This is a genomic window from Pseudomonas sp. Q1, from assembly GCF_009935975.1.
Lineage (GTDB): Bacteria > Pseudomonadota > Gammaproteobacteria > Pseudomonadales > Pseudomonadaceae > Aquipseudomonas > Aquipseudomonas palleroniana.
On the sequence record NZ_QODI01000011.1, the window covers coordinates 168,263 to 225,933 of the forward strand.

General features: G+C 60.7%; 51 protein-coding genes and 1 pseudogene (2 of these 52 running past the window's edge). 30 read left to right on the forward strand and 22 right to left on the reverse strand.

Annotated elements, in window-relative coordinates; genetic code table 11:
- The 3 genes in view from DK870_RS18860 to DK870_RS18870 are tightly spaced (at most 46 nt apart) and all read left to right on the forward strand, a layout consistent with a single transcriptional unit that may run on beyond the window.
- On the forward strand, positions 1-69 hold the final stretch of the coding sequence (locus DK870_RS18860) for a putative 2-dehydropantoate 2-reductase (RefSeq protein ID WP_161549382.1). It extends 849 nt beyond the left edge of the window; 69 of the gene's 918 nt are visible here — the last part of the coding sequence; the start codon falls outside the window, past its left edge; the stop codon is at positions 67-69.
- A gap of 46 nt (positions 70-115) precedes the next feature.
- Positions 116-2,152 carry a PAS domain-containing sensor histidine kinase gene (locus DK870_RS18865; RefSeq protein WP_161549383.1) on the forward strand — a complete coding sequence of 679 codons (2,037 nt, stop codon included), beginning with the start codon at positions 116-118 and terminating at the stop codon, positions 2,150-2,152.
- A 2-nt stretch (positions 2,153-2,154) separates the two neighbouring features.
- Positions 2,155-2,733 carry a cob(I)yrinic acid a,c-diamide adenosyltransferase gene (locus tag DK870_RS18870; RefSeq protein ID WP_060754202.1) on the forward strand — a complete coding sequence of 193 codons (579 nt, stop codon included), beginning with the start codon at positions 2,155-2,157 and terminating at the stop codon, positions 2,731-2,733.
- 110 nt (positions 2,734-2,843) lie between these two features.
- Here DK870_RS18870 and DK870_RS18875 read toward each other — a convergent pair whose 3' ends face one another.
- The 3 genes from DK870_RS18875 to secA form a co-directional block, all read right to left on the reverse strand.
- Entirely contained in the window at positions 2,844-3,788 is a 945-nt protein-coding gene (locus DK870_RS18875) for a Nudix family hydrolase (RefSeq protein WP_060754203.1), read from the reverse strand.
- Positions 3,789-3,808: 20 nt separating this feature from the next.
- On the reverse strand, positions 3,809-5,026 hold the full coding sequence (argJ, locus tag DK870_RS18880; RefSeq protein WP_060754204.1) for a bifunctional glutamate N-acetyltransferase/amino-acid acetyltransferase ArgJ: 1,218 nt from the start codon (positions 5,024-5,026) through the stop codon (positions 3,809-3,811).
- Between the two features lie 123 nt (positions 5,027-5,149).
- A complete protein-coding gene (gene secA, locus DK870_RS18885; RefSeq protein WP_090368847.1) occupies positions 5,150-7,885 on the reverse strand; it encodes a preprotein translocase subunit SecA in 2,736 nt (911 codons plus the stop codon).
- 304 nt (positions 7,886-8,189) lie between these two features.
- Between secA and DK870_RS18890 the strand changes: the two genes are divergently transcribed.
- On the forward strand, positions 8,190-8,645 hold the full coding sequence (locus tag DK870_RS18890) for a DUF721 domain-containing protein (protein WP_060754206.1): 456 nt from the start codon (positions 8,190-8,192) through the stop codon (positions 8,643-8,645).
- A 3-nt stretch (positions 8,646-8,648) separates the two neighbouring features.
- On the opposite strand, the gene DK870_RS18895 is transcribed toward DK870_RS18890, so the two are convergent.
- The gene (locus tag DK870_RS18895; RefSeq protein ID WP_060754207.1) at positions 8,649-10,127 is read right to left on the reverse strand and encodes a helicase HerA-like domain-containing protein; all 1,479 of its coding nucleotides are present in this window, start codon (positions 10,125-10,127) and stop codon (positions 8,649-8,651) included.
- A gap of 205 nt (positions 10,128-10,332) precedes the next feature.
- Between DK870_RS18895 and DK870_RS30020 the strand changes: the two are divergent.
- Positions 10,333-11,364, forward strand: a pseudogene (locus DK870_RS30020) (cache and HAMP domain-containing protein); the annotation flags it as partial.
- Positions 11,365-11,457: 93 nt separating this feature from the next.
- Entirely contained in the window at positions 11,458-12,222 is a 765-nt protein-coding gene (locus tag DK870_RS30025; RefSeq protein WP_372241681.1) for a methyl-accepting chemotaxis protein, read from the forward strand.
- Positions 12,223-12,256: 34 nt separating this feature from the next.
- Here the strand turns inward: DK870_RS30025 and DK870_RS29375 are convergent, their stop codons facing one another.
- Together DK870_RS29375 and purU are read right to left on the reverse strand one after the other, a co-directional pair.
- Positions 12,257-12,427 (reverse strand): hypothetical protein, encoded by a 171-nt coding sequence (locus tag DK870_RS29375; protein WP_178126881.1) that lies wholly within the window; start codon positions 12,425-12,427, stop codon positions 12,257-12,259.
- Between the two features lie 80 nt (positions 12,428-12,507).
- The gene (gene purU, locus DK870_RS18905; protein WP_005790961.1) at positions 12,508-13,356 is read right to left on the reverse strand and encodes a formyltetrahydrofolate deformylase; all 849 of its coding nucleotides are present in this window, start codon (positions 13,354-13,356) and stop codon (positions 12,508-12,510) included.
- 350 nt (positions 13,357-13,706) lie between these two features.
- Between purU and mvaT the strand changes: the two genes are divergently transcribed.
- Positions 13,707-14,081, forward strand: a complete 375-nt coding sequence (gene mvaT, locus DK870_RS18910; RefSeq protein WP_003175830.1) for a histone-like nucleoid-structuring protein MvaT — start codon at positions 13,707-13,709, stop codon at positions 14,079-14,081.
- Positions 14,082-14,170: 89 nt separating this feature from the next.
- Here the strand turns inward: mvaT and sbcB are convergent, their stop codons facing one another.
- Positions 14,171-15,598 carry an exodeoxyribonuclease I gene (gene sbcB, locus DK870_RS18915; RefSeq protein WP_161549384.1) on the reverse strand — a complete coding sequence of 476 codons (1,428 nt, stop codon included), beginning with the start codon at positions 15,596-15,598 and terminating at the stop codon, positions 14,171-14,173.
- 167 nt (positions 15,599-15,765) lie between these two features.
- On the opposite strand from sbcB, the gene DK870_RS18920 reads away from it, so the two are divergent.
- The 6 genes from DK870_RS18920 to DK870_RS18945 are packed head-to-tail and all read left to right on the forward strand — an operon-like array spanning position 15,766 to position 22,436.
- Complete coding sequence (locus tag DK870_RS18920; RefSeq protein WP_161549385.1) at positions 15,766-16,458, forward strand: RDD family protein; 693 nt, start codon at positions 15,766-15,768, stop codon at positions 16,456-16,458.
- On the forward strand, positions 16,455-17,435 hold the full coding sequence (locus DK870_RS18925; RefSeq protein ID WP_161549386.1) for a stage II sporulation protein M: 981 nt from the start codon (positions 16,455-16,457) through the stop codon (positions 17,433-17,435). Before DK870_RS18920 ends, DK870_RS18925 begins: the two co-directional genes overlap by 4 nt.
- The gene (locus tag DK870_RS18930; protein WP_161549387.1) at positions 17,422-18,951 is read left to right on the forward strand and encodes a DUF4129 domain-containing protein; all 1,530 of its coding nucleotides are present in this window, start codon (positions 17,422-17,424) and stop codon (positions 18,949-18,951) included. The genes DK870_RS18925 and DK870_RS18930 overlap by 14 nt, the downstream gene beginning before the upstream one ends.
- The gene (locus DK870_RS18935; protein WP_104994703.1) at positions 18,948-20,105 is read left to right on the forward strand and encodes a DUF4350 domain-containing protein; all 1,158 of its coding nucleotides are present in this window, start codon (positions 18,948-18,950) and stop codon (positions 20,103-20,105) included. The genes DK870_RS18930 and DK870_RS18935 overlap by 4 nt, the downstream gene beginning before the upstream one ends.
- Entirely contained in the window at positions 20,102-21,097 is a 996-nt protein-coding gene (locus tag DK870_RS18940; protein ID WP_161549388.1) for a MoxR family ATPase, read from the forward strand. The genes DK870_RS18935 and DK870_RS18940 overlap by 4 nt, the downstream gene beginning before the upstream one ends.
- Positions 21,098-21,104: 7 nt before the next feature.
- Positions 21,105-22,436, forward strand: coding sequence for a DUF58 domain-containing protein (locus tag DK870_RS18945; protein WP_060754215.1), 1,332 nt, complete (start codon positions 21,105-21,107; stop codon positions 22,434-22,436).
- A gap of 58 nt (positions 22,437-22,494) precedes the next feature.
- Here the strand turns inward: DK870_RS18945 and DK870_RS18950 are convergent, their stop codons facing one another.
- Together DK870_RS18950 and DK870_RS18955 are read right to left on the reverse strand one after the other, a co-directional pair.
- Complete coding sequence (locus DK870_RS18950; RefSeq protein ID WP_060754216.1) at positions 22,495-22,854, reverse strand: PilZ domain-containing protein; 360 nt, start codon at positions 22,852-22,854, stop codon at positions 22,495-22,497.
- A 224-nt stretch (positions 22,855-23,078) separates the two neighbouring features.
- Complete coding sequence (locus DK870_RS18955) at positions 23,079-23,453, reverse strand: tol-pal system YbgF family protein (RefSeq protein WP_060754217.1); 375 nt, start codon at positions 23,451-23,453, stop codon at positions 23,079-23,081.
- 175 nt (positions 23,454-23,628) lie between these two features.
- On the opposite strand from DK870_RS18955, the gene pyk reads away from it, so the two are divergent.
- On the forward strand, positions 23,629-25,080 hold the full coding sequence (pyk, locus tag DK870_RS18960) for a pyruvate kinase (protein WP_060754218.1): 1,452 nt from the start codon (positions 23,629-23,631) through the stop codon (positions 25,078-25,080).
- A 209-nt stretch (positions 25,081-25,289) separates the two neighbouring features.
- Here the strand turns inward: pyk and DK870_RS18965 are convergent, their stop codons facing one another.
- Positions 25,290-26,222: an iron-sulfur-binding ferredoxin reductase gene (locus tag DK870_RS18965; RefSeq protein WP_060754219.1), complete on the reverse strand. Its 933-nt coding sequence runs from the start codon at positions 26,220-26,222 to the stop codon at positions 25,290-25,292.
- A 214-nt stretch (positions 26,223-26,436) separates the two neighbouring features.
- Between DK870_RS18965 and DK870_RS18970 the strand changes: the two genes are divergently transcribed.
- The 4 genes from DK870_RS18970 to DK870_RS18985 all read left to right on the forward strand — a co-directional run bounded on the left by DK870_RS18970 (position 26,437) and on the right by DK870_RS18985 (position 32,840).
- Entirely contained in the window at positions 26,437-27,960 is a 1,524-nt protein-coding gene (locus DK870_RS18970) for a fumarate hydratase (RefSeq protein WP_104994706.1), read from the forward strand.
- A 190-nt stretch (positions 27,961-28,150) separates the two neighbouring features.
- Positions 28,151-29,917: an ATP-binding protein gene (locus tag DK870_RS18975; RefSeq protein WP_161549389.1), complete on the forward strand. Its 1,767-nt coding sequence runs from the start codon at positions 28,151-28,153 to the stop codon at positions 29,915-29,917.
- On the forward strand, positions 29,911-31,236 hold the full coding sequence (locus tag DK870_RS18980) for a sigma-54 dependent transcriptional regulator (protein WP_104994708.1): 1,326 nt from the start codon (positions 29,911-29,913) through the stop codon (positions 31,234-31,236). Before DK870_RS18975 ends, DK870_RS18980 begins: the two co-directional genes overlap by 7 nt.
- Before the next feature lie 284 nt (positions 31,237-31,520).
- Complete coding sequence (locus DK870_RS18985) at positions 31,521-32,840, forward strand: MFS transporter (RefSeq protein ID WP_161549390.1); 1,320 nt, start codon at positions 31,521-31,523, stop codon at positions 32,838-32,840.
- Between the two features lie 121 nt (positions 32,841-32,961).
- Here DK870_RS18985 and DK870_RS18990 read toward each other — a convergent pair whose 3' ends face one another.
- On the reverse strand, positions 32,962-33,717 hold the full coding sequence (locus DK870_RS18990) for a hypothetical protein (RefSeq protein WP_104994709.1): 756 nt from the start codon (positions 33,715-33,717) through the stop codon (positions 32,962-32,964).
- 193 nt (positions 33,718-33,910) lie between these two features.
- On the opposite strand from DK870_RS18990, the gene DK870_RS18995 reads away from it, so the two are divergent.
- A complete protein-coding gene (locus tag DK870_RS18995) occupies positions 33,911-34,543 on the forward strand; it encodes a flavin reductase family protein (protein ID WP_060754225.1) in 633 nt (210 codons plus the stop codon).
- Positions 34,544-34,658: 115 nt separating this feature from the next.
- On the opposite strand, the gene DK870_RS19000 is transcribed toward DK870_RS18995, so the two are convergent.
- Together DK870_RS19000 and DK870_RS19005 are read right to left on the reverse strand one after the other, a co-directional pair.
- Entirely contained in the window at positions 34,659-34,937 is a 279-nt protein-coding gene (locus DK870_RS19000) for a hypothetical protein (protein WP_161549391.1), read from the reverse strand.
- Positions 34,938-34,945: 8 nt separating this feature from the next.
- Positions 34,946-35,287, reverse strand: coding sequence for an antibiotic biosynthesis monooxygenase family protein (locus DK870_RS19005; RefSeq protein WP_071484314.1), 342 nt, complete (start codon positions 35,285-35,287; stop codon positions 34,946-34,948).
- Between the two features lie 328 nt (positions 35,288-35,615).
- Here DK870_RS19005 and DK870_RS19010 point away from each other — a divergent pair, with 328 nt between their 5' ends.
- Positions 35,616-36,545, forward strand: coding sequence for an AraC family transcriptional regulator (locus DK870_RS19010; protein ID WP_060754228.1), 930 nt, complete (start codon positions 35,616-35,618; stop codon positions 36,543-36,545).
- A gap of 62 nt (positions 36,546-36,607) precedes the next feature.
- Here DK870_RS19010 and DK870_RS19015 read toward each other — a convergent pair whose 3' ends face one another.
- The 4 genes from DK870_RS19015 to edd all read right to left on the reverse strand — a co-directional run bounded on the left by DK870_RS19015 (position 36,608) and on the right by edd (position 41,722).
- Positions 36,608-38,035, reverse strand: coding sequence for an ATP-binding protein (locus DK870_RS19015; RefSeq protein WP_372241682.1), 1,428 nt, complete (start codon positions 38,033-38,035; stop codon positions 36,608-36,610).
- Between the two features lie 31 nt (positions 38,036-38,066).
- Positions 38,067-38,801, reverse strand: a complete 735-nt coding sequence (locus tag DK870_RS19020; protein WP_060754230.1) for a response regulator — start codon at positions 38,799-38,801, stop codon at positions 38,067-38,069.
- A gap of 141 nt (positions 38,802-38,942) precedes the next feature.
- Positions 38,943-39,899, reverse strand: coding sequence for a glucokinase (locus DK870_RS19025; protein WP_060754231.1), 957 nt, complete (start codon positions 39,897-39,899; stop codon positions 38,943-38,945).
- Positions 39,896-41,722 (reverse strand): phosphogluconate dehydratase, encoded by a 1,827-nt coding sequence (gene edd / locus DK870_RS19030; RefSeq protein ID WP_090368818.1) that lies wholly within the window; start codon positions 41,720-41,722, stop codon positions 39,896-39,898. The genes DK870_RS19025 and edd overlap by 4 nt, the downstream gene beginning before the upstream one ends.
- 221 nt (positions 41,723-41,943) lie before the next feature.
- On the opposite strand from edd, the gene gap reads away from it, so the two are divergent.
- From gap to DK870_RS19065, 7 genes are all read left to right on the forward strand, one after another.
- On the forward strand, positions 41,944-42,945 hold the full coding sequence (gene gap / locus DK870_RS19035) for a type I glyceraldehyde-3-phosphate dehydrogenase (RefSeq protein ID WP_090368816.1): 1,002 nt from the start codon (positions 41,944-41,946) through the stop codon (positions 42,943-42,945).
- A 164-nt stretch (positions 42,946-43,109) separates the two neighbouring features.
- Positions 43,110-43,628, forward strand: coding sequence for an RNA polymerase sigma factor (locus tag DK870_RS19040; RefSeq protein WP_060754234.1), 519 nt, complete (start codon positions 43,110-43,112; stop codon positions 43,626-43,628).
- A gap of 74 nt (positions 43,629-43,702) precedes the next feature.
- Positions 43,703-44,671, forward strand: coding sequence for a FecR domain-containing protein (locus DK870_RS19045; RefSeq protein WP_161549393.1), 969 nt, complete (start codon positions 43,703-43,705; stop codon positions 44,669-44,671).
- Between the two features lie 116 nt (positions 44,672-44,787).
- On the forward strand, positions 44,788-47,346 hold the full coding sequence (locus DK870_RS19050) for a TonB-dependent receptor (protein ID WP_161549394.1): 2,559 nt from the start codon (positions 44,788-44,790) through the stop codon (positions 47,344-47,346).
- A 135-nt stretch (positions 47,347-47,481) separates the two neighbouring features.
- Positions 47,482-48,090 (forward strand): biliverdin-producing heme oxygenase, encoded by a 609-nt coding sequence (locus tag DK870_RS19055; protein WP_060754237.1) that lies wholly within the window; start codon positions 47,482-47,484, stop codon positions 48,088-48,090.
- Positions 48,091-48,185: 95 nt separating this feature from the next.
- Positions 48,186-48,587, forward strand: coding sequence for a YbaN family protein (locus tag DK870_RS19060; RefSeq protein ID WP_060754238.1), 402 nt, complete (start codon positions 48,186-48,188; stop codon positions 48,585-48,587).
- Positions 48,588-48,726: 139 nt separating this feature from the next.
- A complete protein-coding gene (locus tag DK870_RS19065; protein ID WP_161549395.1) occupies positions 48,727-50,865 on the forward strand; it encodes a methyl-accepting chemotaxis protein in 2,139 nt (712 codons plus the stop codon).
- A gap of 111 nt (positions 50,866-50,976) precedes the next feature.
- On the opposite strand, the gene DK870_RS19070 is transcribed toward DK870_RS19065, so the two are convergent.
- Entirely contained in the window at positions 50,977-51,540 is a 564-nt protein-coding gene (locus DK870_RS19070; RefSeq protein ID WP_090368808.1) for an NAD(P)H nitroreductase, read from the reverse strand.
- Positions 51,541-51,679: 139 nt separating this feature from the next.
- On the opposite strand from DK870_RS19070, the gene DK870_RS19075 reads away from it, so the two are divergent.
- From DK870_RS19075 to DK870_RS19085, 3 genes are read left to right on the forward strand one after another with little or no spacing between them, the layout of a single operon-like run.
- The gene (locus DK870_RS19075; RefSeq protein WP_104994715.1) at positions 51,680-53,107 is read left to right on the forward strand and encodes a di-heme oxidoredictase family protein; all 1,428 of its coding nucleotides are present in this window, start codon (positions 51,680-51,682) and stop codon (positions 53,105-53,107) included.
- Between the two features lie 31 nt (positions 53,108-53,138).
- Complete coding sequence (locus tag DK870_RS19080) at positions 53,139-54,203, forward strand: imelysin family protein (protein ID WP_161549396.1); 1,065 nt, start codon at positions 53,139-53,141, stop codon at positions 54,201-54,203.
- A gap of 2 nt (positions 54,204-54,205) precedes the next feature.
- Entirely contained in the window at positions 54,206-55,303 is a 1,098-nt protein-coding gene (locus DK870_RS19085) for a DUF1513 domain-containing protein (RefSeq protein ID WP_060754243.1), read from the forward strand.
- Positions 55,304-55,369: 66 nt separating this feature from the next.
- Here the strand turns inward: DK870_RS19085 and DK870_RS19090 are convergent, their stop codons facing one another.
- The 4 genes from DK870_RS19090 to DK870_RS19105 all read right to left on the reverse strand — a co-directional run.
- Positions 55,370-55,597 carry a hypothetical protein gene (locus tag DK870_RS19090; RefSeq protein WP_060754244.1) on the reverse strand — a complete coding sequence of 76 codons (228 nt, stop codon included), beginning with the start codon at positions 55,595-55,597 and terminating at the stop codon, positions 55,370-55,372.
- On the reverse strand, positions 55,594-56,313 hold the full coding sequence (locus DK870_RS19095) for a lipopolysaccharide kinase InaA family protein (RefSeq protein WP_060754245.1): 720 nt from the start codon (positions 56,311-56,313) through the stop codon (positions 55,594-55,596). The genes DK870_RS19090 and DK870_RS19095 overlap by 4 nt, the downstream gene beginning before the upstream one ends.
- A 4-nt stretch (positions 56,314-56,317) precedes the next feature.
- Positions 56,318-56,998, reverse strand: a complete 681-nt coding sequence (locus DK870_RS19100; protein WP_060754246.1) for a class I SAM-dependent methyltransferase — start codon at positions 56,996-56,998, stop codon at positions 56,318-56,320.
- A gap of 189 nt (positions 56,999-57,187) precedes the next feature.
- Positions 57,188-57,671: the end of a HAMP domain-containing sensor histidine kinase gene (locus tag DK870_RS19105; protein ID WP_060754247.1), read on the reverse strand. It continues 797 nt past the right edge of the window; 484 of the gene's 1,281 nt are visible here — the last part of the coding sequence; its start codon lies off the right edge, out of view — the gene reads right to left on this strand; its stop codon occupies positions 57,188-57,190.

Here is a 57,671-nt window from a genome sequence, read left to right on the forward strand (position 1 = left end):
CCGCACCTGCAACAAGTGCAGGCGCGCCTGGTCGAGCACTTGCGTGCACACGGATTGGCCAGCGACTGAGGCACGCGCTACCCTGCCTACCTCTCTATCACCTGGGAAAACCCTGATGCCACTGCGCCAGCGTCTTGAAAATCTACCGGTAGGGCAGAAACTGCTGGCCGCCTTGCTGGTGTTGTTGACCACCGTATTGTTGGTGGCCAACCTGACGTTCATCAGCGCGGCTTACTGGATCTCCCAGGAAAGCATGGCGCCCCAGGCGCTGCAGGCCATCGGGCGGTTGGTGTCCAACCCGTCACTGGCCGCTGAAGCCCTCGAATCGTCCACCAAGGCCGAAGCCCTGCTCAATGAACTGACCAGCTATTCACCGCTGCGCGCAGCTGCGTTGTATGACGGCGAAGGCACTCGCCTGGCGCAGATGCAGCACGCCAATCGCCTGCACCTGCCGGATAATTACCGGCATATCGAGGCTTGGCGCCTCACTGAGTTTCGCAGCAACCAGGTCATCACCCTGCCCCGTCCCGGCCAGCCTCCCGGGCATCTGCTGCTGGTGGCCAGCAGCGAACTGCCGATGGCCTTTTATACCGGCACGCTGACGGCTAGCCTGGGCATCCTGATTTTCAGCGTGCTGCTGTGGCTGGTCATTGCCCGACAGATCAAGCGCCTGATCACTCGCCCCATCCACGAACTGGAAGAGCTGTCGCGTCAGGTGACTCGCGAAGAGAACTATTCCTTGCGCGCCGGGCGCGGCAACCATGACGAGATCGGCAGCCTGGCGGAAGCCTTCAACACGATGCTGTCGCGCATCGAAGCCCGCGAGCAGCAGCTCAAACGCGCCCGTGATGACTCCCAAGCCGCTTACGACCAAGCCCAGGGCCTGGCCGAGGAAACCCGTCATACCAACCGCAAACTCGAGCTGGAAGTACAGGTTCGCAGCAAGATCGAGAAAAAACTCACCGGTTTCCAGAACTACCTGAACAGCATCATCGACTCGATGCCGTCGGCGCTGATCGCCTTGGACGAACAGCTCTACGTCACCCAGTGGAACCAGGAAGCCAGCGCCCTTTCCGGGACACGCCTGGATGAAGCGCTGAATCAACCGATCTTTCTCGCCTTCCAGCCGCTCAAACCCTACCTGAGGCAACTCAAGGCCGCGGTCGAGCAGCACAGCGTGGAACGCATCGAGCGCGTCACCTGGGTCAAGGATGACGAGCCCAAGCATTACGCCCTGACGTTTTACCCGTTGATGGGCGGTGCCGGGCGCGGAGTGGTAATCCGGATCGACGACATCACCCAGCGCCTGTCGCTGGAGGAAATGATGGTGCAGTCGGAAAAAATGCTCTCCGTCGGCGGGCTTGCCGCAGGCATGGCCCATGAGATCAACAACCCGCTGGGAGCCATCCTGCACAACGTCCAGAACATTCGCCGCCGCCTGTCTCCCGACCTGCCCAAGAACCTGGAACACGCCGAACAGGCAGGCATCGAGCTGGACACCGTCAACCGCTACCTGCAAAGCCGCGAAGTGCCGCAGTTGCTCGACGGCATCCAACAAGCCGGCGCTCGGGCTGCGAAGATCGTCACCCACATGCTCAGTTTCAGCCGCCGTAGCAATCGGCAGATGGCGCCCTGCGATCTGCCGGCGCTGATCGACCAGGCAGTGGAAATTGCCGGTAACGACTTTGACCTGACCATCGGCTTCGACTTCAAGGGCCAGGCGATCATCCGCCAATTCGATCCACTGCTAGGCCCGGTACCGGGCACCGCCAACGAGCTGGAACAGGTGTTGCTCAACTTGCTGAAAAACGCCGCCCAGGCCATTCACCTGCGTGAAGACGACAGCGAGCCGGGGCGCATTATCTTGCGCACCCGCCTCAATCCGCCGTGGGCCGAAATCCAGGTGGAAGACAATGGCATCGGCATGAGCGAAAGCGTGCGCAAACGCACCTTCGAACCGTTCTTCACCACCAAGGAAATCGGCCAGGGCACCGGGCTCGGGCTGTCGGTCTCGTACTTCATCATCACCAACAACCACAAGGGCCAGATGGAAGTGCACTCCACCCTCGGCCAAGGCACCTGCTTCACGCTGCGCCTGCCCTTGGCGGGCAGCCAATTGCCACCCTACGAACTCACCCAACTGGAGCAATGACCATGGGCTTTCGCCTGTCGAAGATCTACACCCGTACCGGCGACCAAGGCGAAACCGGCCTCGGCGATGGCCGGCGTGTACCCAAGGACCATCCGCGGGTGGAGGCCATTGGCGAGGTCGACACCTTGAACAGTCAATTGGGCCTGCTGCTGGCCAATCTTGAGGAACAGAGCGGCAAGCACCCTGAACTCAAGGATGTGATCGAGGTGCTGACGCCTTGCCAGCATCGGTTGTTCGACCTGGGCGGTGAACTGGCAATGCCGGTGTACAAAGCCTTGAATGCAGCGGAAGTGGATCGGCTGGAAGCGGCGATTGACCGCTGGAATGAAGAAGTCGGGCCGCTGGAGAACTTCATCCTGCCGGGTGGTTCGGCGCTGATCGCGCAAGCTCATGTATGCCGCAGCCTGGCGCGCAGTGCAGAACGGCGCTGTCAGCAGTTGAATGCGCTTGAGCCGCTGGAAGGCGTGGGGCTTGCGTATATCAATCGGTTATCGGATCTGTTGTTTGTGGCGGCGCGGGTGATTGCCAGGCGCCAGGGTGTTGCGGAGGTTTTGTGGCAGGCGGCGGCTAAACCGCACTGAGGGTTGTGTAGTGACTGATCGGGCCCTATCGGGAGCAAGCCCCCTCCCACAAGGGCAACTTGTTCAACTGTGGGAGGGGGCTTGCTCCCGATGAGGCCATCAACGGCTGATCAGACTTCCGGCCAGAACGCCCGGATCCCTGCCACACCCTGAGCCCCGGCTTCCCAGGCCTGCTCCCGCTCGGCGGGCCCAAGCCCACCCAACAGAAACACCGGCTTGCTGAACCCACTGATCAACTGCGCCGCCTGCTCCCAGCCCAACGGCTGTGCATCTGGATGGGTCAGGGTCGGCTGCACCGGCGACAGCGTGACGAAATCCACATCCATCATTTGCGCCAGAGCCAGTTCTTCGGCGTTGTGGCACGAGGCCGCCAGCCAGCGGTCCTTCGGCAACGGTCGCCCCTTACTCGCGTATTTACGCAGTTGCGCCGAAGTCATGTGCCAACCGGCCGAAGGAAAGTCCCCCAGCCACTCGAACGGCCCCTTGAGCATCAACTGGGCCTTGCCGGCACACAGGCCAACCGCATCCACCGCCAGGTCACGATACTTGGGGTCGTAACCGTTGGGCGCACGCAGTTGAACCAGCTTGATACCACCGGCAATGGCTTTCTGAAGGCCGCGCAGCAGCGTGGGAGTTTCCAGCTCACCCGGGGTGATCAGGTACTCGGCAGGCAAGCGCGCAGCGGCAACGATCGGTGCATTGGCCGCCGGGAACTCATAGTTGATCAAGTCCCGAGGCGCTACCCATTCCAGCGGTTGCCCTTCGGCACCATGAGGCTCGCCGGTAAACGCCGAGACCTCCCAGACATCCAGTAACACCTGCTTGTCCGGGTAGTCGTGTTGCACCTTGATCAGCGGCCGGGCCGTGGTGACCCGGATGCCCAGCTCTTCGTGCAGCTCGCGCGACAAGGCGGTTGCCACCGACTCATCGGCCTCCACCTTGCCCCCAGGAAACTCCCAGAGGCCGCCCTGATGCTGGGTATCGGCACGGCGCGCTAGCAGAATCCTGCCGTCGGCACCGCGGATCACCGCTGCTGCTACATGCACTCGTTTCACCGCGTTTATCCTCTTGGCTATCAGGTACGGTATTCCGCGTTGATCTTCACGTACTCGTGGGACAGGTCGGTGGTCCAGATGGTTTCGCTGCACTCGCCACGACCCAGCTCGATACGGATGGTGATTTCTTCCTGCTGCATCACCGCCGAGCCCTGGGCTTCGGTGTAGGTTTCAGCACGGGCACCGCGGCTGGCAATGCACACATCGCCCAGGAACACGTCGATCTTGCTCACGTCCAGGTCCGGCACACCGGCACGGCCAACGGCCGCCAGGATGCGCCCCCAGTTCGGGTCAGAGGCGAACAGTGCGGTCTTGATCAGCGGCGAGTGGGCCACGGTATAGCCCACATCCAGGCATTCCTGGTGGTTGCCGCCGCCGTTGACTTCAACGGTGACGAACTTGGTAGCGCCCTCGCCGTCGCGCACGATGGCCTGGGCCACGTCCATGCACACTTCAAACACCGCCTTTTTCAGCGCGTCGAACAGGGGGCCTTCGGTGGTGGTGATTTCCGGCAGGTTGGCCTTGCCGGTTGCGATCAACATGCAGCAATCGTTGGTGGAGGTGTCACCGTCGATGGTGATGCGGTTGAACGACTTGTTGGCGCCATCCAGCATCAGCTTGTGCAGCACCTCGCGGGAAACCTTGGCATCGGTGGCGATGTAGCCGAGCATGGTGGCCATGTTCGGACGGATCATGCCGGCGCCCTTGCTGATGCCGGTCACCGTGACGGTCACGCCTTCGTGCACGAACTGACGGCTCGCGCCCTTGGGCAGAGTGTCGGTGGTCATGATGCCGGTGGCGGCGGCAGCCCAGTTATCCACAGACAGGTCGTCCAGGGCAGCTTGCAAGGCACCTTCGATTTTTTCCACCGGCAGTGGCTCACCGATCACGCCGGTGGAGTACGGCAGCACTTGGCTGGCGTCTACGCCCGCCAATTGGGCCAGCTTGGCGCACGTGCGCGCAGCGGCAACCAGGCCTGGCTCGCCGGTACCGGCGTTGGCATTGCCGGTGTTGGTCAGCAGATAACGAATCGAACCGGCAACGCGCTGCTTGGCCAGGATCACCGGTGCCGCGCAGAACGCGTTGAGGGTGAACACGCCCGCGACGGTCGAGCCTTCGGCACAGCGCATCACCACCACATCCTTGCGCCCCGGACGCTTGATACCGGCCGAAGCGATACCGAGTTCGAAACCGGCAACCGGGTGCAATGTGGGCAAAGGACCAAGACCAACAGCCATGAATGCGCTCCTCAAAAATAGGGGGTGTCTGTGCCGTCGTAAGCGACGGTGAAATTAATGGCAAAACGCCGCGACGGCAAAAGCCGGTCGCGGCGCGGAGTATTGCAGCGTCGGGCGAAAATCTTATTCGATCTGGCCGTGGCAGTGTTTGAATTTCTTGCCCGAACCGCAGTAGCACAGTTCGTTGCGGCCCAGCTTCTGATCGTTGCGAACCGGCGTTTGAGCCAGCGCCACATCCACCTCTTCGCCCAAGACTTCAGGCGCTTCCAGGCCCGGTGCCTCGTCATGCTGGAACTGCATGCGGGCGGCCAGCGCTTCGGCTTCCTGACGCAGGCGAGCTTCTTCCTCGGCCGGATCTTCGCGACGCACCTGAACGTGGGACAGCACGCGAATCGAATCGCGCTTGATCGAGTCCAGCAGTTCGGAGAACAGCGTGAACGACTCGCGCTTGTACTCCTGCTTCGGGTTCTTCTGGGCGTAGCCACGCAAGTGGATGCCGTGACGCAGGTGATCCATGGTCGACAGGTGGTCTTTCCACAGGTCGTCCAGCACGCGCAGTACGATTTGTTTTTCGAAGGTGCGCAGTGCTTCGGCACTCGCCTGCTCTTCTTTTTCGTTGTACGCGGCCAGCAGCTCGGTCATCAGCTTCTCGCGCAGCGTCTCTTCGTACAGGTGATCGTCTTCGTCCAGCCACTGCTGAACCGGCAGGTCAACACCGAAGTCGCTCTTCAAGGCCGCTTCCAGGCCGGCGACATCCCACTGCTCAGGCAGGGACTGTGGCGGGATATGGGCGCTGACGGTGGCGTTGAGCACGTCCTGACGGAAATCGGCGATGGTCTCGCCAATGTTGTCGGCGGCCAGCAACGTGTTACGCATGTGATAGATCACTTTACGCTGTTCGTTGTTGACGTCGTCGAACTCGAGCAGTTGCTTACGAATGTCGAAGTTGCGGCCTTCGACCTTGCGCTGCGCCTTCTCGATGGCGTTGGTCACCATGCGGTGCTCGATCGCCTCGCCGGACTGCATCCCCAGGGCTTTCATGAAGTTCTTCACCCGGTCCGAGGCGAAGATACGCATCAGGCTATCTTCCAGGGACAGGTAGAAACGGCTGGAACCGGCGTCACCCTGGCGACCGGCACGGCCACGCAGCTGGTTGTCGATACGACGCGATTCATGACGCTCGGACGCAATCACCTGCAGGCCACCGGATTCCAGCACGGCCTGATGGCGTTTCTGCCAGTCGGCCTTGATCTGGGCGATCTGCTCGGGGCTCGGGTTTTCCAGTGCCGCGACTTCCACTTCCCAGTTACCGCCCAACAGGATGTCGGTACCACGACCGGCCATGTTGGTGGCAATGGTCAGCGCGCCTGGGCGACCGGCCTGGGCGATGATCTCGGCTTCTTTTTCGTGGAACTTGGCGTTGAGGACCTTGTGCTCGATACCTTCCTTGTTGAGCAGGTTGGACACGTGCTCGGAAGTCTCGATGGTAGCGGTACCCACCAGGATCGGGCGGCCTTTGGCCATGCCGTCCTTGATATCGTTGATGATTGCCGCGTATTTCTCTTCGGCAGTCAGGAATACCAGGTCGTTGAAATCCTTACGCGCCAGCGGCTTGTTCGGTGGAATCACCATCACGGCCAGGTTGTAGATCTGGTGGAATTCGAACGCTTCGGTATCGGCCGTACCGGTCATGCCGGACAGCTTGTTGTACAGACGGAAGTAGTTCTGGAAGGTCGTCGACGCCAACGTCTGGCTTTCAGCCTGGATGTTGAGGTTTTCCTTGGCTTCGATGGCCTGGTGCAGGCCTTCGGACAGACGGCGACCCGGCATGGTACGCCCGGTGTGTTCGTCGACCAGCACGACCTGGCCGTCCTGCACGATGTATTCAACGTTGCGATGGAACAGCTTGTGGGCACGCAGGCCGGCGTAAACGTGGGTCAACAGGCCCAGGTTGTGTGCCGAGTACAGGCTTTCGCCCTCGGCCAGCTCCCCGATCTGGGTCAGCATTTCTTCGACGAACTGGTGACCGGCTTCGTTGAGTTCGACCTGACGGGTCTTCTCGTCGATCGTGAAGTGACCTTCTTTGGTCACGACGCCTTCCACTTCTTCGATGTGCTGGGTCAGACGCGGAATCAGTTTGTTGATTTCGGTGTACAGGCGGGAGCTGTCTTCGGCCTGGCCGGAGATGATCAGCGGAGTACGGGCTTCGTCGATCAGGATGGAGTCGACTTCGTCGATCACGGCAAAGTTGAGTTCACGCTGGAATTTTTCTTCCATGCTGAACGCCATGTTGTCGCGCAGATAGTCGAAACCGAATTCGTTGTTGGTACCGTAGGTGATGTCGGCAGCGTAGGCGGCACGCTTCTCTTCCGGCGGCTGGAAAGGCGTTACCACGCCGACGGTCAGGCCGAGGAATTCATAGAGCGGGCGCATCCAGTTGGCGTCCCGGCGAGCCAGGTAGTCGTTCACCGTCACCACGTGCACGCCCTTGCCGGACAGTGCGTTGAGGTAAACGCCCAGGGTTGCCACCAGGGTCTTGCCTTCACCGGTACGCATTTCGGCAATCATGCCTTCATGCAAGGTCATGCCGCCGATCAACTGAACGTCGAAGTGGCGCATGCCCATGACACGCTTACCGGCTTCACGGGCGACCGCAAAGGCTTCGGGAAGCAGTTTGTCGAGGGTTTCACCTTTGGCTATGCGGGCCTTGAACTCTTGGGTCTTGGCGCGCAATTGGTCGTCCGAAAGGGCAACCATCTGCTCTTCGAGGGCATTGACCAGTTGCACCGTCTTGAGCATGCGTTTGACTTCGCGCTCATTCTTGCTTCCAAAAAGTTTCTTTAACAAAGGCGCAAACATATCGGCAGGTTCTTCCACACATAGGGATGGAGGGCGCACCGTGAGTGGCCCGAGCAGCCCTCACGGCCGCATGCGAACGCGCATTCTACCCGGAATCGTGGGTGAGGAAAGTGGCGTTATTGCACGAGGCAGGCATGGCACTGTGAGAGGCCCTTTTTAAAATAAGGGCTTTTACTGGAACTTCAACCCATGGAAGGCAGAAGTTACCGATTGATTTTACGGGAAAACTACGCGGACGCATGGCCAGGGGGCTTACGGGCGCTTTCTGTTAAGATGACCACTCTGTTACTTCAGGTGTCTATATATGGCGTTACGCCATCAACCAGCCCGCGCGCCCGGCGCGTTGCTTCGCGAAGCCAAGCCGTTGAAAGCCATCTTTGGCCATGCACAACGCCTGGGCCTGCTGCAACGCCTGCTCGAAAGCCAGTTGCAACCGGCCGCGCGTGAACATTGTCATGTAGCGTCGTGGCGGGAAGGCCATTTGCTGCTGATTGTCACCGATGGCCATTGGGCCACCCGGTTGCGCTATCAACAAAAACGCCTGCAACGACAACTGATGGCCTTTGACGAGTTTGCCGGCCTGACGCGCATCCAGTTCAAAGTGCAGCCCCCAGCCGTGCAGCCACGCGCAGTGGGGCATACGGTGGACCTCTCGGAAAATGCGGCCGAAACCATTCAGGCTACGGCCGATGAGATCAGTGATCCGGGCCTGCGCGCGGCGCTGGAGCGGCTGGCCGCCCACGCCAGGCGCAAACCCTGACCGCTATTTGCGCTTGCCGCCGCCCAACAGCGACCCCAACAACCCACGCACCAACTGGCGGCCCATCTGATTGGCGGCCTGCTGCATCGCTGATTTCAGCGCCTTGCCTGCCGTCGTGCCCAGAAATGCGCCGGCCTTGTCGGTAAAGCTCGGCTCTTCGGCCGCCGGCTTGCTTGGTTCCTCGGGCCCCAGGTCCTTGCGAGCCATCAGCACTTCATAGGCCGACTCACGATCTATCGGTTTGTCGTAGCGCCCGAGCAAAGATGAACGGGCGATCAACGCAGCCCGTTCGGTCTCAGTGAGCGGCCCGATCCGCGATTGTGGTGGCGCGACCAGTACCCGCTGGACAACTTCCGGTGTGCCTTTTTCCTGCAAGGTGCCCACCAGCGCCTCGCCGGTGCCCAGTTCGGTCAGCACCGCCAAGGTATCGAACGCCGGGTTGGGGCGAAAACCCTCGGCCACCGCCCGCAGGGATTTCTGTTCCTTGGTGGTGAAGGCTCGCAAACCGTGTTGTATGCGCAGCCCCAGTTGCGCGAGCACCGTGTCAGGCAAGTCACCCGGGGATTGCGTGACAAAGTACACGCCCACCCCTTTGGAGCGAATCAGGCGCACCACTTGCTCCAAACGGTCCTGCAGGGCCTTGGGCGTGTCCGCGAACAACAAATGCGCTTCGTCGAAAAACAACGCCAAGAGCGGCTTGTCGGCATCGCCACGCTCAGGCAGCTGCTCGAACAACTCAGCCAGAAGCCACAACAGGAAGGTCGCGTAGACCTTCGGCGCCTCATGTACCAGGCGGCTGGCGTCCAGCAGGTGGATCCGCCCACGCCCGTCGCCGTCGGGCTGCAAAATATCTTCGAGCTGCAGGGCCGGCTCGCCAAACAAGGCTTCGGCACCCTGCTGCTCCAGCACCGCCAGGCGCCGCAACAGCGCCTGGCTGGAGCCGGTGGTCATCAACGCCGCATCGTCGCCCAGCAGTTCCGGGTGATAGCGCAGGTGGTTGAGCAGTGCCTTGAGGTCCTTGAGATCCAACAGCAGCAAGCCCTCACGGTCCGCTACCTTGAAAGTGGCATAGAGCGCCGACTGTTGGCTGTCAGTGAGTTCCAGCAGGCTGCCGAGCAACAACGGTCCCATTTCGCTGATCGTCGTACGCAATGGATGGCCGGATTGTCCGTGGATATCCCACAGCGTGACCGGGTAAGCCTGCGCGGTGTAATTGAGGAAAGGCATGCCTGCAATGCGCTCGGCGACTTTACCCTGGGGGAAGGCTGCGGCACCCAGGCCGCAGAGATCCCCCTTGATGTCGGCGGCGAATACCGCCACGCCCGCATCGCTGAAGGCTTCCGCGAGGCGTTGCAGGGTGACGGTCTTGCCCGTACCTGTGGCACCGGCAATGAGGCCATGGCGGTTGGCCAGGCGCATGGCCTGAGCAATGGGCTGGCCGTCAGGGCCGGCACCGATAAGAAGTTGCGTGGAGTCAGGCATTTCGTCACCTATGGTTAATCTTTAGTGCAGCCAAGCCGATACAGGCCAATGTGAGACCCACAAAGTCTAAAAATAGGTCGGAGGGTTCCTACAAAAACCCACAGAGCTATCACCAGAAGTACCACACCTTTTTTGACGCTGCCATTTTGCGCCTCCCAAAAGGACGCGCTTTGGATATTTAAGACCTTAGCGGACCCTACAAGCCATGAATAAAAACCTGCGCTTCAGCCACAAAATCCTGCTTGCAGCCGCCCTTATCGTCATCGCCGCCTTCGCGTTGTTTACCCTCTATAACGACTATCTGCAACGCAACGCGATACGCGACGACCTGAATAACTACCTGCATGAAATGGGCGGTGTCACCGCCAGCAACATTCAAACCTGGCTTGCCGGGCGTATCGTGCTGGTGGAAAACGCCGCACAAAACATCGCCATCAATCCCGAACCGTCCGCCGTCGCCAACTTACTGGAACAGAAAGCGCTGACCTCTTCCTTTATGGCGACCTACGTCGGCGACAGTAAAGGGGCCTTTACCATCCGCCCCGATGCCAAGATGCCGGACGGTTTCGATCCGCGCGTCCGTCCCTGGTACAAAGGCGCCCAGAGCAGCAACGGTTCGACCCTGACCGAACCCTATATCGATGCGGCCACCGGGCAGTTGATCATTTCCATCGCCACCCCCAGCGCCAAGGGCGGCCAGAGTATTGGTGTGGTGGGCGGCGACCTGAGCCTGCAAACCCTGGTAGATAACATCAGCGCGCTGAACTTCGGCGGCATGGGCTACGCGTTCCTGGTCAGTGCCGACGGTAAAGTGCTGGTGCACCCGGACAAAAACCTGGTCATGAAGACTCTGGCAGAGGTGTACCCGAAGAACACCCCCAAGATCAGCGCCGACTTCAGCGAAGTCGAGGCCAACGGCAAAACCAATATCGTGACCTTTACACCGATCAAGGGTTTGCCATCGGTGAACTGGTACCTGGGCGTTTCGGTAGATAAAGACAAATCCTTCGCGATGCTCAGCCAGTTCCGCACGTCGGCGGTGATCGCCACGATCATCGCCGTGGTGATCATCATCGCCCTTCTGGGCATGCTGATCCGCGTCTTGCTGCAACCGTTGAATGTGATGACCCGGGCCATGCAGGACATCGCGGATGGCGAGGGCGACCTGACCCGACGCCTGACCATCCAGAATCATGACGAATTCGGCACCCTGGGCGAGGCGTTCAACCGGTTCGTGGAGCGTATCCATACTTCGATTCGCGAAGTGTCCTCGGCCACCGAACAGGTCAACGAAGTGGCCTTGCGGGTGGTCAGCGCCTCCAACTCGTCAATGGTCAACTCGGACGAACAGGCTAATCGCACCAACAGCGTCGCCGCCGCCATCAACCAACTGGGCGCCGCCGCCCAGGAAATCGCGCGCAACGCGGCACAGGCTTCGCAGCAAGCCAGTGACGCGCGGAGTTTGGCCGAAGACGGTCAGCAAGTGGTGGAAAGCAACATCAAGGCGATGAACCAACTGTCCGAGATGATCAGCGCTTCCGGCAACAATATCGAAGCGCTCAACAGCAAGACGGTCAATATCGGCCAGATCCTCGAGGTGATCACCAGCATCTCCCAGCAGACCAACCTGTTGGCGCTCAACGCCGCCATCGAAGCGGCGCGGGCCGGGGAGGCCGGCCGAGGGTTTGCGGTCGTGGCCGACGAAGTGCGCAACCTGGCTCATCGCACCCAGGAATCGGCGCAACAAGTGCAGAAAATGATTGAGGAGCTTCAGGTCGGCGCTCGGGATTCCGTCAGCACCATGAGTGAAAGCCAGCGCCACAGCCAGGACAGCGTGGAGATCGCCAACCTGGCCGGCGAACGGTTGAGCAGCGTGACCCAGCGCATTGGCGAGATAGACGGTATGAACCAGTCAGTCGCTACCGCCACCGAAGAGCAGACCTCCGTGGTGGAGTCGATCAACATGGACATCACCGAAATCAACACCCTCAACCAGGAAGGTGTGGAAAACCTGCAATCAACCCTGCGCGCCTGTACCGACCTGGAGCAACAGGCATCGCGCTTGAAGCAACTGGTGGGCAGTTTCCGGATCTGACGCCCAGGCCCGTCGCTGATACAGCGGCGGGCCGCTATTTTGCCGGGGGCTCGTCTTTACGCCGCTCCTGCTCCCACAACTCGGCGGCGCCAGGAAACTCGGTGCCGTCTTCTGCGTCCAGCGCGTCCGGGTCATACCGGCTCAAACACCCCTCCCCCAATGTTGCCGGGGCTTTTGACGTGGCTTTATCCAGCGGGTCGCTCATCACTCAGTCCTGCGCAGATGTAAAAAGGGCCTGGGTCGATTTAACGCCCAAGCCCTTCTGACTTCAATCACAACGCTGGATCAGAACACGACGGTCTTGTTGCCGTGTACCAGTACGCGATCTTCCAGGTGATAACGCAGGCCACGCGCCAGCACCATCTTCTCGACGTCACGGCCGAAACGCACCATGTCTTCAATACTGTCACTGTGGCTGACACGCACCACGTCCTGCTCGATGATCGGACCTGCGTCCAGCTCTTCGGTAACGTAGTGGCAAGTTGCGCCAATCAACTTCACGCCGCGCAGGGATGCCTGGTGATACGGCTTGGCCCCGACGAACGACGGCAGGAAACTGTGGTGAATGTTGATCACCTTGCCGGCGTATTCGCGGCACAGTTCCGGCGGCAGGATCTGCATGTAGCGCGCCAGCACCACCACGTCGGCCTCGTGCTGCTTGACCAGACGCGAGACCTCGGCGAACGCGGGCTCCTTGTCCTGCGGATTGACCGGTACGTGGTAGTACGGGATGCCATGCCATTCGACCATGCTGCGCAGGTCGTCATGGTTGGAGATCACACAGGCGATCTCGCAATCGAGCTCATCGCTGTGCCAGCGGTGCAGCAGGTCGGCGAGGCAGTGGGACTCACGACTGGCCATCAGCACGACACGCTTTTTCTGTTCGGTGTCGGTGATGTGCCAGGTCATCGAGAACTCTTCGGCGATCGGCGCAAACGCCTCGCGGAAGGCCTCAAGACCAAAGGGCAGCGTGTCGGCACGGATTTCGTGCCGCATGAAAAACCAACCGCTGAGATCGTCCGAGTGATGGCTCGCTTCGGTGATCCAGCCATTATGGGAGGCCAGAAAGTTACTGACTTTGGCAACGATGCCAACCCGGTCCGGGCAAGCAATCACCAGCCGAAAAGTGCGCATTAGGGGGAAACTCCAGAACTTCGCAAAGGCCGCCATTCTAGCGATTGCGCAGAAAAACTGCAGTATTCCTTGCACCTTATTCTGAATCCAGACCGAGAGGACACCCCTTAATAGCGTAAGGTTTTACCTCGTCTATATGACCGTATAACGGCCAGCTCAAGGAATTATCAAAAAATAAACGGGATTATCTTTAGGCCGGCGACCGACTAATTAACTCGACTGCGCAGCTTTACCACAAACATTCAAAGTAATTCACATAAATGCCTGCTTAAATGTTTACTTGATGAAATTGCCTGACTATTATTAGCTCACTGTCCCTGTCAATCAGCGCTCTACATAAGGTAGTCCCCATGTCACTGATCAACGAATACCGCGCCACCGAAGAAGCTATCAAAGAGCTGCAAGCGCGTTTGAAAAACCTGTCCCAAGACGACAAGCTGAAAACCGAGCTGGAATTCGAAGGCAAACTGCGCACTCTGATGGGCGAATACTCCAAGTCCCTGCGCGACATCATCGCGCTGCTGGATCCAGAGTCGAAAGTTAAAGCACCGCGTGGCGCCGTGAAAACCACCGGCACCAAGCGTGCGCGCAAGGTCAAGCAATACAAGAACCCGCACAACGGCGAAGTGATTGAAACCAAAGGCGGCAACCACAAGACGCTGAAAGAGTGGAAAGCCAAGTGGGGCGGCGACGTGGTTGAAGGCTGGGCTACCCTGCTGGGCTAAGCCGAGTCGGGCTCTCGCCTGATACGCGATACATAAAAAACGCCAGCTTGCTGGCGTTTTTTTATGTCTGAATATTCTGCAATTTCTGACTACGAGTTCAAACGCGCGGCCAGAGAATCGGCATACTCCTGCCACTGGCCCAGTACCTGGCACTGAAACGGTGTAGCACTAACAGCCAACTCCTCGCACGCCTGTTTAAATGCCAGCAGAGTATTGGGTGCCCCCCATTGCGGATTTGACAAACGCTGCTGACAGAAAAGTTTCCAACGTTGTTGCTCGTCCTTGCCCAGTGTTTCAGGAAAGTTACGGGCACGGTAGCGAAATAATAATTCCGGCAGACGATGATCATCGAAAGGCCACTGCTGGCGTGCTAGTTGTGCAGGCTCTGCCGCACGGACTTGTTCGCATAAACGGCGATCGCGGTCGCCAATAAAACCATCGTAGAGCTGCTGCTCCGGGTCGGCACTCGGTGCAAAATCCTCCTCGCTGTAAATGGCGGCCAACTTGTCACGCCAAACTTCCTGTGCGTCAGTTAGTCGCAGCGCCCGCGCCTGACAGGCGTCCATATCCAACTGAAGCCGCTCACGATCCTGCGCCCGCAATACATTCAGTGGAGCAACGACCGGGCAACGGTTGATATGCAACAACTTGAGCGGAACCGGTAGCTCACCTTCCTTCAAGTCATCACGGCGCGTATAGAGGCGCTGACGCAACACATCGGCATCCAGGTCCAGCAAGGCCTGGGGGTCGAGCCCAAGGTCACAGACGATCAATGCATTGCGATTGCGCGGGTGCCAGGCCAGCGGCAGCACCACCCCCACGTAGTGGCGCTCGGCGGAAAAGCGCCCGGAGATATGCACCATCGGTTGCAACAGACGCACCTGGTCCATCACCCGCTGCTTACTGCGCAATTGAAACAGCCATTCGTACAGCTTGGGCTGTTTTTCTCGAACCAACCGCGCCAAGGCGATGGTCGCACGCACATCGGACAGCGCATCGTGGGCCTGCCCGTGATCGATACCATTGGCCTGGGTCAGCCGCTCAAGCTTGAGGGTGACCCGCCCATCCTGCTCCGGCCAGACAATCCCCTCGGGACGCAGGGCGTAGGCGGTGCGAACCACATCAATCAGATCCCAGCGACTGTTACCCCCCTGCCACTCGCGTGCGTAAGGGTCGAAAAAATTTCGATACAAGCTGTAGCGCGTCATTTCATCGTCGAACCGCAGGGTGTTATAGCCGGCACCGCACGTACCGGGCGCAGCCAGCTCGGTATGCACCCGTGTCATGAAATCGGCTTCGGCCAAGCCCTTCTCCGCCAGTACGCCCGGAGTAATACCCGTGATCGCGCATGCCGCCGGATGGGGCAGGATATCGTCGCTGGGCTGACAATAAAGATTGAGCGGCGGGCCGATCTCGTTGAGTTCGAGGTCGGTACGAATGCCGGCCACCTGGAGCGGACGATCGCTGCGCGGGTTGATGCCGGTGGTTTCATAGTCGTACCAGAAAATGGAGGTCACGGGCTATTCCTGTACTGAAGATCGACAAAGTCTAGGCGCAGCGAGGCGTCCGGGGCCAGCGCTACATGCACTGTACAAATATCCAGCAAAACCTTGAATGGTTGCTTCCGGCGTCGACACTGCTAGCATCCGTGTCTCTGAACCGCTCAGCACTGCCAAGGATCGCAATGTCATCAGCCCCGCTGGACACCCGCTACCAGATCGAGACCCCGGAGGGTATCGACCTGCCCCTGCGCCCCGCCGGCTTGCTGGTACGTGTATTAGCCTTTGCTTTTGACCTCGGTTTGCGTGGGCTGCTCATGGGCATCCTGCTCGTGCCCCTGGCGCTGCTCGGCAACATCGGCATCGGCCTGGGCTCGTTGCTCCTGTTCCTGGTCAGTTGGTGGTACATGGTGCTGTTTGAAGTCCTCAACCAAGGCAGCTCCCCAGGCAAGCAGGTCATGGGCCTGCGTGTCGTACAGGACGACGGTACTCCCATCGGCTGGTCGTCCTCCCTGATCCGCAACCTGTTGCGCTTTGTCGACATGCTGCCTTTCGGCTACTTCCTCGGCGCCATCAGTTGCCTGCAACATCCCCATTTCAAACGGCTCGGCGACCTGGCCGCCGGGACGCTGGTGGTCTATCGCGAGCAGCCGCTGGTTCGGCCCCGCATACCTCAAGCCGCCCCCCTGCGCCTGCCCTTTGCACTGGACCTGAACGAACAACGTGCAATTCTCGCTTTCGCCGAACGCCAGGGCGAACTGTCGGCCGAGCGCGTGCATGAACTGGCCGCAATCCTTGCCGTGCCCCTGCACGTGTCCCCGGCTCGTGCTGCCGAACAACTCAATGGCGTGGCCCGCGGCCTGTTGGGGCCGACATGAAGCAGAGCCAATTTGAAAGCCGCCACCAGCAGCAATGGCAAGCCTTCGCCAAACAACTGGAGCAGTTGGAACAAGGTAAAGCCAAGGCCGCTGATGTCACCGACTTCCCCTATCAGTACCGGCGGTTGTGCCAACACCTGGCCCTGGCCCAGGAGCGCGGCTATAGCAGTTACCTGGTGGACCCGCTGCAGCAACTTGCGCTGCGTGGCCACCAACAACTCTATCGTCATCGCAGCCAATTGGCGGCGAACGTACTGGCTTTCATCCTGGCCGACTTCCCCCGCCTGGTACGCGAACAGTGGCGTTTTGTGCTGATCGCCAGCCTGTTGTTCTTCGGCAGCCTGGTGGCTATAGCCCTGCTGGTCTATCTGTTCCCCGACCTGATCTACAGCATCGTCAGCCCCCAACAGGTCGCTGAAATGCAAGGCATGTACGACCCCGATGCCAGCCACCTGGGCCGTGCGGCCGAACGGGCCTCCAGCGAAGACTGGATGATGTTCGGCTACTACGTGATGCACAACATCGGCATTGCCTTCCAGACGTTTGCCGCCGGCTTGCTGTTCGGCGTGGGCAGCGTGTTCTTCCTGATTTTCAACGGGCTGATCATCGGGGCGATATCCGGACACCTGACCGAAATTGGTTACGGCCAGACGTTCTGGTCATTTGTGATCGGTCACGGTGCATTCGAACTCAGTGGCATCGCCCTGGCCGGTGCGGCAGGCTTGCAACTGGGCTGGTCGTTGATAGCCCCCGGGCATTTGACGCGCAGCGAATCCCTGCGCCTGGCAGCGCGCAAAAGCGTGCAGATGCTCTGTGGCGTGATGATATTCCTGTTGATCGCGGCGTTCATCGAAGCGTACTGGTCATCCATCGCCACGATCGCCCCCTGGATCAAATACCTCGTGGGCGCCACATTCTGGTGTTTGGTGCTCGCTTATCTGAGCCTGGCTGGACGGACCCGTCATGCGCCTGACTGACGCCAGCGTGGCCATTCGCCCGCGTACCTCCTGGGAAGCCATGGACCTTGGTGGATTGATGGCCAGAGAACATCGTCGTCTGCTGATGAGCAGTTGGGCGATGGTCACTTTGCCGATATTTACCTTGCTCACGGTGTTGCTCTGGGAGTATCCGTCTTTCTCCCTGCTGCTGTTCTGGTGGCTCAAGCCGGCCTTCGACCGCCTCCCGCTGTACATCCTTTCCAAGGCGCTGTTTGGTGAAATACCAGGCATCAGGCAGGCCGTACGCCATTGGCCGCGCCTGCTCAAGGGCCAACTGCTGGCCAGCCTGACCTGGCGCCGACTGAGCCTGAGCCGCAGCTTTGTGCTGCCGGTCAGCCAGCTTGAGGGCCTGGACGGCCCGGCACGTCAGAAGCGCCTGGGGGTATTGCTGCAACATAACGCTGGAGCTGCACGCTGGCTGACCCTCATAGGGATGCACCTGGAAATCGGCCTATGGCTGGGTTGCATGGCCCTGTTCTACCTGTTCATTCCAAAACAGATAGAACTGGATTGGGACTGGCAACGAATGGCATTGGCAGCAGACGCCAACGAACTGTGGCTGGACCATCTGGGCAACGCCTTCTACGCCCTGATCCTGGTGTTCTGGGAACCTATCTACGTCGCCTGCGGCTTCAGCCTGTACCTCAATCGCCGTACCGTCCTGGAAGCCTGGGACCTGGAGCTGATATTCCGCAACCTGCGCCAACGCCTGAGTAGCATCGTACCGCTACTGCTGCTGGTGGTCGGGTTGATGCTCACACCCTTCACCCCACCCGCCATGGCGAGCGAACCGGTTGTTTCCAAACCGCTCAGCACTCACTCAGCCAGCCAATCCATTCAGTCGGTGCTGGAAAACCCTCCCTTCAAGAACCCTGAAACCGTCACCCGTTATCGCTTTGGTGAAGAAAAAACAGCCGTCAAAAGCAAAACAAAAGGCGATGGTAAATTGCCAGCCTGGTTGCAGGCACTCTTGGATAACCTCAACAGCAATGCCTTCAAACACGTTGCCCAAGGCTTGGAGATACTGCTGTGGAGCCTGATGCTCGGCGTAGTCGCCCTGCTGCTGTGGCGCTACCGTGAATGGCTGCGCACATTCGTCAGCCGTATCCGGCAGCCTTTACCCAAAACGCTCAAACCGGTTCCCGCTCAGTTGTTCGGGTTGGAACTGGGAGTTGAAACCTTGCCGGAAGACATCGCCGGCGCTGCCGAACAGCTATGGGCCAGCCAACCACGGGAAGCACTGGGCTTGTTGTATCGCGGCCTGCTCAGCCGATTACTGCATGAATTCAATTTGCCGCTGAAAAGCGCCGATACCGAAGGCCAGGTACTGGAACACATTCATCATTTAGGGCAACCGCAATTGCTGGCCTTCAGTGATGAGCTGACGCGCCACTGGCAAAACCTTGCGTACGGTCACCGCCTTCCTCCCGCCGCTACCCAACAACAGCTTTGCAACGATTGGCGCGCACTCTTCAGTTCGGGAGTGCGCCCATGAACAGGCCGTTACTGTGGGTCGCGCTGCTGCTCGCTGGGCTGCTGGGAGTAGGCGCTTTATACGCCTGGCACAAGGCGATCCCTTATGAAGAAGTGGTGGACCACGGTCCGTCTGCGCAAGCGCTGGCCAATCCCTACCTGGCAGCCGAGTACTTTCTACGCAGCCAAGGCCTGGCAGTGGAACATGCCTATGGCATCGAACGGCTAACCGATCGCCCAGCTAAAGGCCAAAGCCTGTTACTGCTGGGTGAGCGCAGCAACATGACCCCGCGCCAGGTTGAACAACTGCTGGATTGGGCAAAAGCCGGTGGCCACCTGCTGGTGGTGGCCGAGGCGTTATGGGATGAGGAAACGGGCAAAAGCGGCGACCTGCTGCTCGATCGCCTGAATATCCATCAGGCCCTGAGTGACACGTTCGACGAGCCGGCATCACCGCGTAAAAAGAAAGCACCGGACCTGACCAAGCTTTACGTCGACAACGAAACCGCCCCGGCCTACTTCAGTTTCGATACCGACTTCAACCTCACCGACCCGAGACACCTTGCCCAGTTTTCAGCCAATAGCGCCAAGTCCAGCCACCTGATGCAACTTGACCTGGGGCAAGGTCATGTAACGGTGGTCACCGACAGCGACCTGTGGAAAACCCCGAATATCGGCAAGCACGATAACGCCTGGCTGCTGTGGTACCTCAACCAGAACACCGACGTCACCTTGCTGTTCAACAGCGACGTGGAAAACTTGCTGACCCTGTTGATGCGTTATTTCCCACAGGCATTGGTAGCGCTCGTCGCACTGATAAGCCTGGCGCTCTGGCACGTCGGCATGCGCCAAGGCCCGATACAGGCGCCCGTCCCCCGAGCGCGCCGGCAGTTGCAGGAACACTTGAAGGCCAGCGCCGATTTCCTGCTGCGTCGCGGTGGGCAGGCCGCACTGTTGCAAGCGCTCCAACGCGACATCCTGCGCACCGCCCGCAAGCGCCATCCAGGCTTTGAACACCTGGACACGGCAGCACAATGGCAGGTACTGGAAAACCTGACTCGACAACCCTCCGATGCCATCCGCCAGGCACTCGGCCCACTCCCGTTGAAACGGCTCTCCAGCGCCGATTTCAGCCGCCAGGTGACCAGCCTGCAAACTCTCAGGAATGCCTTATGAGCGAATACCCACCGTCCACCGTCCTGAACACCACAACCCTGCAGCAGGCCAGCCAGCAAGCCCAGGCTTTGCGCGTTGAATTGCGCAAAGCCGTGATCGGCCAGGATCCGGTCATTGATGACGTGCTCACGGCACTGATCGCGGGAGGCCATGTATTGCTCGAAGGGGTGCCTGGCCTGGGCAAGACCCTGCTGGTACGGGCCCTGGCCCGCTGCTTTGGTGGCGATTTCGCACGCATCCAGTTCACCCCCGACCTGATGCCCAGCGACGTCACCGGGCATGCCGTGTACGACCTGCAAAGCCAACAGTTCAAGTTGCGCAAGGGGCCGTTGTTTACGCACCTGCTACTGGCCGATGAAATCAACCGTGCTCCGGCCAAGACGCAAGCGGCGCTGCTTGAGGCCATGCAGGAGCGCCAAGTCACGCTTGAAGGGGAAGCCTTGCCCATCGGCCAACCGTTCATGGTGCTGGCGACCCAGAACCCCATCGAACAGGAAGGTACTTACCCGCTGCCGGAAGCCGAGCTGGATCGCTTCATGCTCAAGGTGCGCATGGATTATCCCGACGCCCGACAAGAGCTGGATATGGTGCGCGAAGTGACCCGGTCATCCAGGGCCGACATGCTGGACGTGCAACCATTACGCACTGTGCTGCAGGCTGACGATGTGGTGCAGTTGCAACAGATAGCCAGTGAGATGCCCCTGGATGAACAAGTCCTCGATTATGCGGTACGGATAGCGCGTGCCACACGCAGTTGGCCAGGGCTGACCATCGGCGCCGGCCCACGGGCCTCGATCGCTCTGGTACGTGGAGCTCGTGCCCGGGCCCTGTTGCGCGGCGGGGAATTTGTCACGCCAGACGACATCAAGGGCTGCGCCCTGGCGGTACTGCGTCACCGGGTACGTATTGCGCCTGAGCTGGACATAGAAGGATTGGAAGTGGACCAGGTACTCAAGCAGTTGCTTGATCAGATTGCAGCACCAAGGCAATGACCCGGCAATGAAACCAACCCGTCTGCTTCTGACCTGGCTTGGCGTGCTGCTGGGCTTGAATATTGTGCTGGGTGCTGCGGCTGCCTTGCAGCTCAAGGTGCCCGACACGTTGCATTCGGTGGCCTGGGGCTTGTTGCTGGCGTTGCTGCTGCTCTCGCTGCTGGACGCTTTACGCCTGCGCCGCCGCCCTTCGCCGCGAATAGAACGGCAATTACCCGGCAGCCTGGCGTTGGGACGCTGGGGGGAAGTCAGGCTGGCAGTGCAGCACAGTTATCCACAACCCATCACCTTGACGGTGTTCGATCACGTACCGGATGGCTTGAGCCTGGAGAACCTGCCGCAGTCCATCGAGTTGCGACCTGGCGAGCGCTGCGAGCTGGGCTATCGCGTTCGCCCCTTGCGACGAGGGCATTTCAGCTTCAGTCGTTGCGAAATCCACCTGCCCAGCCACTTAGGGCTATGGTCGGCTCGACGCTTGATCGACGCTCGGGACGCTACCCGCGTTTACCCGGATTTCGCCCGATTGTACGGCGCACAGTTGCAGGGTGTGGATAACTGGCTGAGCCAACTCGGTGTACGTCAACGCCCGCGACGAGGGTTGGGGCTTGAGTTTCATCAGCTGCGCGAGTTTCGCGAGGGTGACAGCCTGCGCCAGATCGATTGGAAAGCGACGGCACGGCAACGCACGCCAATCGCCCGCGAATACCAGGATGAGCGCGACCAGCAAATCGTGTTCATGCTCGACTGCGGTCGACGCATGCGCAGCCAGGACGATGAGCTCTCCCATTTCGATCACGCCCTCAACGCCTGCCTGTTGCTCAGCTACGTCGCGTTACGACAGGGCGATGCCGTGGGTCTGTGCACCTTTGCCAGTGACCAGCCGCGTTACCTGGCACCGGTCAAGGGTAGTGGCCAACTGAACGTATTGCTCAATACGGTTTACGACCTGGATACCACCCGTAAAACAGCCGACTATGAGGCCGCCGCAAGCCATCTGCTGGCTCGACAAAAGCGTCGGGCGCTGGTGATCGTGGTGACCAATCTAAGGGATGAAGACGATGAGGCACTCATGACTGCCGTCAACCGTATCAGTCGGCAGCACCGGGTGATGGTGGCCAGCCTGCGAGAACATGTCCTCGATGAACTGCGCCAAGTCCCCGTGCAGACCCTGTCGGAAGCATTGGCCTACAGTGGCGCGATTGATTACCTCAACACGCGCAATGAACTGCATGATCGTTTGAACGCCCATGGGCTATCGGTGCTCGATGCCCTGCCGTCCGAGTTGGGAGCCAAGTTGGTCACGCGCTATCAGAGCTGGAAAAAAGCCGGGGCTTTCTAAAAAAAGCGTACGGCCCGGTCGAGGACAAGCGCCTGACCGAGCCGACAACACGTCGTGTTCAAGCGGAGGCCTGCAGCGGATCGAAGCTGAAATAATGCAACAACGCAGTGATCAACTGCCGATACTCTTCGGATGCCTGACGTATGCAGAAGCCGGAATCATAATGCTGTGGGTTGATGTCCTCATAACTCCACAAACAGGTGGCCGTCAGGTCAACGTACTGAAACTCGCCGTCAGATCCGGGGATCTTCAAGCGCAACTCAAAATCCGCATCGACCATCATGGGTAATTGGCTGATCAACATCAGCCCTTCTTCAGAGAGATTGCCCAGAAAGCCGACAGGCTTGTCGGTCAGACGATTGAACACCTGCAAAAAACAAGATAACTGATGCCGTTCGATCCTTCGTTCGGTAATCATGATGAAATCGCCATCCAGTGGCCATGAATCTGGCCGTGCCAGTGATTCGGAACGAGCCCATTGCCCGCTCTGCCTGGATATCGGTGTGGCAACAGCTACTGCATTGCCACTAAACAACGGCCGAATCCGGGCGCCTCATCCGTTTGAATGGAAACTTGTACAAACGGACATTCAAAGGATAGCCCACGCCTGGCAACAGGCCAGCAATCAAATCACAAATATCATTACAAAGATGCGGGACGTGGCTGTGCCACGCTGGCACCCGAGTAGTGCCCCAACTGCTGCAAGGTATCGAGCCGGGCGCGGGCACGATAGGCGTACTCACTCGATGGGTATTGGCTGATGATGAACTGGTAGGTTTGTGCCGCATCGACGAACAGTTTCTGCCGCTCCAGGCATTGCCCGCGCAACATCGAGACCTCCGGTTGCACATAACGGCGGGTACGGCTTTCACGGTCGACCTGGGACAGCTCAAGGGTGACACGCTCGCAATCACCCACCCCGTAGGCACGGTAGGCATTGTTCAAATGATGGTCCATCGACCAGCGGGTACAGCCGACTACACTGACGGCCAAGGCGGCAACGAGCAAAATTCGCATGGGGGTTCTCCTGTCTTGTGCAGTGTATCGACCCCTTGTCGAAAATCTTCAAGGGCGTTCGCCTATTCAGCCGCAACGAAAACAAGTCAATCGCCGATAAGTAGTGCAAACGAACAATGACTACAACGAAAGAGCATAGTAGCCTTCCCCAGCGCTTGAACTCAGGAGTCTGTGCATGTCCGTCCGTCGTACCAAAATCGTCGCCACCCTTGGCCCGGCCAGCAACTCGCCGGAAGTCCTCGAACAGCTGATTCTGGCTGGTTTGGACGTCGCCCGTCTGAACTTCTCCCACGGCACCCCGGACGAGCACAAGGCTCGCGCCAAACTGGTGCGTGACCTGGCCGCCAAGCACGGTCGCTTCGTTGCATTGCTGGGTGACCTGCAAGGCCCGAAAATCCGTATCGCCAAATTCACCAATAAGCGTATCGAGCTGAAGATCGGTGACACCTTCACCTTTTCCACCAGCCATCCGCTGACCGAAGGCAACCAGCAAGTCGTGGGTATCGATTACCCGGACCTGGTCAAGGACTGCGGCGTCGGTGACGAGCTGCTGCTGGACGACGGTCGCGTAGTGATGCGCGTCGAAACCGCGACCCCGACTGAACTGCACTGCACCGTGATCATCGGCGGCCCGCTGTCCGACCACAAAGGCATCAACCGTCGCGGTGGTGGCCTGACGGCGCCGGCGCTGACTGACAAAGACAAGGCCGACATCAAGCTCGCCGCCGAAATGGAAGTGGACTACCTCGCCGTGTCCTTCCCGCGCGACGCCGCTGATATGGAATACGCGCGTAAACTGCGTGACGAAGCCGGCGGCACTGCCTGGCTGGTGGCGAAGATCGAACGCGCCGAAGCCGTGGCCGATGACGAAACCCTCGACGGCCTGATCAATGCCTCCGACGCAGTGATGGTTGCCCGTGGCGACCTGGGCGTGGAAATCGGCGACGCCGAGCTGATCGGTATCCAGAAGAAAATCATCCTGCACGCCCGTCGCCACAACAAAGCAGTGATCGTGGCGACCCAGATGATGGAGTCGATGATCCAGAACCCGATGCCGACCCGTGCCGAAGTGTCCGACGTGGCCAACGCCGTGCTCGACTACACCGACGCCGTGATGCTCTCGGCTGAAAGCGCCGCCGGCCCGTACCCGCTGGAAGCCGTTCAAGCCATGGCGCGTATCTGTGTCGGTGCCGAAAAGCACCCGACCAGCAAGACCTCCAGCCACCGTATCGGCAAAGTGTTCGAAAGCTGCGACCAGAGCATCGCCCTGGCCGCCATGTACACCGCCAACCACTTCCCGGGCGTGAAAGCGATCATCGCCTTGACCGAAAGTGGCTACACGCCGTTGATCATGTCGCGCATCCGCTCCTCGGTGCCGATCTACGCGTTCACCCCCCACCGCGAAGCCCAGGCCCGCGCGGCGATGTTCCGTGGCGTATACACCATTCCGTTCGATCCGGCTTCGCTGGCACCTAACGAAGTCAGCCAGAAGGCGATCGACGAACTGGTCAAGCGCGGCGTCGTCGAGAAAGGCGACTGGGTCATCCTGACCAAGGGCGACAGCTACCACACCACCGGTGGCACCAATGGCATGAAGATCCTGCATGTGGGCGACCCACAGGTCTGAGTGACACGCTGAAAAACAAAAGCCCCGCCATGTGAATGGCGGGGCTTTTTGCTTTGCAGATCGGACTTTGTATTGGCTTCATAGCCCCATCGGGAGCAAGCCCCCTCCCACACTTGAATGTGTTCACAAATCACAATGTGGGAGGGGGCTTGCTCCCGATGAGGCCCACCCAGACAACGCACCTTCATCGCAGCAGCGCAATTCAGCCCTCAACCACGGGGCACAAACACATCGGCCAGCAGTTGATTGCGCGGTAAGCCGGCCAGGAACAGCCGCTTGGAAAACGCCTCGACACTGGCAGGATGCCCGCAGAGTAGAGCCAGGGTTTGCCGCGAACCAAGCCGCAGTTGCGCCAATGCCTGGGCCAGCTCAGCCGCCGTCCATAGTTCCACAGTCAAGTTGGGATGCTGCGCGGCCAGCTCCGCCAGGGGACCGGCCAAGTAATGAGCCTGCGCATCATGGGCCAGGTGAATCACGCGGATGGCGCCTTGATGATCCTGGCGCAACGCCTCACGCAGCACACCCCACAAAGGCCCCAAGCCGGTGCCGGAAGCCAGCAGCCACAACGGCCGGGTGTGCCAGTCGGGATCGTATTGCAGTGCTCCCCCGCGCAACTCGCCCAATCGCAGCGCATCGCCCACCTGCAACTGCCGGGCAATATCGCTGAACTCACCCGGCTGGCGGCAATCGAGGTGAAACTCCAGGAACGGATCTTCCTGGGGCAAGCTGGCCAGGGAATAGGGGCGCGCTACCTGCCCCGACCACAACACCAGATGTTGCCCGGCCCGATAACGCAGGCCATGTTCCGGTTGCAGGCGCAGGCGCAGCACGTTTGTGTTCAACCAGTCGGCACCGACCACCCGGGCCGCCAAACCGTCACGCAGCGGATCAAAGGTCTCAACCTCAAGATCGCCGATAACCTGGCACTGACACGCCAAACGCCAGCCGTCCTGGCGTTGCGCCGGGCTCAAGGCGTCTGGCTGCTGGTCGTCGACCTGTCCCAGGCATCGCACCAGGCACGCATGGCAACTGCCCGCCCGACAACTGTAGGGCACGCCCACACCCGCCTGGTTCAGGGCATCCAGCAGGTTGCTGCCGGTGGTGACCGACCAGTGGCGCTCACCGACGTACAGTTCAGGCATGGGAGGACTCAGTCATAAGGGGCACACAGGGAATCACGCCTGCGACAGTTTGACCATAGTCGGGTGTATCGGCCACCGTGCCGGGTTATACTGCCGCGCCTTTTTAGCGTCGCGCCTGCACCACTTTGGCGTGCCTTGGAAAGGTGGTTTCAGCCGACCGATGCAACACTGAAGCCACCTTTATTGAATGTTCCCTTATAGAGGAGCGCGACTCATGACCGTGATCAAGCAAGACGACCTGATTCAGAGCGTTGCCGACGCCCTGCAATTCATTTCCTACTACCACCCCGTTGACTTCATCCAGGCCATGCACGAAGCCTACCTGCGCGAAGAATCGCCAGCGGCCCGTGACTCCATCGCCCAGATCCTGATCAACTCGCGCATGTGCGCCACCGGCCACCGCCCGATCTGCCAGGACACCGGTATCGTCACCGTGTTCGTGCGCGTGGGCATGGACGTACGTTGGGATGGCGCCACCATGGGCCTGGACGACATGATCAACGAAGGCGTGCGTCGCGCCTACAACCTGCCGGAAAACGTCCTGCGTGCATCGATCCTTGCCGACCCGGCAGGCGCGCGCAAGAACACCAAGGACAACACCCCGGCCGTGATCCACTACTCCATCGTCCCGGGTAACACTGTGGAGGTGGATGTAGCAGCCAAGGGCGGCGGTTCCGAGAACAAGTCGAAAATGGCGATGCTCAACCCGTCCGACTCGATCGTCGACTGGGTGCTGAAGACCGTTCCGACCATGGGCGCCGGCTGGTGCCCACCGGGCATGCTGGGCATTGGCATCGGCGGCACCGCCGAAAAAGCCGCCGTCATGGCCAAGGAAGTGTTGATGGAATCCATCGACATCCACGAGCTGAAAAAGCGCGGCCCGCAGAACCGTATCGAAGAGATGCGCCTGGAGCTGTTCGAGAAGGTCAACCAACTGGGCATCGGCGCCCAGGGCCTCGGCGGCCTGACCACCGTGCTCGACGTGAAGATCATGGACTACCCGACCCACGCCGCGTCCTTGCCGGTGTGCATGATCCCCAACTGCGCCGCCACCCGTCACGCCCACTTCGTGCTCGACGGTTCCGGCCCGGCATCGCTGGAAGCGCCACCGTTGGACGCCTACCCGGAAATCGTCTGGGAAGCCGGCCCGTCGGCCCGCCGCGTCAACCTCGATACCCTGACCCCGGAAGAAGTGCAGAGCTGGAAGCCGGGCGAAACCGTATTGCTCAACGGCAAGATGCTCACCGGTCGCGACGCGGCGCACAAGCGCATGGTCGAGATGCTGAACAAGGGCGAAACCCTGCCGGTGGACCTCAAGGGCCGCTTCATCTACTACGTCGGCCCGGTTGATCCGGTGCGCGAAGAAGTGGTTGGCCCGGCAGGCCCGACCACCGCGACGCGGATGGACAAGTTCACCCGTCAGATCCTCGAACAAACCGGCCTGCTGGGCATGATCGGCAAATCCGAGCGCGGCCCAACCGCCATCGAAGCGATCAAGGACCACAAAGCCGTGTACCTGATGGCCGTCGGCGGCGCCGCTTACCTGGTGGCCCAGGCCATCAAGAAGTCGCGCGTCGTGGCTTTCGCCGAACTGGGCATGGAAGCGATCTACGAGTTCGAGGTCAAAGACATGCCGGTCACCGTCGCGGTGGACAGCAAGGGCGAGTCCGTCCACATCACCGGTCCTGCCATCTGGCAGAAAAAGATCAGTGACAGCCTGGCGGTAGAAGTCCAGTAAGCCCGTAGTGAGCGGGCTTGCCCCGCGCTGGGTGGCGCAGCCGCCCTAAACCCAGGCGCCTCGGTCTGTCTGAAACACCGTGGTGTCCTGGTTGGGGCGGCTGCGCCACCCAGCGCGGGGCAAGCCTGCTCACTACACCCGATGGCGCATGGTATGGTGCTCACCCCTTACTGTGCCTGCCCATCACCGTATGATCGCGATCCCTCGCCCCCTGCGCCTGACTTTCTACTGCCTGTTGATCATCGCCGGTGCGCTGCTCGCCGCGACCTTCGCCACCCGCCATGCCGAACGCCAGGCCCTGGTGGACGACGCTTCACGCGCCAAACAACAGCTCACGCTGTATGGCAATTCCCTGCACACGCTGATCGAACGTTACCGTGCCCTGCCCGCCGTGCTGGCGCTGGACTCGGAAATGATCAACGCATTGAAGGGCCCGCTGGATGCCACCACCCAGGCTGTGCTCAACCGCAAGCTGGAACGCATCAACAGTGCGGCGCAGTCCTCTACCCTGGAACTGATGGACCGCACCGGCCTTGCTGTCGCCGCCAGTAACTGGAACCTGCCCAGCAGCTATGTCGGGCATAACTACGCATTTCGTCCCTATTTCAGCCAGACCCTGAGCCAGGGCGCCGGGCGCTTTTATGCGGTGGGCGTGACCACCGGTATTCCCGGCTATTTTCTCTCCAGCGCGGTAGTGGACGAACACGAGCAGTTTCTCGGTGCCATGGTAGTGAAGCTGGAGTTCCCCGAGCTTGAGCGCGAATGGGCCCAGGGCAATGACCTGCTGCTGGTCAGCGACGCGCGCGGCATCGTATTTATCGCCAACCAGCCGGGCTGGCGTTATCGCAACCTGCGCCCGTTGTCGGACGGTGACCTCGCCGAGCTCAAGGCCACACGCCAATACGACAAGAAGCGCTTGCAGCCACTGGAGACCCAAGCCCTGCAGCGTTTCGACGACAACAGCCACCTGATGCGCGTCAATGGCCCCGACGGCAGCGCCGATTACATCTGGGAATCGCTGCCGCTCAAGGCCGAAGGCTGGACGCTGCACCTGCTGCGCAAACCCCAGCCCGCCCTTGAAGACCAGCGTAATGCCGGCCTCGCCGCTGCCGGCTCCTGGCTGGCATTGGTGTTCCTGACGCTGTTTCTGACCCAGCGCTGGCGCCTGGCCCGTTTGCGCCAGCGCAGCCGTGAAGAACTCGAACAGCTTGTGGCGCAACGCACCCAAGCCTTGCGCATGGCCCAGGACGGTTTGGTGCAATCGGCCAAGCTGGCGGCGTTGGGCCAGATGTCCGCCGCCCTCGCCCATGAAATCAACCAGCCTCTGACCGCCCAGCGCATGCAATTGGCAACCCTGCGCCTGCTGCTGGATCATGGCCGCGTGGACGATGCCTACCAAGCGCTCACCCCACTGGACGACATGCTCACACGCATGGCTGCGCTGACCGGCCACCTCAAGACGTTCGCCCGTAAAAGCCCCAGTGGCCTGCGTGAACGCCTGGACCTGGCCACGGTGGTTGACCAGTCCCTGCACCTGCTCGACGCGCGCCTGCGTAATGAGGCCATCGGCGTGGTGCTGGACCTGACCCGCCCCGCCTGGGTACGCGGCGATGCGATCCGCCTGGAACAGGTACTGATCAACCTGTTGCGCAACGCCCTTGACGCCATGGCCGATAAACCGCGCAAACGCCTGGAAATCCGCCTGCAGGCCGATCAGCAGCTGTGGCAACTGACCGTCAGCGACAGTGGCGGCGGGATTGACGATGAGCATTTGAGCTGCGTGTTCGACCCCTTCTTCACCACCAAGCCGGTAGGTGACGGGCTGGGCCTGGGGCTGGCGGTGTCTTACGCTATCGTGCACGAACTGGGCGGGCGCCTGATCGCCGGCAACCGTGGCGACGGCGCCGTGTTCACCCTGACCTTGCCTATCGCACTGGAGACACCCGACCTATGTTGAACGCGGTGATTGTGGTCGATGACGAAGCCAGCATCCGCACGGCCGTCGAGCAATGGCTGAGCCTGTCGGGGTTTGACGTGCAGTTGTTCAGCCGCGCCGAGGCCTGCCTGGCGCAACTGCCCAGGGACTTTCCCGGTGTCATCTTGAGCGACGTGCGCATGCCCGGGCTCAGCGGCCTGGAGCTGCTGGCCGAAGTGCAGCGCCGCGATGCCGACCTGCCGGTGATCCTGCTGACGGGCCACGGCGACGTGCCGATGGCGGTAGAAGCCATGCGTGACGGTGCCTACGATTTCCTCGAGAAACCCTTCAGCCCCGATACCCTGCTCAATAGCCTGCGTCGCGCCCTGGACAAACGCGGGCTGATCCTGGAGAACCGCCGCCTGCACCAGCAGGCCGATCACCGGGCACAGCTTGAATCCAGCCTGCTCGGCGTATCCCGGGGCTTGCAGACCTTGCGCCGGCAGGTGCTGGACCTGGCCAGCTTGCCGGTCAATGTGCTGATCCGTGGCGAGACCGGCAGCGGCAAGGAGCTGGTTGCCCGTTGCCTGCATGATTTCGGCCCGCGGGCAAAGAAGCCATTTGTGGCGCTCAACTGTGCGGCGATCCCCGAGCAGCTGTTTGAAGCCGAGCTGTTCGGCCACGAAAGCGGCGCCTTCACCGGCGCCCAGGGCAAGCGTATTGGCAAGTTGGAATACGCTCACGGCGGCACACTGTTCCTGGATGAAATCGAAAGCATGCCCCTGGCCCAGCAGGTGAAACTGCTGCGTGTGTTGCAGGAGCAGAAACTGGAGCGGCTGGGCTCCAACCAGAGCATCCACGTCGACCTGCGCATCATTGCCGCCACCAAACCCGACCTGCTGGAAGAGGCCCGGGCCGGGCGCTTTCGCGAAGACTTGGCTTATCGCCTGAACGTCGCACAGTTGCGCCTGCCGCCCTTGCGTGAGCGCCGTGAAGATATTCCATTGTTGTTCGATCACTTTGCCCAAAATGCCGCCGAGCGCCTTGGCCGCAGCGCCGAACCGCTCGGCGGCGCGCAATTGGGACGCCTGCTCAGCCATGACTGGCCGGGCAACGTGCGCGAACTGGCCAACGTTGCCGAACGCCAGGTGCTGGGGCTTGGCGAACCTGAGCCTGAGGGTATCGAGGCCGGGCAATCGCTGGCCGCGCAGCAAGAAGCCTTCGAGGCTCATTGCCTGAAGGCCGCATTGACCCGGCACAAGGGCGATATCAAGGCGGTCCTGGCGGAGCTGCAACTGCCGCGCCGGACTTTCAATGAAAAGATGCAGCGTCATGGGATGGTGCGGGAGATGTTTCTCTAAGCCAGGCTTTGCGGTGCCTTTCAGGCCGCCATCGGGGGCAAGCCCCCTCCCACACTTGAATGTGTTCACAAATCACAATGTGGGAGGGGGCTTGCTCCCGATGAGGCCTGCCGCCATAAGCGGATTTCCGCTCAACCATCAAGAATCATCGGCGACTTTCCGCTCAAAATAATCCTGCAACCCTTCTAGACCGGGCCTTCATCCCCTTGGCACAGCTCCTGCTATAGCCGAACCAGGCTGCGCACGCGCTGCTCCATAAAAACAACTAGATGAAGGATCCTTCAATGGATAACTCCAACACCCTGCCTCTGGGGTCGGTGGCCGTGCCGGCAAAAGAGCGCACCACCTCCAGCCGGATCAAATCGATTTTCAGTGGCTCCGTCGGCAACATGGTCGAGTGGTACGACTGGTACGTCTACGCCGCCTTCTCGCTGTACTTCGCCAAGACCTTCTTCCCGGCAGGCTCCTCCACCGCGCAATTGATGAACACCGCTGCGATCTTCGCCGTGGGCTTCCTGATGCGCCCTATCGGCGGCTGGCTGATGGGCATGTACGCCGACTACAAGGGCCGCAAGGCTGCACTGATGGCCTCGGTATTGCTGATGTGCTTCGGCTCGCTGCTGATCGCCCTGAGCCCTGGCTACGACACCATCGGCATCGGCGCGCCGATCCTGCTGGTCTTCGCCCGCCTGCTGCAAGGTTTGTCGGTCGGTGGCGAATACGGCACTTCGGCCACTTACCTGAGTGAAATGGCGACCAAGGAGCGTCGCGGTTTCTTCTCCAGCTTCCAGTACGTGACCCTGATCTCCGGCCAGCTCATCGCGCTGGCGGTATTGATCGTGCTGCAACAAGTACTGACCACTGAGCAACTGTATGCCTGGGGCTGGCGCATCCCGTTCGCCATCGGCGCCCTGTGCGCGGTTGTCGCGCTGTACCTGCGTCGTGGCATGGAAGAAACCGAGTCGTTCACCAAGAAGGAGAAAGCCAAGGAAAGCGCGATGCGCACGTTGCTGCGCCATCCCAAAGAGCTGATGACCGTCGTCGGCCTGACCATGGGCGGCACCCTGGCGTTCTACACCTACACCACCTACATGCAGAAATACCTGGTGAACACCGTCGGCATGAGCATCTCCGACTCCACCACCATCTCGGCGGCGACGCTGTTCCTGTTCATGTGCCTGCAACCCCTGGTCGGCGGGCTGTCGGACAAGGTTGGCCGTCGGCCGATCCTGATTGCCTTCGGCATCCTCGGCACGCTCTGCACCGTACCGATCCTCACCACCTTGCACACCATCCAGACCTGGTGGGGTGCGTTCTTCCTGATCATGGCGGCGTTGATCATCGTCAGCGGCTACACCTCGATCAATGCCGTGGTGAAAGCCGAGCTGTTCCCCACCGAGATTCGTGCCTTGGGCGTGGGCCTGCCGTATGCGTTGACCGTGTCGATCTTCGGCGGTACCGCTGAATACATCGCGCTGTGGTTCAAGAGTATCGGTATGGAAACCGGCTACTACTGGTACGTGACTGCGTGTATCGCGGTGTCGTTGTTGGTCTATGTGACCATGAAAGACACCCGCAAGCACTCGCGCATCACCACCGACTAAAACGGTGCGAGGGGGTTTGCTCCCGATGGCGGTGTGTCAGCCATAAATCGGTTGACTGAACCACTGCTATCGGGAGCAAGCCCCCTCCCACATTGAGTTCTATCTTGCCTGGATAATAGGATCAGGACAGCTCTGCGGCTGCCTGACGCCCATATCGCCGCTGCGCATACGACGCCCCGGCAATCATCACCACCAGCACACCCGCCAATACCGCCGACGAACCGATGGTGCCGAAATCCAGCCCACCCTTTTCATAGGGTTTGGTGAGGAAGTCACCCAGCGTCGCACCAAACGGCCGGGTCAAGACAAACGCCACCCAGAACAACAGCACCGACGAGATCCGGGTGAAGTACTTGAGCGCCACTACCCCGGCAATCGCCGAGCCGATCAACAAGGCGCCACCGGCAAAGCCGAGCCCCGAGTCATCGGCCAGGAAGTCGCCCAGCGCGGTACCCAAGGTGTTGGAGAACAGGATGGCCATCCAGTAGAACAACTCGCCCCGGAAGGTTTGCACTTTGTTCACGTTCAGCGAGTCGCCGCTGACATGCCACAACGCGAAGATGATCATCAGGATCGCGATCAGGATCATGGAGCCCGTGGCGTAGCCCAGCCCCAGGGTGCGGTCCATGAAGTCAGACATGGTGGTGCCCGCGGTGCTGGTGGACAAAATCACGATCCAGTACAGCACAGGGTTGTAGGTTTTCGACCAGAGTTGCGTCAGCAAGGTGACGAGGAACACGCTGATCAAGATCATCGAGCTGATGGCGTAGCCAACGTTGAGGGTCATCGACAACAAATCCCCGGCGGTTTCGCCCAGGGTGGTTGCGCAGATTTTCATGACCCAGAACGCCAGGGTGATCTGAGGAAGTTTGTTCATGGTACAGAAGGCTCCGAAGCTCAGTCTTTCAACGCGCCGACTTAGAGGGGTGTCGGCCTGGCGCGCAGACTGAATGCAGAGCTGTGAAAATTCGGTGGGCAATCAATGAAAATTCCATACGGCTGATGGAAATTCAGCGCCATGCCTTGCAGTATGGCCTCCATCCCGAAGCCAATAGCAGGAACCCCCGGTCATGTCTGACGATATTCATTTCTACGAGCCTGCCAACGGTCACGGCCTGCCCCATGACCCGTTCAATGCCATCGTCGGGCCAAGGCCGATCGGCTGGATTTCTTCCCACGATCGCGAAGGTCGCCTGAACCTGGCGCCCTACAGCTTCTTCAATGCGTTCAACTACATTCCGCCGATCATTGGTTTTTCCAGCGTCGGGCGTAAAGACAGCCTTAACAACATCGAACAGACCGGCGAGTTTGTCTGGAACCTGGCCACCCGCCCGTTGGCCGAGCAGATGAACCAGAGTTGCGCCGCCGTATCGCCGGAGGTGAACGAATTCGAGTTATCCGGCCTGACGCCGGTGGCCTCGAAAATCGTTGGCGTACCGCGGGTGGGCGAGAGCCCGGTCTCGTTTGAATGCAAGGTGACCCAGATCATTCAACTGCAGCGCGCCGACAAGCAGCTGGTGCCGAGCTGGCTGGTACTGGGCGAAGTGGTCGCGGTGCACATCGCCAAGTGGTTGCTCAAGGATGGCATCTACGACACCGCCGCCGCCGAACCGATCCTGCGCGGTGGCGGCCCGGCGGATTACTTCCAGTTGGGGCCAGAGGCGCTGTTCAAGATGTATCGCCCTGGTGCCAATAGCCGCTGATGGCATGCAATAAAACCTGTGGGAGGGGGCTTGCTCCCGATAGCGTTGGTGAAGTCAACACAGCATCGACTGACTCTCTGCTATCAGGAGCCCCCTCCCTGATCGACGGCGCGTTCTAGTTTGCGGCAGTTGCCCAAGCCAGTTGGCCGTCTTCGTCTACGTCGACCAGGTATTCAAGTTGCAGCGCGGCTGCATCGTCGGCGTCGGAGGCGGTCTTGAACTTCTGGCCATCAAGGATCTTGTGAAACCTGGGTGCGCCCATGCCATCGAGTGCCTTGATGGCGACGGCGGCGCTGTAGCCCCCTTCCCCCGGTACTACGGCGGAAACGGCTTCGTGGTGGGCAAATTGTTTACGTGCCATGTTGCAGGTCCTGGCCAATGGAAAGTCGGCCATTCTAACCCTCAACCGGCGAGTTGCAGGTACTCGCCGTAGGCATGTACGGCAGATGCATCGGTGAAGGTCTGGAAGTCCATGCTGCGCACTACCATGTCGTTCAACAACTCGGTAAAGATCATCAGGGCCGGCGAGTTGAAGTAGGCGCTCATCGCCTGTTCGCTACTCCAGAAACCCGAGACCAGCCACACATCGGGGTCGACCTGGGAATGCTGCAACGAAAACTGCAGGCAACCCTGAGCCTGACGGCCCGGTTCGATCAAACTGCTCAAGCGTGCACCGAGTTCGGTGCTGCACCCGGTACGGGCACGGATAAAGGCCATATGGCTCGCGGGAATGGGGGTGGACATGTTCGACTCTCCCGTTGAGAAGTGATACTCGGCAAACACGCTGAGGGCGGGCTGCCACAGGATCAAAGATAACGGCGCGGGTGCAAACGCGGTTAGTCAATTCCTGCAGGCTTATTGCACAATCCTGCGAGAAGCGTAGATAAGCCACTCGGCCCGCAGGTGGTGTTCCAGGCACACACTCAGTGTTTCAGGGAGATGACGGGCCTTGCGCTTGCCTGATTCACGCCATATCGCAGGATCAGGCAAGGATTGTGCAGAATCGACGTAACACTTTTTGAAAAGCGCCCACTAAGCTGAGCCCATCGAAGAAGCGTGTAGAGGTCACTCCATGTCGTCGCCTGAACATCCGCTGATTCCCCTCGATGCCGAGATGGAAAAGCAGCGCGCCGAACTGGCCAGCATCGTGCAACGCCATACCTGGGAAGACGGTTCCTATGGCACGGCTATCACCTCGCTGTATCTGAACCGCCACAACACACCGCGCGATTTCATGCCGGTGCTGGTGGAGCCGGCCTTGTGCATCCTCGCCAGCGGCAGCAAGGAAGTCCGCCTGGCCGACGAAATCTTTGCCTACGACCCACTCAACTACCTGGTGTTCTCGGTCGCTATGCCCGTGGCGGGACGGATCATCGATGCCACGCCGCACGATCCCAACCTGTCAGTACGCATCAATATCGACCCGGCGCAGCTCACTGCCCTGATCGCCGAGGCCGGGCCGATGGGCGTGCCCTCGCGCCCCACCTCCCGTGGCATGTACGTCGACCGCATCGACAGCCAACTGCTCGACGCGGTGCTGCGCTTGACGCGCCTGCTGGACTCGCCCAAAGACATCGCCATGCTCGCGCCATTGATCAACCGCGAGATCCTCTATCGGCTATTGCGCGGCCCGCAGGGCTACCGGCTGTATGAAATCGCCGTCGCCAACAGCCAGAGCCATCGGGTCAGCCAGGCAATCACCTGGTTGAACGGCAACTACGAACAACCGCTGCGTATCGATGACCTGGCCAAGGAAGTGAACCTGAGCGTTTCGACCTTGCACCATCGCTTCAAGGCGATCACCGCGATGAGCCCGCTGCAATATCAGAAGCAGTTGCGCTTGCAGGAAGCGCGGCGGCTGATGATCGCCGAAGGGCTGGAAGCGTCGGCGGCAGGGTATCGAGTCGGGTATGAAAGCCCGTCGCAGTTCAGCCGCGAGTACAGCCGGTTGTTTGGGGCACCGCCTTTAAGAGACCTGGCCCGATTGCGCCAGAGCATCTGAGCCCATGCAGATCAAAAATGTGGGAGGGGGCTTACTCCCTCCCACATTTTGACCTCATGTATTCAGTCTAATCCACGAGGCAGTTGCAAGGTCACCCGCAGGCCCCCCTCACGCAGGTTCTGCAGGCTCACTTCCCCGCCATGGCTGTGCGCGATGTTGCGCGCAATCCCCAGGCCCAGGCCGTAGCCCTGTTGCTGCCCGGCCAGACGGAAATGCGGTTCGAAGACTTGCTCCAGGCGCTGCTCCGGTACGCCGGGGCCTTCGTCGTCGACGTGCAGGATAAAATCCACGCCATCGTCCTCGATATGCAAGTGAGCTTTCTGCCCGTACTTCAAGGCATTGTCGATCAGGTTGCCGATGCAGCGCTTGAGCGCCAGCGGCTTGCCCGGATAAGGCGCCAGGGCACGGCCGTCCTGGGTGATGCGGCCATTGCCATTGGGCGCCAGGTACGGCTCCACCAGGCAATCGAGCACGTGATTCAAATCCACCGGTTCGATGTTTTCGTGGATGTCAGTGTCTTTCACACATTGCAGCGCGCCCTTTACCAGCAGCTCCAACTCATCCAGGTCGCGGCCGAATTTGGTTTGCAGGTTCTCGTCTTCCAGCAGCTCCACACGCAGGCGCAAGCGGGTGATCGGCGTGCGCAGGTCATGGGAGATCGCGCTGAACAATTGGCTGCGCTCGGTCAAGTAACGGCTAATGCGCTCACGCATGGCGTTGAAGGCACGCCCGACCTCCACCACTTCGCTGCCGCCGCCTTCGGCTACCGGCTCCACATCGGCGCCCAGGGACATGTCCCGCGCCGCCCGCGCCAGGCGCTTGAGCGGCCGGCTCTGCCAGTGCACCAGCAGGCCGATGAACAGCAACAGCAAGCCGCTGGTCAGCACGATGAACCACACCTGCTGGGCCGGCAGCCCCTGCTCTTCCAGGCTGGTGTAAGGCTCGGGCAGCAGCGAGGCGATGTACAGCCACTCACCGGGCGCAAGCTGGATCTGGGTCACCAGCACTGGCGGGTTCACCGGTTCCAGGGTCAGCGCGTAATGCGCCCAGGAGCGCGGCAGTTCATCGAGCTTCAAACCGGCGTTGAAAATCCGCAGGTCTTCGGCACTGACGAACTCCACCGAGATATGCACATCGGCGCCCAGGGTCTGGCGCAGCACTTCATCCACCGCCTCAAGCACGGCCTGTTTGCGCGGCGTCTGCGGCAATACCGCCATGTCCAGCGGCCGGTCATTGAGGGTCACCACGAAACGGGTGCCGCCCATGCTGCGCAGTTGGTCGAGCACCAACGGGCGATAGGCCACCGGCAACGAGCGGAAGTAACTGACGCTGGCGGTCATCGAATGCGCCAGGCTACGGGCACTGGTGACCAGGCCCTCAAGCTGGGTAGCGCGCAATTGCGAGACCCAGATCACGCTGGACAGTGCCTGGGCAAACAGCACCACGAGCAGGGTCAGCAGCAACATGCGCCCCAGCAGCGAACGGGGCACGGGAAAGCGGATGCGGCGCTCGGCCAGACGCTCAGTGGGCATTGCCGGCAACCACGCTGGCTGCCAGTTGATAACCGCTGCCACGCACGGTGCGGATCAGCCGCGGGGGTTTCTCGGTATCGCGCAGGCGCTGGCGCAAGCGGCTGACCGCCATGTCGACGATACGGTCCAGCGGCATCAGGTCGCGGCCACGGGTAGCGTTGCCGATGGTGTCGCGGTCGAGAATCTGTTGGGGGTGGTCAAGGAACAGCTTGAGCAGGGCAAAGTCGGCGCCGGAGAGGATCACCTCCTCGCCATCCACATGGAACAGGCGGTGGCTGATCATGTCCAGCCGCCACTCGTCAAACGCCAGCACATCACCTGCGCCGCTGCGCTCCTGGCCAAACTGGGCACGACGCAACAGGGCCTTGATCCGCGCTTGCAACTCGCGGGGGCTGAAGGGCTTGCCGATGTAATCGTCGGCGCCCAGCTCCAGGCCGATCACCCGGTCGGCTTCGTCGGAACTGGCGGTCAGCATGATGATCGGCACCTGGGCCTGACGTGGGTGCTGACGAACCCAACGACACAGGCTGAAACCGTCTTCGTCGGGCAGCATCACATCAAGAATCACCAGGTCGCATGGTGCCTCGCTCATGGCCTGGCGGAACCCCGCACCATCCGACACGCCACGGACTTGGAACCCGGCGCGGCTGAGGTAGGTTTGCAGCAATTCGCGGATTTCCTGGTCGTCGTCGACGAGGAGAATCGATTTACTGATTACGCTCACGGGGTCCTCCTTGTAGTTATGGCCAAGCTTGAGTCATGTGTTGCTTAGGGCCACCATCGGGAGCAAGCCCCCTCCCACATTTTGAATGTATTTACACATCGAAGTGTGGGAGGGGCTTGCCCCCGATGAGGCCATCAAGGTCTATGCAAAAGCCTGCTCAAGCGCCACACCCGCCCCGGTCAACCCGGAATACGGCGCGGTCACCAACCACACCGGAATACCTTTGAAGTAGTCGCTCATGCAGCCTTTGTCACTGAAGCTCTTGGTAAAACCACTGTTGATGAAGAAGTCGGCAAACCTCGGGATCACCCCGCCCACGATATACACACCGCCGCGCGCGCCGGTGGTCAGCACGTTGTTGCCCGCTACGCGGCCCAACCAGATGCTGAACTGGTTCAAGACTTCCACGGCCACCGGGTCACCGGCCAACCCCGCCGCCGTAATGGCTTCGGGCGTGTCCAGCACTGGCGTGTGGCCATCCACCGCACAGATTGCGCGATAGACACGCGGCAGGCCCGCACCGCTCAGGGCGGTCTCGGCGCTGACGTGGCCGATCTCATTGTGGATGTGCTGCCACAGCTGGGTTTCACGCGGGCTGCTCAAAGGCAGGTCGACATGGCCGCCCTCCCCCGGCAACGCCGCCCAACGGCCGCCCCCCAGATCCAGCAACGTACCGACGCCAAGGCCAGTGCCCGGGCCGATCACCACCGCAGGGCGAAACGCTTCCGGCGTGCCTTCGCAGACCACGCGAAATTCGTCGGGCTTGAGCCGTGTCATGCCCAGGGCCATGGCCGTGAAATCATTGACCAGCAGCAGGTTATCCACCTGCAGGGTTTTACAGAATGCAGTCTTGCTCAGGCGCCAGTGATTGTTGGTGAATTTAAATTCATCACCGCTCACCGGCCCGGCGACCGACAGGCACACCGCGCCGATGTCGCCGATTTGCAGGCCCTCTTCCTTGAGGTAGACCATGATGGCCGCCTCAGGGCTTGAGTGATCCGCCGTGGCGTGCACCCGGATCGAATGCAGCTCCTGATCCTGCCACAACGCAAAACGGGCGTTGGTTCCCCCGATGTCACCGACCAGCGCAAGCTTCACTTAAGCGTCTCCAAGGCAGAGGTAAAGGCGCTGGCGCCCTGCTCTGCGGAGCTTGCGGCCAAGCGCATAAATGCAAACAGTTCGCGACCGGCCCCCACGTTGTTGCCCAACAGGCCCGTGGCGGGTGTGCGCGCTGCGAATTCTTCGGCGTCCACCTTAAGCTCCAAGGTGCCCTTCACGCCATCCACGCGAATGATATCGCCATTCTGCACCCGCGCCAGCGGCCCGCCGCTCTGTGCTTCGGGGTTGACGTGGATCGCGGCGGGGATCTTACCCGAGGCGCCGGACATACGCCCGTCCGTGACCAATGCCACTTTGAAGCCTCGGTCCTGCAGCACGCCGAGGAACGGGGTCATTTTATGCAATTCCGGCATGCCGTTGGAGCGTGGGCCCTGGAATCGCATCACCGCGACAAAGTCCTTTTCCAACTCGCCGGCCTTGAATGCGTCGGCCAGGTCCTGTTGGTCCTGGAACACCACGGCCGGCGCTTCGACGATTTGATGCTCCAGGGCCACGGCCGAGACTTTCATCACCCCACGACCGAGGTTGCCTTCCATCACGCGCAAACCGCCCTCGGCCGAGAATGCACGGGCCACGGGACGCAGGATGGTTTCATCGAGGCTCTCGATCGGGCCGTCGCGCCAGATCAACTCGCCGTCGACCAGGAACGGCTCCTGGGTGTAGCGGCTCAAGCCCTTGCCGGCCACGGTGTTGACGTCTTCGTGGAGCAGGCCGGCCTCAAGCAGTTCGCGAATCAGGAACGACATGCCGCCCGCCGCCTGGAAGTGGTTGATATCGGCCTTGCCGTTTGGATACACGTGGGACAGGGTCGGCACTACCTCGGAGAGATCGGCCATGTCCTGCCAGGTGAGAATGATGCCCGCCGACATGGCGATGGCCGGCATGTGCAAGGTGTGGTTGGTAGAACCGCCGGTCGCGTTGAGGGCGACGATGGAGTTGACGATGGACTTCTCATCGACGATCTCGCCGATCGGCATGAAATTGCCGTTGGCCTTGGTCAGGCGCGTGACTTGATGCGCCGCTTCACGGGTCAGTGCGTCACGCAGCGGCGTGTACGGGTTGACGAACGAAGCGCCCGGCAAGTGCAGGCCCATCACTTCCATCAGCAACTGGTTGGTATTGGCGGTGCCGTAGAAGGTGCAGGTGCCGGGGCTGTGGTAGGACTTCATCTCCGATTCCAGCAGCTCTTCGCGGGTGGCCTTGCCTTCGGCATAGCGCTGGCGCACATCGGCCTTCTGTTTGTTCGAAATGCCCGACGGCATCGGCCCGCCCGGGACGAAGATCATCGGCAGGTGACCATAGCGCAGCGCGCCCATCATCAGGCCAGGGACGATCTTGTCGCAGATGCCCAGCATCAAGGCGGCGTCGAACATGTTGTGGGACAGCGCTACCGCCGTGGACATGGCAATCACTTCGCGGCTGAGCAGGCTCAGCTCCATGCCCGGCTCACCCTGGGTCACACCGTCGCACATGGCGGGGGTGCCGCCGGCGAACTGGCCGACCGAGCCGACTTCACGCAGGGCTTGCTTGATCTGTTCAGGGAAATGTTCGTACGGCTGGTGTGCCGAGAGCATGTCGTTATATGAGGAAACAATTGCCACGTTGGCGGCATTCATCATACGCAGACTATTTTTATCTTCAGCACCGCAGCCGGCCACGCCATGGGCAAAGTTGGCGCATTGCAGCTTACCGCGCATCGGACCGTCGCTGGCGGCGCCGCGAATGAGCGCAAGGTAGGCCTCGCGGGTGGCGCGGCTGCGGGCGATAAGCCGTTCGGTGACCTCAAGAACGCGGGGATGCATGTGTAGAACTCCAGGCTAACGGATGTGGCGACCCTCGTTCCTATGTTGACCAAACGCCCGCAGCTCATGGGATGGCAGGGTGTCGTTCGGATCATCGGACCAGTTGATTCAGGTCACTCGTTGTAGATTGAACAAAATATTGCCACTAAAAAGGCTTGTTTTCTATTTTTATGCGAATAATCTTGTAATTCTTACAACAAATCGACGACAGGCACTTTCCAATGACTCTTCGCATCGCAATCAATGGTTTTGGCCGCATCGGCCGTAATGTCCTGCGCGCACTGTATACCCAAGGCTACCGCCAGGATTTGCAGATCGTCGCCATCAATGATCTGGGCGACAGCGCGATCAATGCCCACCTGCTCAAATACGACACCGTGCATGGCACTTTTGAAGCAGAGGTCGCCCACGATCAGGAAAGCCTGACCGTCAACGGCGACCGGATTGCCGTCAGTGCCATTCGCAACCCGGCCGAACTGCCATGGGCCGCGCTGAAAATCGATGTGGTGTTCGAATGCACCGGCCTGTTCACCGACCGTGCCAAGGCTGCCGCCCATGTTACCGCCGGTGCGCGCAAGGTGATCATCTCCGCACCGGCCAAGGGCGCGGACGCCACCGTGGTCTACGGTGTGAACCACGACATTTTGCGTCAATCCCACCAGATCATCTCCAACGCCTCGTGCACCACCAACTGCCTGGCACCGGTCGCCCAGGTGCTGCATCGCGAGCTGGGGATCGAAAGCGGCTTGATGACCACCATTCATGCCTACACCAACGACCAGAACCTGACCGATGTCTACCACACCGACCCGTATCGCGCGCGTTCGGCCACCCAGAACATGATTCCGAGCAAGACCGGTGCGGCCGAAGCCGTCGGCCTGGTACTGCCGGAACTGGCGGGCAAGCTGACCGGCATGGCGGTCCGTGTACCGGTGATCAATGTGTCGCTGGTCGACCTCACCGTGCAGTTGAAGAAAGAAGCCACCGCCGAGGAAGTCAACGCACTGCTCAAAGAAGCCAGCCAGCACTCGAAAATCCTCGGCTACAACACCTTGCCGCTGGTTTCCAGTGACTTCAACCACAACCCGTTGTCGTCGATTTTCGATGCCAATCACACCAAGGTCAGCGGCAAGTTGCTGAAGGTGCTGGCGTGGTATGACAACGAATGGGGTTTCTCCAACCGTATGCTGGATAACTGCCTGGCGCTGTGTAACGCCGAATAAGGCGACCTGCAGGTTCCCACGCTTTGCGTCCCGGTCCCAAGGTCGTGACGCGGAGCGTCACAGGATGAATTCCCACGCAGAGCGTGGGAACGATCAAATACCGCACTTGCCATTTCAGTTGATGATAAGCATTATCATTAACTGCAAATCGGTCTGGTATCACTGTGAGCCAATCTCGCTTCAACCAAGTCTTTCTCACCCAACGGGTGATTCTGCTACGCACCTTGCAGCGGATGGTGAATAACCACAGCACCGCCGAAGACCTGTTGCAGGAAACCTACCTGCGCGTCACCCGTGCCCTCAGCGAGCGGCCGATCGACCACCTCGAACCCTTCGTTTATCAGACGGCGCGCAACCTGGCGCTGGATCATCTGCGTGCGCGCAGGATTCAAGCCCGTACGCTGCAGGAAGATGTCCCACTGGATATCCTGCAAAGCGTTGCCGCCCCCATCAGCACCCCGGAAGATGCAACCCAGGCCGAGCAACTGCTTGAACACCTGAGCGTCAGCCTCGGCCAGTTGAGCGCCCGCCAGCAGCAGATCTTTATCCTCAGTCGCCTGCACGGTTGCAGCTATCAAGAGATTGCCGACCAACTCCACGTGTCCTTGAGTACTGTGCAAAAGGAACTGAAATTGATCATGGCCATCTGTGTAGGTGTGGCCGACCGGCTGGATCAGCCTTAAGCTGCACCCGACAGAAATGTTGATCCAGGCTGTAGGAAAGACCAATAAAACGTGGCGAAGCCCCGAGGAACACCGTGACGGACCCGAATAAACTGCGCCCTCATGAGCTGGCTCATGAGGTGCTGCAAGATGCGGCCATGAACCAGGCGCTCGATTGGCTGGTCGCCTTGCAGTGCCCACATCCCGGGCAACAGGCCGAGTTCAACGCCTGGTTGGCCAGCGACCCGGCGCACCCGCACGCCTTCGCCAAAGCCGAGGCGGCGTGGGGTAGCGCGCCGGTGCACAGCGCCGCCGTAGCCCTGGCCGCACCCCGCAAGCCGAGTGCCTGGCGCCGCCTCAAGCCGCATTGGAAACCCTTGGCCACCGCCGCCGTGCTGCTGCTCGGACTGTTCAGCTTCAGCAATTTGCCCATGCGCCTGCAAGCCAACCACCTGACCGTCGTGGGCGAACGCCAGCGCCTGCAGTTGGACGATGGCTCGAAGGTATTGCTGAATACCAATTCGGCACTTTCCAGCAGCATCAAGGATCACCAGCGCGTCGCACGCCTGTATCAAGGCGAGGCGTTTTTCGAAGTCGTACCCAGCCGCGGCCTGCCCCTGGAGATTGATGCCGGCCCGGTGCGCGCCAGCGTGCGCGACACCGACTTCGCCGTGCGTTACCTCAATGGCGAAGCGCAGGTGCAGGTGCAACGCGGCGATGTCGACCTGAGCACCACCGCAAACGATGCCCGGGTGCGCCTGAGCGCCGGTGAAAGCATCCGCATCGGCCCCCAGGGCTTTGGCCAACCGGCCAAGCTAGATGCCGGCAAGGACCTGGCCTGGGTCCAGGGCCGACTGGTGTTTGAAAACTGCCCGATGGGCGAAGTACTGGCTGAACTGCGCCGCTATTACCCAGGCTGGATCGTCAACAACAACGACAAGCTCGCCAGCGTCGCCGTCACCGGCAATTACCGGCTTGACCAGCCCTTGGACGTGGTGCGCTCCCTGGCGCACATCACCTCGGCCAAGCTTTCGGAGTACCCGGCACTGGTCATCCTGAACTAAATGAGAATTATTTTTACTCGATAGCCTGCAGTGGTACGTCTCGTCTTAGCCAATGCAACTGATTCCTATTTGGTTCAGTGCGCAACTATAAGATTCGTACCTCCGGAGCGCTCTCGATGTCCTCTCGTTTCAACCGCCGGTCTTCCTCGCCCGTCCTGTCCTTGCTGACCGCCGCCATCCTGCTGGCGGGCGCGCCCATGACGGCCGCCATGGCTGCAGAGCCCATCGCCCGCAGCCATGGCAATTACACTTTCAGTATCGAGCAGCAACCCCTGGTCTCGGCGCTGAATGCCTTTAGCGCGGTGACCGGCTGGCAAGTCGGCCTGCCGGCGGAACTGGGCCAGGGCGTATCGTCCCCCGGTGTACGCGGCCCGCTGTCAGCGGAAAAAGCCCTGGACCGGCTGTTGGTGGGGACCAACCTGAGCTACCGCAAACTGGGCAATAACACCATCGTCCTGGAAAAGCGCGCAGCCGGCAGCACCCTCAATTTGCAACAGGTGACCATCAGCGCCACCCGTAATGAACAGGACGTCAACAGTGTGCCGAGCACCGTCACGGTGCATGACCGCGAGGAACTGGACCGCCAGAATGTCAGCACCATTCGCGAACTGGTGCGTTACGAACCTGGCGTCTCAGTCGGCGGCGCCGGCACCCGCTCCGGCAATGCCGGCTACAACATTCGCGGTATCGACGGTGACCGCATCCTCACCCAGGTGGACGGTGTCGAAGTCCCTGACAACTTCTTCAACGGCCCCTACGCCAAGACGCGTCGCAATTATGTCGACCCGGAAATAGTCAAGCGTGTGGAAATCCTCCGCGGCCCGGCCTCAGCCCTGTACGGCAGCAGTGCGATTGGCGGCGCGGTGAGCTATTTCACCCTCGACCCGGACGACATCATCAAGCCCGGCCAGGATGTCGGTGCCCGCCTGAAAACCGGCTACCGCTCCGCCGACGATAGCTGGCTGACCTCCGGCACCGTCGCCGGCCGCGTGCAGGACTTCGACGGCTTGCTGCACCTGAGCCAGCGCAATGGGCATGAAATGGAGTCCTACGACGGCAACAATGCCACCGGCCTGGCCCGCACCGGCGCCAACCCGGAAGAGGCACGCACCACCAATGTCCTCGCCAAGCTGGGCTGGAACTATGGCGATGACAACCGCCTGGGCCTGACCTACGAGAAGTTCAAGGATGACCGCGACGTCAACCTGAAAAACGCTGTAGGTGGCCCGTTCGTTGGTGGGCGGGGCTTCAATCTGTACCGTGACCGCCGTGGCAACGACACCATCACCCGTGAACGCTTCGGCCTGGAAAACAGCTTGGCTCTGCAATCGCCGATTGCCGACCGCATCAAGACCAGCCTCAATTACCAGATCGCCAAGACCGACCAGACCACGGCTGAGATCTATCAGTCCGGCCGTCGCGTCCTGCGTACCCGCGACACGCTTTACGAAGAACGCCAGTGGGTGTTCGACGCCCAGTTGGACAAGGCTTTCAGCCTCGGCGAGACCGATCACCAGGTGACCTACGGCACCACGCTCAAGCAGCAGAAAGTCACCGGTTCGCGCGAAGGCTCGGCGACCTGCCTGGCCGTCGGCTCCGGCTGCACCGCCATCGGTGCGCCCAGCCCTTCAGCCGGCGACAGCGTGAAAAAGTCCAGTGACTTCCCGGACCCGACCATCAACACCTATTCGCTGTTCGCCCAGGACCAGATCTCCTGGGACAAATGGACCTTCCTGCCGGCCTTGCGCTACGACTACACCCAGCTCAAACCCAAGCTGACCCAGGAATTCCTCAACACCGTCAACCCGACCGGCCAGGATACGGTCAACGACAAGGACAAAACCTGGCACCGCGTGACGCCCAAGTTCGGCCTGACTTACGCCCTCACCGATCAATACACCTTGTTCGGCCAGTACGCCGAGGGCTTCCGCACGCCATCGGCCAAGGCGCTGTACGGCCGCTTTGAAAACCTCAACCTGGGTTACACCGTGGAGCCCAACCCAGACCTCAAGCCCGAAACCAGCAAAGGCATTGAAACCGGGATTCGTGGCAAGTTCGACGCAGGTTCCTTCGACATCGCAGTGTTCTACAACAAGTACCGCAACTTCATCGACGAAGACAACGCCGTGGTCGGCGGCACCGTCGAACAGTTCCAGGCCGTCAATATCAAGCGTGCCACCATCAAGGGCGCCGAAGCCAAGGGTCGCCTGAACCTGGATGCTTTCGGCGCGCCTCACGGCCTTTACACCCAAGGTTCGGTGTCCTATGCCTACGGTCGTAACGACGAAACCGGCGAGCCGCTCAACAGTGTCAACCCGCTCAAGGGCGTGTTCGGCCTGGGCTACGACCAGGACAATTACGGTGGCCTGCTGAGCTGGACCCTGGTCAAACGCCAGAACCGCGTCGACAGCAGCACCTTCCACGCACCGGATGGCAACGGCCCGTTCAAGACACCAGGCTTCGGTGTGCTCGACCTGACCGGCTACTACAAAGTCACCCGCGATGTGACCCTCAACGCCGGCCTCTACAACCTGACCGACAAGAAGTACTGGAACTGGGATGACGTACGCAGCTACGACAGCGTCGGCGAAGCCGCGGTGACCGGCCCGGCCAACCTGGACCGCCTGACGCAGCCTGGCCGCAACTTTGCGATCAACGTGATCTGGGACATCTGATCGAAGCGCCTCACCTCGCCGGCCTCAGTCGCCGGCAGGTGAGGATTTTTTACTGTGCCGCGTCTTCCTGTTCGTCTAGTTGATAACCGCTCTCTTTAGAGCCACAAGGCGCTCCCCCCCTCAAGGACTTTTTCGATGACCGCTTCCCCTACCGCAGAACGCCCAAGCCTGCGCTCCCAGCGCCTGAACCAGATCACCCACGCCCCACATGCCCAGCTCGACGCGCTGGTCAAAGCCCACGCGCCATTCGAAACCCAGGCCAACTTCGCCCGTTTCGTAGTGGCGCAATACCTGTTCCAGTCGGAATTGGTGGCCCTGTACAACGACCCGCAACTGATCGAGATCTTCCCGGACCTGGCCGAGCGCTGCCGTGCCGAAGCCGCCAGGCTGGACTTGGGCGACCTGGACACCGACGTGCCGGCACCGGTCGCAGGCGCAGTGAAGAACCCCAGCAAAGCCCAAGCCCTGGGCTGGCTGTTCGTGTCGGAAGGCTCCAAGCTGGGAGCCGCGTTCCTGATCAAGCGCGCCGTGGGCCTGGGCCTGAGTGAAACCTTCGGTGCCCGTCACCTGGGTGAACCGGCCGGTGGCCGCGCCGAAGGCTGGAAGCGTTTTACCCGCACCCTCGACGGCCTGGAATTGAACGCCGAAGAAGAGGCTGCGGCAGAAAAAGGTGCAATCGATGCATTCGTGCGCTTCACCGTGCTGCTGGAACAGGCGTACGCTAGCGCCCCCGAACTGGCCTGACGCCTGAATTGAAATGCCATCAACCTGTGGGAGGGGCTTGCTCCCTCCCACAGCTAGATCTCATTGCTCCCTGATTTTCTGTGACCATCCCATCCATGACCGGTAAAACCCAATCCCCCTCGAAAATCGCCCGGATCCTGTTCGGCCTGCTGGCCTACGTCAGCCTGGGCATCGGGTTGGTGGCGATTGTCATACCGGGTTTGCCCACCACCGAATTCATCCTGCTCGCCGCCTGGGCCGCCACCAAAAGCTCGCCACGCCTCAGCGCCTGGCTGGAAAACCACCGGCTGTTCGGGCCGATCCTGTTCAACTGGCGCAATGGCAAGATCATCGCGCGTCGCGCCAAAGTCAGCGCCACGGTGAGCATGCTGTTGTGCGCGGGCCTGATGCTGGTGATGCTCGATCACGGCTGGCCGATCTACCTGGCGATTGCCGGAATGAGCCTGGGCAACTTATGGATCTGGTCGCGTCCGGAACGCCTCGCAACCCCCGTCTAACGCTGCGTGTAGGGTTTCTCCTACCACTCATCGCCTCCGCCTCATGAATCATCCGACTGCGCCGATGCTCCGGATATAGCGCCGAATGGACTTGGCTTGCCTTGCTTGCATTCCAACACATTCATTCACGAGTGAACCTATGTTCGACACCCTCTCCATTCGCTTGAAAATCGTGCTGCTGTCCGGCCTGTGTCTGTTGGGGGTGATCGCGCTGGTCGTGAGCCTCAACCTCTATAACACCCATCAAAACGACCAATTAGTCAGCGACTCAAGCTCGCGCATGCTCACCTCCAGCGTGGAGCAGTTGCTGCAAGCCAAGGCCGGCGAACAAGCCGCGCAATTGCAGAAAACCTTCAGCGACAGCCTGGTGGCCATTACCGCACTGGCTGACCAGATCAAGGACCTGCGCAACACCGGCGCCAAGCGCGGGCTGGAGGCTGGGGCATTGCGTGAAGAACTCAATCAGAGCCTGAAGACGGCCTTTGAGCGCAACCGTGGCGTGTTGGGTGTCTGGCTCTCGTTCGAACCCAATGCCCTGGATGGCAAAGACAGCGAGTTCATCGATGACAAGGCGCGGGTGTCCAACGAAAAAGGGCGTTTCTCCAGCTATTGGAGCCGCGCCGGCGGTGAAGGCTTGAACACCATCATGGTCGAAGAGGATCTGACCAAGACCACCCTCAACCTCAGTGGCATCCCCTACAACAGCTGGTACACCTGCCCACGAGACAGCCGCAACACCTGCCTGCTTGACCCCTACGAGGACACCGTGGCCGGTAAGCCAGTGCTGATGACCACCATTTCCCTACCGCTGATCGTGGAGGGCAAAGTCATCGGCGTGATCGGCGTCGACATCGCCCTCAACGCCTTGCAAGCCAACACCGACGCCGCGCAGAAAAGCCTGTTCAACGGCGCGGCGCACCTGGAATACCTCTCCAGCACCGGTTTGATCGCAGCCTACAGCGGTGAACCCGCCAAGGTCGGCAAGAACCTGATCGATACCCTGGGTGCAGAAGGCAAAGAGATCGTGCAACTGCTGGCCACCGGCAGCCCGATGATCCGCGAACAGGACGACACGATTCGCGCCGTCTATCCGTTCAAACCGATTGCCGACGCCAAGAACTGGGGCGTACTCATCAAACTGCCCAAGAGCGTGATGCTCGCCGATAACATCAAGCTGCAAGCGGTACTCGACGAAGCCCAGGCCAGCAGCCTGATCAAGACCTTACTGATCGCCGCCGCCGCCGCGCTGCTGGGCTTGCTGCTGATCTGGCTGACCGCCACCGGCGTCACTCGCCCGATCAACAACGTGGCCGCCATGCTCAAGGATATCGCCAGCGGCGAGGGTGACCTGACCCAGCGCCTGGCGTACGCCAAGAAAGATGAACTGGGCGAACTGGCGAACTGGTTCAACCGCTTCCTCGACAAGCTGCAACCGACCATCGCGCAAATCAAGCAAAGCATCGCCGAAGCCCGTGGTACGGCAGATCAGTCTTCCGAGATTGCCCGCCAGACCAGCGAAGGCATGCAAGTGCAATTCCGCGAAATCGACCAGGTGGCCACGGCGTCCAACGAAATGAGCGCCACCGCCCACGATGTAGCCAACAGTGCCTCCAGTGCCGCCAATGCCGCACGCGGGGCCGACCAGTCGGCGCGTGAAGGCATGTCGATCATCGAGCAGAGCACCCGCGACATCACCACACTCGCCGAAGAGGTCAGCAAGGCGGTGTCTGAAGTGGAAGCCCTGGCGGTGAACAGCGAGCAGATCGGTTCGGTGCTCGAAGTGATCCGCAGCATCGCCGAACAGACCAATCTGCTGGCGCTCAACGCCGCCATCGAAGCGGCGCGGGCCGGGGAAAGCGGCCGTGGTTTTGCGGTGGTGGCCGACGAAGTGCGCAACCTGGCTAAACGCACCCAAGACTCGGTAGAGGAAATCCGCCAGGTGATCGAGCGCATCCAGAGTGGCACCCGTGGCGTGGTGGCGACCATGCATTCCAGCCAGCACCAGGCCCAGAGCAACGCCGGGCAGATCCATCAAGCCGTGCAGGCACTGGGCAAGATCAGCGATGCGGTGACGGTGATCAGCGACATGAACCTGCAGATCGCCAGCGCCGCCGAAGAGCAGAGCGCGGTGGCCGAAGAGGTCAATCGCAACGTCTCGGCGATCCGCACCGTGACTGAAGCTCTCACCGGCCAGGCGACCGAATCGGCGGCCATCAGCAGCCAGCTCAATGCGCTGGCCGGTCAACAGATGAAGTTGATGGATCAGTTCAAGGTCTGACCCCATGTAGGAGGGGGCTTGCTCCCGATGGCGGTGTGTCAGTCAACTTATTGATAGCTGACACATCGCTATCGGGAGCAAGCCCCCTCCCACATTTAGATCTGTGACAACCTAAACACCGGTCCAGGCGCTGACAAACGGCGCCACATCTTCTTTCGGCGCGGTACGCGGCGGGTTTTGCGGGGTGCCCAGGTAGAGGAAGCCAATCACTTGCTCATCCGCCGTCAGCCCCAGGCCTTTGGCGACGTGGGCCGAGTAGGACAATTCGCCGGTGCGCCACACGGCGCCAATCCCTTGGGCATAGGCCGCCAACAGAATGCCATGGGCCGCACAGGCGGCTGCCAGCAACTGTTCGGACTTCGGCACCTTGAAGTGTTCCTGCAAGCGGGCAATCACCACCACGACCAACGGGGCACGCAACGGGCCGTTCTGGGCTTTGTCGATGACGGCTTGCGGAGCATCGGCATCTTGCAGGCGGGCGGCTTCGGCCAACAACGTGCCCATTTGCTCACGGGCGGCACCTTCCACGGTAAGGAAACGCCAAGGACGCAACTGGCCATGGTCCGGCGCGCGCATGGCGGCGGCGAACAGCACATCGCGCTGCTCCTGGGTCGGTGCCGGCTCAAGCAAACGCGGCACGGAAACACGGTTGAGCAAAGCGTCGAGAGCCTGCATTGGCCACCTCCAGAAATAAATGTGCGGCCATTCTAGCGGGAATGAATCGGGTTCCACCAAACGATAATTGCTCTTATTCAATCCGCCCTGCCCTGTTAGACTTTGCGGCCTCATTTTCCGCCTTGTTCCAGGAAACTCGATGTTCCGTTCGTTTTTTCGCTTGTCGGCAGCGTTGATGGCCTTGAGCCTGACCGCCTGCGATGCCCCACCCAGGTTTACCCAGGCAGAGCCGGGGGAATCGCGGGCCGGCGGCGCGACGACAGTGAACAAGCGCGACCAGAATGCGTTTTCCCTGCCCTCAGCCAACCTGGCGCCGAGCCGTCGTCTGGATTTCAGCGTCGGCAACAGTTTTTTCCGCAGCCCATGGGTGATCGCACCGTCCACCACCACCGCGCGTGATGGCCTGGGGCCTTTGTTCAACACCAACGCCTGCCAGAACTGCCATATCAAGGACGGCCGTGGGCACCCGCCGCTGCCCGACGCGCCGAATGCAGTATCGATGCTGGTGCGCCTGTCGATTCCGCCTGCGCCGATCGATGCCAAGCTTATCGAGCAACTCGGCGTGGTGCCCGAGCCTGTCTACGGCGGGCAATTGCAAGACATGGCCGTGCCGGGCGTGGTCCCCGAAGGCAAGGTGCGGGTGGACTACACGCCGGTCAACGTCAGCTTCAAGGACGGCACGGTGGTTGAGTTGCGTAAGCCCAACTTGCAAATCACCCAGCTCGGCTACGGGCCGATGCATCCAGATACACTTTTTTCAGCGCGAATCGCACCGCCGATGATCGGCTTGGGCCTGCTCGAAGCCATCAGCGACGCCGACATCCTGCGTAACACCGACGCGAAAACCGCCGACCAGGAAGCCCTCGTCGGCCGCGCCAACTGGGTGTGGGACGACGCCCAGCGCAAGACCGTCCTCGGGCGTTTCGGCTGGAAAGCCGGGCAACCCAACCTTAATCAACAAAATGTTCACGCGTTCTCTGGTGACATGGGCCTCACCACGTCCCTGAGACCCTTTGATGATTGCACGGATGCCCAGATTGCCTGCAAACAGGCCCCCAACGGCAATGGCCCCGATGGCGAGCCGGAAGTCAGCGATAACATCCTGCGCCTGGTGCTGTTTTACACGCGCAACCTTGCGGTCCCCGCACGCCGTGACGTCAATACGCCACAGGTGCTGGCCGGCAAAAACCTGTTTTACCAGGCCGGTTGCCAGGGGTGCCATAAACCGACGTTCACCACGTCCGCCTCTGCGTCCGAACCCGAACTGGCCAACCAGACGATCCGCCCCTACAGCGACCTGCTGCTGCACGACATGGGCGAAGGTCTGGCTGACCAGCGTAGCGAATTCAAGGCCGGGGGCCGCGACTGGCGCACACCCCCGTTGTGGGGCATTGGCCTGACGCAAACCGTGAGTGGCCACACCCAGTTTTTACATGACGGCCGCGCCCGCAACCTGCTCGAAGCCGTGCTGTGGCATGGCGGTGAAGCACAGGCGGCGCAACAACAGGTGTTGTCTTTCAACGCCGAGCAGCGCGCCGCGTTGCTGGCGTTCCTGAATTCTCTATAAGCTTCGCCCCAATTACAGAAGGGAGCTCTACATGTTCCGTCCCAAGTTGTTGTTCACCAGCCTGGCCGCACTCGCTCTCGGCGCCTGCTCGCCCCAGGACCCGCAAGCAGTGACCTCGGCGGCCATCGCCAAGCAAGTCATCCTGCCGACCTACAGCCGCTGGGTTGAAGCCGACCGCCAACTGGCCGTCAGCGCCCTCGCCTATTGCCAGGGCAAGGAAAGCCTGGACACCGCCCGCGCCGATTTCCTCCACGCACAAAAAGCCTGGGCCGAGTTGCAACCGCTGCTGGTCGGCCCGCTGGCCGAGGGCAATCGTTCGTGGCAGGTGCAGTTCTGGCCGGACAAGAAAAACCTGGTGGGCCGCCAGGTCGAACAACTGGTCAGCTCCCAGCCGCAGATCGACGCCGCTGCCCTGGCCAAGTCCAGCGTCGTGGTACAGGGCCTGTCGGCCTACGAATACATCCTCTACGACGCCAAGACCGACGTCGCCGATCCAGCGCAAAAGGCGCGCTACTGCCCACTGCTGGTGGCGATCGGCGAGCGCCAGAAAAGCCTCGCCGAAGAGATTCTCGCCAGCTGGAACAGCACCGACGGCATGCTCGCGCAGATGACCAAGTTTCCCAACCAGCGCTACGCCGATTCCCACGAAGCCATCGCCGACCTGCTGCGTGCCCAGGTGACCGCGCTGGACACCCTGAAAAAGAAACTCGGTACGCCGATGGGCCGCCAGGCCAAAGGTATCCCGCAACCGTTCCAGGCTGACGCATGGCGCAGCCAGTCGTCCCTGCAAAGCCTGGAAACCAGCCTTGCCGCCGCGCAAACCGTCTGGGTGGGGGTCGACAACAAGGGCCTGCGCAACCTGCTGCCGTCGGAGCAAAAGCCGCTGGCCGACAAGATCGACGCCGCCTATGCCGCCGCCCTGAAACTGTTCGCCAGCAACCAGCGCACCCTCAGCGAGTTGTTGAACGATGACGCCGGGCGCCAGCAGCTCAATGACCTCTACGACAGCCTCAACGTGGTCCATCGCCTGCACGAAGGTGAGCTGGCCAAGGCGCTGGGCATCCAGCTGGGCTTCAACGCCAACGACGGTGACTGATGATGCTCAGGCGACAGGCTTTGGCGATTGGCAGCGTGCTGCTCAGCGCGCTCACGTTGGGTGGCTGGACGCTATTCAAGCAAAAGGACAAAAGCCCACTGCTGCTCTCGGCACGCGATGATGCCGAGGGCAAGCACTACGCGGTGGGTTTCCGCCTGGATGGCAAGCAGGTGTTCGCCACCCAGGTCGGCCAACGTTGCCACGACATCATCAACCACCCGGCGCTGCCGATTGCGCTGTTTGTGGCCCGCCGCCCGGGCACCGAGAGTTATCTGATCGACCTGCGTGATGGCGCGCTGCTGCAAACCATCACCTCGAACGCCAACCGCCACTTCTATGGCCACGCGGTGATTCACCGGAGCGGCGAATGGCTGTATGCCACCGAGAACGACACCTCCGATCCCGGCCGTGGCCTGCTCGGCGTCTACCGGTTCGAAGGTGAGCGCCTGGTGCACAGCGGTGAGCTCTCCACCCACGGCATCGGCCCGCACCAGGTGTCGTGGATGCCCGACGGCGAAACCCTGGTGGTGGCCAACGGCGGTATTCGCACCGAAGCCGAAAGCCGCGTGGAAATGAACCTCAACGCCATGGAGCCGAGCCTGGTGCTGATGCACCGCGATGGCACGCTGATCAGCAAGGAAACCCTCGGCCAGCAGATGAACAGCGTGCGCCATATGGGCATCGCCAACGATGGCACTGTCCTCACCGGGCAACAATTCATGGGGCCTTCCCACGAACGCTCGGAACTGCTGGCGATCAAGCGGCCGGGGCAACCGTTCGTGGCGTTCCCGGTGGCCGATGAGCAATTGCAGGCCATGGGGCACTACACCGCCAGCGTCGCGGTGCACAGCCAATTGCGCCTGGTGGCGCTGACTGCGCCACGGGGCAATCGGTTTTTTATCTGGGATATCGACAGCGGTGAGCTGCGCCTGGACGGCCCTTTGCCCGACTGTGCCGGCGTGGGGGCAGTGCCGGATGGCTTTGTCGTCACCTCCGGCCAGGGACGCTGCCGGTTCTACGATTGCCGTCAGAACCCATTGGTCGCCACACCCTTGGAGTTACCGGCGGGGCTTTGGGATAACCACCTGCATCTGATTTGAAGGCAAAAAAAAGGGCCTCGCATCGCGAGGCCCTGTTTCGGGGGGGTGAATTTTTTAAGGTTCATCTCAACTCTGTGGCCTCATCCCTTGAGACATCCCGAACATGAACAACAGCAGATCATGATCGGGCCTTGCCTTTACGTTCGCCTTGGCGACACGCGGTAACAGGCATTGCCCGTTACCGTCCACCGTACTGAGCACTTGTGTACGAGGTTGCTCCCACGCAGCCAGGGCCAGGGCTGCAATACCCAACGCACCGACCAGAAACAAACCTCGTGCTATTTCTAGCTTCATCTGGTTAAACCCTTGATAGCGCTGCCAAACGCCGTCTCGTAAAAGTAGCTGAGTTTTTTCCAGTCGGCATCGCTCCACGACGAATGGCGACGCAGTTGCAGCATGTCGTGGGAAGCGGCCCGATAGGCGGTCAAACGCTGACGACACTTCTCGAAGTCCAGCAGCGCAACTTCCACATTGGCCGAATCACCTTCGCCCGTTACCCGCACAAAGATGTGCTTGATATACAGGCAACCATGCTGCCAACGGCCCTTGTGCATGCGCGCCAAGGTGCCGGCCAGTTCCTTGAGCAGGCGCTCATGGACAAGCTCGCCGTACTGTTCGCGGCCGCCGGCGGCATACCAGTTTTCGATCTCGTCGAAACCGTCCAGGGACGCCGTGACCAGCAGTGCTTTCCATCGGTGCTCCGGGTCGCGACGTGCTTCGCAAAACACCAGCTCCGGTACGCGTACATCGAGTAAACGCAGGCCCTTGAGGGCGTCACGCTCACGTAGCACGGTCGGGCGTCCGAACGGGTGGAGCCAACTGCGGTAGATGTGCCCGGTCTGGCGTTTGCTGTAGAGCAAGCGCCCATTGGGGCTGATGACCCGCTGCACACCACTTTCACCGCCACGCCGACGATTGGGTTCCTCGACCCATTCCCCTTTCAGGCGCCAGAAATAATCAAACCGCTCCTCGGGAGCTACATGACTACCTGCTACGCACTCAACTGCCATCCTGTCACCTCTTACGCAATACATAGACTCGCCACATGGCATAGAGCGGCATGAAGTCCAGGGATTCCTGAACACGGAAACCGGCCTGCTCAAATTCTGCCTCGACAGTAGCCGCCGGTAACACAAACCGATTTTGGTAACCTTCCTGCTCACCTCTTTCGCGACGCCGGGACTCGGCGCGCTTGCGTCTCCAGGCCTTGAAGTTGCCATCGACCCACAGCGAGAGGATCACGCTGTCGCGCGTCACACGCTGAAACTCCTGCAATATCGCCAGCCTATGCTCCGGATCACCAATGTGGTGCATCAAGCGCATGCAGAAAATGCTGTCGACCGAGTTGTCCGGCAAATCGATATCAAAGGCCGATGTCTGCAAAGTGCGTACCCGTTTCACCACATCCGCCGGTTGGGCGACTGTGGCGACCTTCAACATCGATGCCGAATTATCAGCGCCGATAATCACACGGTTGGGTTTTTCGGCCAGTAATGGCCAGAAGCGCCCGGCGCCGCAGGGCAGGTCCAGGACCAGCCCAGGCTCACCGGCCATGGCCAGCGCACCGCGCGCCAATTGCTCGTCGCGTTTGTGGGACAACCGGCGAGCCAGATTGTCCTGATGCTTGAGCAAATAATTTTGCGCGTGTTGGTCGTCGTACTTTTCGGAAAATTCGAGCTTGATCGGGGAAGGCATCTAAACATCTCCAGTTGCTGATGCCTACAACCTTAAGCAGCAAACTGTGAGCGACAGGTCAACTGGTTGTGAAAAACTTGTCCTGTCCAACCCCATACATTTCAAGACTTTACAGACACAAACGGTGGCCTGGGGCCATCTTCGCCGAAAAGCACGCTAACTGCCGCAGCATAGCGGCAGGCTGGCGAGTCAGGGTTTGACCTGGCTCAACTCGACATGAAAGCGGCAGCCGTTGGGCTCCATGGTGCTCAGGCTGACGCTCCAGCCTTGGCTCTCGCAGATGCGTTGCACCAGCGACAAACCCAATCCCAGGCCCTCACCGCGCTTCTCGCTGCCACGCACAAAAGGCTCGAACATCGCTTCACGTTTTTCTTCCGGTATACCGACGCCGGAGTCTTCGACGATAAAACCGCTCGGCTCCAGGGTGAGGCGGATAAACCCTTGCTCGGTGTAATGCAGCGCGTTGCGCAGCAAGTTACCCATCACCGCATGCAAGAACGTGGTGTTGTAGCGGGTCGCCAAGGGGTTGCCAGGAATGTAGATCAACTCAAGCCCTTTTTGCTCGATGGGCTCGCGCCAGATACCGAGCAAGTCATCGGCCACCTGTTTGAGATTGACCTGCGGCGACATGGCAGCATCATCATGTTTGGCACGGGCGAGCATCAGGAAGGTT

Excerpts from the sequence above, each read along its gene's own strand:
- mvaT (WP_003175830.1), top strand. The coding sequence starts at position 13,707 with ATGTCACTGATCAACGAATACCGCGCCACCGAAGAAGCTATCAAAGAG.
- DK870_RS18945 (WP_060754215.1), top strand. The coding sequence starts at position 21,105 with ATGAAACCAACCCGTCTGCTTCTGACCTGGCTTGGCGTGCTGCTGGGC.
- DK870_RS19080 (WP_161549396.1), top strand. The coding sequence starts at position 53,139 with ATGTTCCGTCCCAAGTTGTTGTTCACCAGCCTGGCCGCACTCGCTCTC.
- DK870_RS19010 (WP_060754228.1), top strand. The coding sequence starts at position 35,616 with ATGTCGTCGCCTGAACATCCGCTGATTCCCCTCGATGCCGAGATGGAA.
- DK870_RS29375 (WP_178126881.1), bottom strand. The coding sequence starts at position 12,427 with ATGAGCGACCCGCTGGATAAAGCCACGTCAAAAGCCCCGGCAACATTG.
- DK870_RS19095 (WP_060754245.1), bottom strand. The coding sequence starts at position 56,313 with ATGGCAGTTGAGTGCGTAGCAGGTAGTCATGTAGCTCCCGAGGAGCGG.
- DK870_RS30025 (WP_372241681.1), top strand. The coding sequence starts at position 11,458 with ATGGTCAACTCGGACGAACAGGCTAATCGCACCAACAGCGTCGCCGCC.
- DK870_RS19055 (WP_060754237.1), top strand. The coding sequence starts at position 47,482 with ATGACCGCTTCCCCTACCGCAGAACGCCCAAGCCTGCGCTCCCAGCGC.
- DK870_RS19065 (WP_161549395.1), top strand. The coding sequence starts at position 48,727 with ATGTTCGACACCCTCTCCATTCGCTTGAAAATCGTGCTGCTGTCCGGC.
- DK870_RS18925 (WP_161549386.1), top strand. The coding sequence starts at position 16,455 with ATGAAGCAGAGCCAATTTGAAAGCCGCCACCAGCAGCAATGGCAAGCC.
- DK870_RS19085 (WP_060754243.1), top strand. The coding sequence starts at position 54,206 with ATGCTCAGGCGACAGGCTTTGGCGATTGGCAGCGTGCTGCTCAGCGCG.
- edd (WP_090368818.1), bottom strand. The coding sequence starts at position 41,722 with ATGCATCCCCGCGTTCTTGAGGTCACCGAACGGCTTATCGCCCGCAGC.
- purU (WP_005790961.1), bottom strand. The coding sequence starts at position 13,356 with ATGCGCACTTTTCGGCTGGTGATTGCTTGCCCGGACCGGGTTGGCATC.
- DK870_RS18990 (WP_104994709.1), bottom strand. The coding sequence starts at position 33,717 with ATGAACAAACTTCCTCAGATCACCCTGGCGTTCTGGGTCATGAAAATC.
- DK870_RS18975 (WP_161549389.1), top strand. The coding sequence starts at position 28,151 with ATGATCGCGATCCCTCGCCCCCTGCGCCTGACTTTCTACTGCCTGTTG.
- DK870_RS18865 (WP_161549383.1), top strand. The coding sequence starts at position 116 with ATGCCACTGCGCCAGCGTCTTGAAAATCTACCGGTAGGGCAGAAACTG.
- argJ (WP_060754204.1), bottom strand. The coding sequence starts at position 5,026 with ATGGCTGTTGGTCTTGGTCCTTTGCCCACATTGCACCCGGTTGCCGGT.
- secA (WP_090368847.1), bottom strand. The coding sequence starts at position 7,885 with ATGTTTGCGCCTTTGTTAAAGAAACTTTTTGGAAGCAAGAATGAGCGC.
- DK870_RS18985 (WP_161549390.1), top strand. The coding sequence starts at position 31,521 with ATGGATAACTCCAACACCCTGCCTCTGGGGTCGGTGGCCGTGCCGGCA.
- DK870_RS18995 (WP_060754225.1), top strand. The coding sequence starts at position 33,911 with ATGTCTGACGATATTCATTTCTACGAGCCTGCCAACGGTCACGGCCTG.
- DK870_RS18920 (WP_161549385.1), top strand. The coding sequence starts at position 15,766 with ATGTCATCAGCCCCGCTGGACACCCGCTACCAGATCGAGACCCCGGAG.
- DK870_RS18890 (WP_060754206.1), top strand. The coding sequence starts at position 8,190 with ATGGCGTTACGCCATCAACCAGCCCGCGCGCCCGGCGCGTTGCTTCGC.
- pyk (WP_060754218.1), top strand. The coding sequence starts at position 23,629 with ATGTCCGTCCGTCGTACCAAAATCGTCGCCACCCTTGGCCCGGCCAGC.
- DK870_RS18940 (WP_161549388.1), top strand. The coding sequence starts at position 20,102 with ATGAGCGAATACCCACCGTCCACCGTCCTGAACACCACAACCCTGCAG.
- DK870_RS19000 (WP_161549391.1), bottom strand. The coding sequence starts at position 34,937 with ATGGCCGACTTTCCATTGGCCAGGACCTGCAACATGGCACGTAAACAA.
- DK870_RS19100 (WP_060754246.1), bottom strand. The coding sequence starts at position 56,998 with ATGCCTTCCCCGATCAAGCTCGAATTTTCCGAAAAGTACGACGACCAA.
- DK870_RS18935 (WP_104994703.1), top strand. The coding sequence starts at position 18,948 with ATGAACAGGCCGTTACTGTGGGTCGCGCTGCTGCTCGCTGGGCTGCTG.
- DK870_RS19060 (WP_060754238.1), top strand. The coding sequence starts at position 48,186 with ATGACCGGTAAAACCCAATCCCCCTCGAAAATCGCCCGGATCCTGTTC.
- DK870_RS18870 (WP_060754202.1), top strand. The coding sequence starts at position 2,155 with ATGGGCTTTCGCCTGTCGAAGATCTACACCCGTACCGGCGACCAAGGC.
- DK870_RS19070 (WP_090368808.1), bottom strand. The coding sequence starts at position 51,540 with ATGCAGGCTCTCGACGCTTTGCTCAACCGTGTTTCCGTGCCGCGTTTG.
- DK870_RS18950 (WP_060754216.1), bottom strand. The coding sequence starts at position 22,854 with ATGATTACCGAACGAAGGATCGAACGGCATCAGTTATCTTGTTTTTTG.
- DK870_RS18980 (WP_104994708.1), top strand. The coding sequence starts at position 29,911 with ATGTTGAACGCGGTGATTGTGGTCGATGACGAAGCCAGCATCCGCACG.
- gap (WP_090368816.1), top strand. The coding sequence starts at position 41,944 with ATGACTCTTCGCATCGCAATCAATGGTTTTGGCCGCATCGGCCGTAAT.
- DK870_RS19005 (WP_071484314.1), bottom strand. The coding sequence starts at position 35,287 with ATGTCCACCCCCATTCCCGCGAGCCATATGGCCTTTATCCGTGCCCGT.
- DK870_RS19075 (WP_104994715.1), top strand. The coding sequence starts at position 51,680 with ATGTTCCGTTCGTTTTTTCGCTTGTCGGCAGCGTTGATGGCCTTGAGC.
- DK870_RS19050 (WP_161549394.1), top strand. The coding sequence starts at position 44,788 with ATGTCCTCTCGTTTCAACCGCCGGTCTTCCTCGCCCGTCCTGTCCTTG.
- DK870_RS18955 (WP_060754217.1), bottom strand. The coding sequence starts at position 23,453 with ATGCGAATTTTGCTCGTTGCCGCCTTGGCCGTCAGTGTAGTCGGCTGT.
- DK870_RS18895 (WP_060754207.1), bottom strand. The coding sequence starts at position 10,127 with ATGCCTGACTCCACGCAACTTCTTATCGGTGCCGGCCCTGACGGCCAG.
- DK870_RS19090 (WP_060754244.1), bottom strand. The coding sequence starts at position 55,597 with ATGAAGCTAGAAATAGCACGAGGTTTGTTTCTGGTCGGTGCGTTGGGT.
- DK870_RS18965 (WP_060754219.1), bottom strand. The coding sequence starts at position 26,222 with ATGCCTGAACTGTACGTCGGTGAGCGCCACTGGTCGGTCACCACCGGC.
- DK870_RS18930 (WP_161549387.1), top strand. The coding sequence starts at position 17,422 with ATGCGCCTGACTGACGCCAGCGTGGCCATTCGCCCGCGTACCTCCTGG.
- DK870_RS18970 (WP_104994706.1), top strand. The coding sequence starts at position 26,437 with ATGACCGTGATCAAGCAAGACGACCTGATTCAGAGCGTTGCCGACGCC.